The organism is Thioclava sp. F36-6 (assembly GCF_002020305.1).
In the GTDB taxonomy this organism is placed as follows: Bacteria; Pseudomonadota; Alphaproteobacteria; order Rhodobacterales; family Rhodobacteraceae; genus Thioclava; species Thioclava sediminum.
Window position 1 is genome coordinate 1354285 of the sequence record NZ_MPZX01000002.1, and the last position, 55485, is coordinate 1409769.

56 protein-coding genes (2 of these 56 cut by a window edge) are annotated in these 55485 nt (G+C 63.9%); 32 read left to right on the plus strand and 24 right to left on the minus strand.

Features of this window, described 5'->3' with window-relative positions; genetic code table 11:
- A protein-coding gene (locus BMI88_RS13735) for a DUF3775 domain-containing protein (protein WP_078549499.1) crosses the window boundary here: on the plus strand, nt 1-289 show its 3' portion. Its footprint begins 56 nt before the window's first position; only the last 289 of its 345 coding nucleotides appear in the window; its start codon lies beyond the left edge, outside the window; it ends in the stop codon at nt 287-289.
- A gap of 112 nt (nt 290-401) precedes the next feature.
- Here BMI88_RS13735 and BMI88_RS13740 read toward each other — a convergent pair whose 3' ends face one another.
- Entirely contained in the window at nt 402-1088 is a 687-nt protein-coding gene (locus tag BMI88_RS13740; protein WP_078521549.1) for a response regulator transcription factor, read from the minus strand.
- 142 nt (nt 1089-1230) lie between these two features.
- On the opposite strand from BMI88_RS13740, the gene ribA reads away from it, so the two are divergent.
- Nucleotides 1231-2307, plus strand: a complete 1077-nt coding sequence (gene ribA / locus BMI88_RS13745; protein WP_078549501.1) for a GTP cyclohydrolase II — start codon at nt 1231-1233, stop codon at nt 2305-2307.
- A complete protein-coding gene (locus BMI88_RS13750; protein WP_078549503.1) occupies nt 2307-2861 on the plus strand; it encodes a L,D-transpeptidase family protein in 555 nt (184 codons plus the stop codon). The genes ribA and BMI88_RS13750 overlap by 1 nt, the downstream gene beginning before the upstream one ends.
- Here BMI88_RS13750 and BMI88_RS13755 read toward each other — a convergent pair.
- Together BMI88_RS13755 and BMI88_RS13760 are read right to left on the minus strand one after the other, a co-directional pair.
- Nucleotides 2858-3511, minus strand: a complete 654-nt coding sequence (locus BMI88_RS13755) for a YggS family pyridoxal phosphate-dependent enzyme (protein ID WP_078549505.1) — start codon at nt 3509-3511, stop codon at nt 2858-2860. The genes BMI88_RS13750 and BMI88_RS13755 overlap by 4 nt on opposite strands.
- 99 nt (nt 3512-3610) lie before the next feature.
- Nucleotides 3611-4627: a porin gene (locus tag BMI88_RS13760; RefSeq protein WP_078549507.1), complete on the minus strand. Its 1017-nt coding sequence runs from the start codon at nt 4625-4627 to the stop codon at nt 3611-3613.
- 350 nt (nt 4628-4977) lie between these two features.
- On the opposite strand from BMI88_RS13760, the gene BMI88_RS13765 reads away from it, so the two are divergent.
- The 7 genes from BMI88_RS13765 to BMI88_RS13790 all read left to right on the plus strand — a co-directional run bounded on the left by BMI88_RS13765 (nt 4978) and on the right by BMI88_RS13790 (nt 14239).
- Nucleotides 4978-5526 carry a DUF3576 domain-containing protein gene (locus BMI88_RS13765; protein WP_078549509.1) on the plus strand — a complete coding sequence of 183 codons (549 nt, stop codon included), beginning with the start codon at nt 4978-4980 and terminating at the stop codon, nt 5524-5526.
- Nucleotides 5527-5679: 153 nt separating this feature from the next.
- Nucleotides 5680-8238 carry a leucine--tRNA ligase gene (leuS, locus tag BMI88_RS13770; RefSeq protein ID WP_078549511.1) on the plus strand — a complete coding sequence of 853 codons (2559 nt, stop codon included), beginning with the start codon at nt 5680-5682 and terminating at the stop codon, nt 8236-8238.
- Nucleotides 8225-8722, plus strand: coding sequence for an LPS assembly lipoprotein LptE (gene lptE / locus BMI88_RS13775; protein ID WP_078549513.1), 498 nt, complete (start codon nt 8225-8227; stop codon nt 8720-8722). Before leuS ends, lptE begins: the two co-directional genes overlap by 14 nt.
- Nucleotides 8719-9741 (plus strand): DNA polymerase III subunit delta, encoded by a 1023-nt coding sequence (gene holA, locus BMI88_RS19625; RefSeq protein WP_093477030.1) that lies wholly within the window; start codon nt 8719-8721, stop codon nt 9739-9741. Before lptE ends, holA begins: the two co-directional genes overlap by 4 nt.
- Nucleotides 9738-10925: a TIGR03862 family flavoprotein gene (locus tag BMI88_RS13780; RefSeq protein ID WP_168173987.1), complete on the plus strand. Its 1188-nt coding sequence runs from the start codon at nt 9738-9740 to the stop codon at nt 10923-10925. The genes holA and BMI88_RS13780 overlap by 4 nt, the downstream gene beginning before the upstream one ends.
- Nucleotides 10926-11220: 295 nt before the next feature.
- On the plus strand, nt 11221-12855 hold the full coding sequence (locus BMI88_RS13785; RefSeq protein ID WP_078549517.1) for an alkaline phosphatase family protein: 1635 nt from the start codon (nt 11221-11223) through the stop codon (nt 12853-12855).
- Between the two features lie 4 nt (nt 12856-12859).
- Nucleotides 12860-14239 carry a cytochrome c peroxidase gene (locus BMI88_RS13790; RefSeq protein WP_078549519.1) on the plus strand — a complete coding sequence of 460 codons (1380 nt, stop codon included), beginning with the start codon at nt 12860-12862 and terminating at the stop codon, nt 14237-14239.
- Nucleotides 14240-14291: 52 nt separating this feature from the next.
- On the opposite strand, the gene BMI88_RS13795 is transcribed toward BMI88_RS13790, so the two are convergent.
- The gene (locus tag BMI88_RS13795) at nt 14292-14888 is read right to left on the minus strand and encodes a glutathione S-transferase family protein (protein WP_078521569.1); all 597 of its coding nucleotides are present in this window, start codon (nt 14886-14888) and stop codon (nt 14292-14294) included.
- A gap of 172 nt (nt 14889-15060) precedes the next feature.
- Here BMI88_RS13795 and BMI88_RS13800 point away from each other — a divergent pair, with 172 nt between their 5' ends.
- The gene (locus BMI88_RS13800; RefSeq protein ID WP_078549521.1) at nt 15061-16296 is read left to right on the plus strand and encodes an MFS transporter; all 1236 of its coding nucleotides are present in this window, start codon (nt 15061-15063) and stop codon (nt 16294-16296) included.
- Here the strand turns inward: BMI88_RS13800 and BMI88_RS13805 are convergent.
- Nucleotides 16284-17135 carry an SDR family oxidoreductase gene (locus BMI88_RS13805; protein WP_078549523.1) on the minus strand — a complete coding sequence of 284 codons (852 nt, stop codon included), beginning with the start codon at nt 17133-17135 and terminating at the stop codon, nt 16284-16286. The genes BMI88_RS13800 and BMI88_RS13805 overlap by 13 nt on opposite strands.
- A gap of 101 nt (nt 17136-17236) precedes the next feature.
- Between BMI88_RS13805 and ade the strand changes: the two genes are divergently transcribed.
- The 4 genes from ade to BMI88_RS13825 all read left to right on the plus strand — a co-directional run bounded on the left by ade (nt 17237) and on the right by BMI88_RS13825 (nt 21893).
- Nucleotides 17237-19039, plus strand: coding sequence for an adenine deaminase (gene ade, locus BMI88_RS13810; protein WP_078549525.1), 1803 nt, complete (start codon nt 17237-17239; stop codon nt 19037-19039).
- Nucleotides 19036-20511, plus strand: a complete 1476-nt coding sequence (locus tag BMI88_RS13815) for an AMP nucleosidase (RefSeq protein WP_078549527.1) — start codon at nt 19036-19038, stop codon at nt 20509-20511. Before ade ends, BMI88_RS13815 begins: the two co-directional genes overlap by 4 nt.
- A gap of 131 nt (nt 20512-20642) precedes the next feature.
- On the plus strand, nt 20643-20930 hold the full coding sequence (locus BMI88_RS13820; RefSeq protein WP_075776797.1) for an HU family DNA-binding protein: 288 nt from the start codon (nt 20643-20645) through the stop codon (nt 20928-20930).
- An 87-nt stretch (nt 20931-21017) separates the two neighbouring features.
- Complete coding sequence (locus BMI88_RS13825) at nt 21018-21893, plus strand: DMT family transporter (RefSeq protein ID WP_078542491.1); 876 nt, start codon at nt 21018-21020, stop codon at nt 21891-21893.
- A 33-nt stretch (nt 21894-21926) separates the two neighbouring features.
- Here the strand turns inward: BMI88_RS13825 and BMI88_RS13830 are convergent, their stop codons facing one another.
- The 3 genes from BMI88_RS13830 to dapD form a co-directional block, all read right to left on the minus strand.
- Nucleotides 21927-23087, minus strand: coding sequence for a lytic murein transglycosylase (locus BMI88_RS13830; protein ID WP_232621672.1), 1161 nt, complete (start codon nt 23085-23087; stop codon nt 21927-21929).
- Between the two features lie 198 nt (nt 23088-23285).
- Complete coding sequence (locus tag BMI88_RS13835) at nt 23286-23651, minus strand: hypothetical protein (protein ID WP_078521582.1); 366 nt, start codon at nt 23649-23651, stop codon at nt 23286-23288.
- Nucleotides 23644-24471, minus strand: a complete 828-nt coding sequence (gene dapD / locus BMI88_RS13840) for a 2,3,4,5-tetrahydropyridine-2,6-dicarboxylate N-succinyltransferase (protein ID WP_078521584.1) — start codon at nt 24469-24471, stop codon at nt 23644-23646. The genes BMI88_RS13835 and dapD overlap by 8 nt, the downstream gene beginning before the upstream one ends.
- 81 nt (nt 24472-24552) lie before the next feature.
- Between dapD and BMI88_RS13845 the strand changes: the two genes are divergently transcribed.
- Nucleotides 24553-25374 (plus strand): LOG family protein, encoded by an 822-nt coding sequence (locus BMI88_RS13845; protein ID WP_078521586.1) that lies wholly within the window; start codon nt 24553-24555, stop codon nt 25372-25374.
- 10 nt (nt 25375-25384) lie between these two features.
- Here the strand turns inward: BMI88_RS13845 and BMI88_RS13850 are convergent, their stop codons facing one another.
- From BMI88_RS13850 to BMI88_RS13865, 4 genes are all read right to left on the minus strand, one after another.
- Nucleotides 25385-26095, minus strand: coding sequence for a gamma-glutamyl-gamma-aminobutyrate hydrolase family protein (locus BMI88_RS13850; protein ID WP_078549530.1), 711 nt, complete (start codon nt 26093-26095; stop codon nt 25385-25387).
- Entirely contained in the window at nt 26092-27051 is a 960-nt protein-coding gene (locus tag BMI88_RS13855; RefSeq protein ID WP_078549532.1) for an amidoligase family protein, read from the minus strand. Before BMI88_RS13855 ends, BMI88_RS13850 begins: the two co-directional genes overlap by 4 nt.
- A 59-nt stretch (nt 27052-27110) precedes the next feature.
- Nucleotides 27111-28292 carry a 23S rRNA (adenine(2503)-C(2))-methyltransferase RlmN gene (rlmN, locus tag BMI88_RS13860; RefSeq protein ID WP_078549534.1) on the minus strand — a complete coding sequence of 394 codons (1182 nt, stop codon included), beginning with the start codon at nt 28290-28292 and terminating at the stop codon, nt 27111-27113.
- 133 nt (nt 28293-28425) lie between these two features.
- Entirely contained in the window at nt 28426-28941 is a 516-nt protein-coding gene (locus BMI88_RS13865) for an invasion associated locus B family protein (RefSeq protein WP_078549816.1), read from the minus strand.
- A gap of 166 nt (nt 28942-29107) precedes the next feature.
- Between BMI88_RS13865 and BMI88_RS13870 the strand changes: the two genes are divergently transcribed.
- Nucleotides 29108-30100: an asparaginase gene (locus BMI88_RS13870; protein WP_078549536.1), complete on the plus strand. Its 993-nt coding sequence runs from the start codon at nt 29108-29110 to the stop codon at nt 30098-30100.
- A gap of 3 nt (nt 30101-30103) precedes the next feature.
- Here BMI88_RS13870 and BMI88_RS13875 read toward each other — a convergent pair whose 3' ends face one another.
- From BMI88_RS13875 to BMI88_RS13900, 6 genes are all read right to left on the minus strand, one after another.
- Complete coding sequence (locus tag BMI88_RS13875; protein ID WP_246831883.1) at nt 30104-30859, minus strand: DUF1217 domain-containing protein; 756 nt, start codon at nt 30857-30859, stop codon at nt 30104-30106.
- 59 nt (nt 30860-30918) lie between these two features.
- Complete coding sequence (flbT, locus tag BMI88_RS13880; RefSeq protein ID WP_078549540.1) at nt 30919-31323, minus strand: flagellar biosynthesis repressor FlbT; 405 nt, start codon at nt 31321-31323, stop codon at nt 30919-30921.
- Nucleotides 31320-31694 (minus strand): flagellar biosynthesis regulator FlaF, encoded by a 375-nt coding sequence (gene flaF / locus BMI88_RS13885; RefSeq protein ID WP_078549542.1) that lies wholly within the window; start codon nt 31692-31694, stop codon nt 31320-31322. Before flaF ends, flbT begins: the two co-directional genes overlap by 4 nt.
- An 87-nt stretch (nt 31695-31781) precedes the next feature.
- Nucleotides 31782-33023 carry a flagellin gene (locus BMI88_RS13890; RefSeq protein ID WP_078549544.1) on the minus strand — a complete coding sequence of 414 codons (1242 nt, stop codon included), beginning with the start codon at nt 33021-33023 and terminating at the stop codon, nt 31782-31784.
- A 208-nt stretch (nt 33024-33231) separates the two neighbouring features.
- Nucleotides 33232-33570 (minus strand): flagellar export chaperone FlgN, encoded by a 339-nt coding sequence (gene flgN / locus BMI88_RS13895; protein ID WP_078549546.1) that lies wholly within the window; start codon nt 33568-33570, stop codon nt 33232-33234.
- Nucleotides 33563-33847, minus strand: coding sequence for a rod-binding protein (locus tag BMI88_RS13900; RefSeq protein ID WP_078549818.1), 285 nt, complete (start codon nt 33845-33847; stop codon nt 33563-33565). Before BMI88_RS13900 ends, flgN begins: the two co-directional genes overlap by 8 nt.
- A gap of 109 nt (nt 33848-33956) precedes the next feature.
- On the opposite strand from BMI88_RS13900, the gene BMI88_RS13905 reads away from it, so the two are divergent.
- Both BMI88_RS13905 and BMI88_RS13910 read left to right on the plus strand, forming a co-directional pair.
- Entirely contained in the window at nt 33957-36071 is a 2115-nt protein-coding gene (locus tag BMI88_RS13905) for a flagellar hook-length control protein FliK (RefSeq protein WP_078549548.1), read from the plus strand.
- Nucleotides 36072-36080: 9 nt separating this feature from the next.
- Nucleotides 36081-36764, plus strand: a complete 684-nt coding sequence (locus tag BMI88_RS13910) for a flagellar hook capping FlgD N-terminal domain-containing protein (RefSeq protein ID WP_078549550.1) — start codon at nt 36081-36083, stop codon at nt 36762-36764.
- On the opposite strand, the gene ubiB is transcribed toward BMI88_RS13910, so the two are convergent.
- A complete protein-coding gene (gene ubiB / locus BMI88_RS13915) occupies nt 36761-38290 on the minus strand; it encodes a 2-polyprenylphenol 6-hydroxylase (RefSeq protein ID WP_078549552.1) in 1530 nt (509 codons plus the stop codon). The two genes, BMI88_RS13910 and ubiB, sit on opposite strands and share 4 nt — an antisense overlap.
- A gap of 3 nt (nt 38291-38293) precedes the next feature.
- Nucleotides 38294-39046, minus strand: a complete 753-nt coding sequence (gene ubiE, locus BMI88_RS13920; protein WP_078549555.1) for a bifunctional demethylmenaquinone methyltransferase/2-methoxy-6-polyprenyl-1,4-benzoquinol methylase UbiE — start codon at nt 39044-39046, stop codon at nt 38294-38296.
- A gap of 76 nt (nt 39047-39122) precedes the next feature.
- Between ubiE and mutM the strand changes: the two genes are divergently transcribed.
- From mutM to gyrB, 9 genes are all read left to right on the plus strand, one after another.
- Nucleotides 39123-39968, plus strand: coding sequence for a bifunctional DNA-formamidopyrimidine glycosylase/DNA-(apurinic or apyrimidinic site) lyase (mutM, locus tag BMI88_RS13925; protein WP_078549558.1), 846 nt, complete (start codon nt 39123-39125; stop codon nt 39966-39968).
- An 86-nt stretch (nt 39969-40054) separates the two neighbouring features.
- Complete coding sequence (locus BMI88_RS13930) at nt 40055-40831, plus strand: enoyl-CoA hydratase (protein ID WP_075776776.1); 777 nt, start codon at nt 40055-40057, stop codon at nt 40829-40831.
- A gap of 210 nt (nt 40832-41041) precedes the next feature.
- Nucleotides 41042-41308 (plus strand): 30S ribosomal protein S20, encoded by a 267-nt coding sequence (gene rpsT / locus BMI88_RS13935; RefSeq protein ID WP_078521610.1) that lies wholly within the window; start codon nt 41042-41044, stop codon nt 41306-41308.
- A gap of 497 nt (nt 41309-41805) precedes the next feature.
- Nucleotides 41806-43188, plus strand: a complete 1383-nt coding sequence (dnaA, locus tag BMI88_RS13940; protein ID WP_078549820.1) for a chromosomal replication initiator protein DnaA — start codon at nt 41806-41808, stop codon at nt 43186-43188.
- A 114-nt stretch (nt 43189-43302) separates the two neighbouring features.
- On the plus strand, nt 43303-44421 hold the full coding sequence (gene dnaN / locus BMI88_RS13945) for a DNA polymerase III subunit beta (RefSeq protein ID WP_078549560.1): 1119 nt from the start codon (nt 43303-43305) through the stop codon (nt 44419-44421).
- 52 nt (nt 44422-44473) lie between these two features.
- A complete protein-coding gene (gene recF, locus BMI88_RS13950; RefSeq protein ID WP_078549562.1) occupies nt 44474-45532 on the plus strand; it encodes a DNA replication/repair protein RecF in 1059 nt (352 codons plus the stop codon).
- Complete coding sequence (locus BMI88_RS13955; RefSeq protein WP_078549564.1) at nt 45529-45957, plus strand: VOC family protein; 429 nt, start codon at nt 45529-45531, stop codon at nt 45955-45957. Before recF ends, BMI88_RS13955 begins: the two co-directional genes overlap by 4 nt.
- Nucleotides 45954-46574 (plus strand): LysE family translocator, encoded by a 621-nt coding sequence (locus tag BMI88_RS13960; protein ID WP_078549566.1) that lies wholly within the window; start codon nt 45954-45956, stop codon nt 46572-46574. The genes BMI88_RS13955 and BMI88_RS13960 overlap by 4 nt, the downstream gene beginning before the upstream one ends.
- A gap of 81 nt (nt 46575-46655) precedes the next feature.
- A complete protein-coding gene (gene gyrB / locus BMI88_RS13965) occupies nt 46656-49106 on the plus strand; it encodes a DNA topoisomerase (ATP-hydrolyzing) subunit B (protein WP_078549568.1) in 2451 nt (816 codons plus the stop codon).
- Nucleotides 49107-49495: 389 nt separating this feature from the next.
- Here the strand turns inward: gyrB and BMI88_RS13970 are convergent, their stop codons facing one another.
- Genes BMI88_RS13970 through BMI88_RS13980 form a run of 3 tightly spaced genes read right to left on the minus strand, consistent with a single transcriptional unit; the run spans nt 49496 to nt 51973 of the window.
- Nucleotides 49496-50245, minus strand: a complete 750-nt coding sequence (locus tag BMI88_RS13970) for an SUMF1/EgtB/PvdO family nonheme iron enzyme (RefSeq protein WP_078549570.1) — start codon at nt 50243-50245, stop codon at nt 49496-49498.
- A 16-nt stretch (nt 50246-50261) separates the two neighbouring features.
- Nucleotides 50262-51485 (minus strand): copper-containing nitrite reductase, encoded by a 1224-nt coding sequence (gene nirK, locus BMI88_RS13975; RefSeq protein ID WP_078549572.1) that lies wholly within the window; start codon nt 51483-51485, stop codon nt 50262-50264.
- A gap of 59 nt (nt 51486-51544) precedes the next feature.
- Complete coding sequence (locus BMI88_RS13980) at nt 51545-51973, minus strand: pseudoazurin (protein WP_078549574.1); 429 nt, start codon at nt 51971-51973, stop codon at nt 51545-51547.
- A gap of 210 nt (nt 51974-52183) precedes the next feature.
- Between BMI88_RS13980 and BMI88_RS13985 the strand changes: the two genes are divergently transcribed.
- A complete protein-coding gene (locus BMI88_RS13985; protein WP_078549576.1) occupies nt 52184-52891 on the plus strand; it encodes a Crp/Fnr family transcriptional regulator in 708 nt (235 codons plus the stop codon).
- Here the strand turns inward: BMI88_RS13985 and BMI88_RS13990 are convergent.
- On the minus strand, nt 52833-53099 hold the full coding sequence (locus BMI88_RS13990; protein WP_078549578.1) for a DUF1858 domain-containing protein: 267 nt from the start codon (nt 53097-53099) through the stop codon (nt 52833-52835). The two genes, BMI88_RS13985 and BMI88_RS13990, sit on opposite strands and share 59 nt — an antisense overlap.
- A gap of 125 nt (nt 53100-53224) precedes the next feature.
- Here BMI88_RS13990 and BMI88_RS13995 point away from each other — a divergent pair, with 125 nt between their 5' ends.
- The 3 genes in view from BMI88_RS13995 to BMI88_RS14005 are tightly spaced (at most 12 nt apart) and all read left to right on the plus strand, a layout consistent with a single transcriptional unit that may run on beyond the window.
- The gene (locus BMI88_RS13995; RefSeq protein WP_078549580.1) at nt 53225-53677 is read left to right on the plus strand and encodes a cytochrome c; all 453 of its coding nucleotides are present in this window, start codon (nt 53225-53227) and stop codon (nt 53675-53677) included.
- Nucleotides 53678-53689: 12 nt separating this feature from the next.
- On the plus strand, nt 53690-55039 hold the full coding sequence (locus BMI88_RS14000) for a cbb3-type cytochrome c oxidase subunit I (RefSeq protein ID WP_078549583.1): 1350 nt from the start codon (nt 53690-53692) through the stop codon (nt 55037-55039).
- Nucleotides 55040-55041: 2 nt separating this feature from the next.
- Nucleotides 55042-55485 carry the 5' portion of a CbbQ/NirQ/NorQ/GpvN family protein gene (locus tag BMI88_RS14005; RefSeq protein ID WP_078521628.1) on the plus strand. 354 nt of this gene lie beyond the right edge of the window, so only the first 444 of its 798 coding nucleotides appear in the window; it begins with the start codon at nt 55042-55044; its stop codon lies beyond the right edge, outside the window.

Genomic DNA, 55485 nt, shown 5'->3' on the forward strand with positions numbered 1-55485 from the left:
CGACGCGGACGTGCCCGGCTCGGGTCAGGCCCGCGAGTTGCGCGCCTTCATCGCGGCGCTGAACGAGGATGAAAAGGCATCGCTGACCGCGGTGATGTGGATCGGGCGCGACACCTATGACGCGTCGGAACTCGACGAGGCGATCGCCACCGCCAAGGCCGAGGCGACCGCGCCGACCGAGGATTACCTGCTGGGAAACCCGATGCTGGCCGATCATCTCGAAGACGGGCTGAATGCGCTCGGCATCTCGCTCGAAGAGGCCGAGGAAGACATCTACCCCACGGTCTGAGCCGCGCGCTCCGACCATCGGAAACGACAAAGGCGGCCCCCGCAGGAGCCGCCTTCCTCATTTCCAACATAGGCGCGCGTCACGCGGCACATGCCGCGCAAAGCGCCTCGGATCAGGCCACCAGACGATAGCCGCCCGATTCCGTCACCAGCAGGCGCGCATTCGAGGGATCGGGCTCGATCTTCTGACGCAGGCGATAGATATGCGTCTCGAGCGTGTGGGTGGTGACGCCCGCATTGTAGCCCCAGACCTCATGCAGCAGCACATCGCGCGGCACCACGCCGTCGGTCGCACGATAGAGGAACTTGAGGATGTTGGTTTCCTTCTCGGTCAGGCGCACCTTCCGGTCCTTGTCGTCCACCAGCATCTTCATCGCGGGCTTGAACGTATACGGGCCAAGCTGGAAGACGGCGTCTTCGGACTGTTCATGCGTGCGCAGCTGGGCGCGCAGACGGGCCAGAAGCACCGGGAACTTGAAGGGCTTGGTAACGTAGTCGTTGGCGCCGGAATCGAGGCCGAGGATCGTGTCGGCATCGGTGTCATGGCCGGTCAGCATCACGACCGGGCATTTCACGCCGCTCTTGCGCAGCTTCTTGCACAGCTCGCGGCCATCGGTATCGGGAAGGCCCACATCCAGCACGACGAGGTCGTAAAGCGTCGATTTCGCCTTATCTACCGCTTCGTGACCATTGCTGGCCTCGAAGACCTCGAAATCGTCGGTCGCGACGAGCTGCTCGGCGAGCGCCTCGCGCAGATCGTTGTCATCGTCAACCAAAAGGACCTTCTTCAATGATGCCATGTCCTGAGCCTCCATATGTGTTCGACGAATAGCTGTTGCCCTTTCACAGCGATGGCAAGGGTGGTGAAACCTATCTCACGCTGACGTGTCGAATCACCGGCAGATATTTCAATTTGTTACAGTCGAGGCTATCTCAGAGCGCATGACCGGCAATTTTTCCCTCGGGCCGAGCCCGGCTGAACGACTGAATCGCGCCCGCGCCGATCTGCGCATGGGGCTGCCCGTTTTGCTGTCCGATCACCTCACCGTGGCGGTCGAGACGCTCTCGCCCGAGCGGCTGGCCGCGTTGCGCGCGCTGGGGCCGCTGACGCTGGTCCTGACCGCGCGCCGGGCCGAGACGCTGAAAGCGCGCGTCTATGACGCCGATATCGCGCGGATCGAGGTGCCCGCTGACGCCGATCTGCTCTGGCTGCGCGCGCTCGCCGATCCGGCTGACGATCTGCGCGTGCCGATGAAAGGCCCGCTCAAGGCGCTCCGCGGCGGCGATGCGGACCTCGCCCGCGCCGCGATCCGGCTGGCGAAATCGGCGCAGCTTCTGCCGGCGGCGCTGATGGTCGCGGCGCCTGACCCTGCGCCGACGGGGCTGACCTGCATCACCGCCGAAGAGGCGCTCGCCGCCGCCGACATCCCGCAGGCTTTCGCCCCGGTCTCTGCCGCGCGCGTGCCGATGCGCGCCGCCGAAGCCGGTCGGCTACATATCTTCCGCCCCGACAATGGCGCAGAGGAGCATTACGCGATCGAGATCGGCCGTCCGGATCGCTCCAAACCCGTGCTCGCGCGGCTGCATTCGGCCTGCTTTACCGGCGACGTGCTGGGCTCGCTGAAATGCGATTGCGGCCCGCAGCTGGACGCGGCGCTGACGCTGATGGGGCATGAGGGCGCGGGCATCCTGCTCTATCTCAATCAGGAAGGGCGCGGGATCGGGCTGGCCAACAAGATGCGCGCCTATTCGCTGCAGGATCAGGGTTTCGACACGGTCGAGGCGAACCACCGCCTCGGCTTCGAGGATGACGAGCGCGATTTCCGCATCGGCGCGGCGCTGCTGCGCAAGCTCGGATTTTCGCAGGTGCGGCTGCTGACCAACAACCCTGCCAAGGTGGCAATGCTGGAAGCCAATGGCATCGACGTGACCGAGCGCGTGCCGCTGAAGGTCGGCATGAGCCGCCATAACGAGAACTACCTCGCTACCAAAGCCGCGAAATCGGGGCACATCCTGTGATGCGCCTGACGCCGACGGGCCTGCTGTTCCGCGGTCGCCGCTTCCCGGTCGAGATCGGCCGTGGTGGCATCAGCGGCGGCAAGCAGGAGGGCGACGGCGCGACTCCTTCGGGGCGGCTGCATATCCTGCGCATGTTCTACCGCGCGGATCGGATCGTGGCGCCTCAGGACTGGGCCGAACCGATCGGCCCGCGCGATCTGTGGTGCGACGCGTCCGGGGATTCGGCCTATAACCAACTGGTCCGCGCCCCCTACCCCGCCTCGCATGAGGCGATGCGGCGCGCCGATCCCCTCTATGACATCGTGCTGGTGACCGACTGGAACTACCCGACGGCAAAGGCAGGCAAAGGCTCCGCCATCTTCCTGCATCAGCGCCGCCGGGCGGGCTACCCGACTGCGGGCTGCCTCGCCTTTCGCCGCGATCACCTGATCTGGATTGCGCAGCGCATCACACCGGGTGAGCCGCTGGAGATTCCCCTTCGGCTTGGCGGAAATATCCTCCGGGGGTCCGGGGGCGGAAAGCCCCCGGCGCTCAACGCCCGCGACAAAGCTTAGGAATAGTCGCGCGCGCCGAAGATCGCCGAGCCCACACGCACATGGGTCGCGCCGGCGGCGATGGCTTTCTCGAAATCGGAACTCATCCCCATCGACAGACCGTCGAGACCGTTGCGCCCGGCCATCTCACCCAGCGTTGCGAAATGCGGCGCGGGGTCCTCGGATTCGGGCGGGATGCACATCAGCCCAACCACCGGCAGGTCCTTCGCGCGCATATCCGCGACGAAAGCGTCGAGATCATCGGGCAGCACGCCCGCCTTTTGCGGCTCGCACCCGGTATTTACCTGAATGAAGAGATCGGGCGAGGCCCCGCGCGTCTGCGCCAGATTGGCCAGCTTCTTGCCCAGCGAGGGCCGGTCGAGCGTGTGAATCGCCTCGAACAGCTCCACCGCCAGCTTCGCCTTGTTAGATTGCAGCGGCCCGATCATATGAACTTCGCAGCCGGGAAATTCCTCGCGCCAGGCGGGCCACTTGCCCTGCGCTTCCTGCACGTAGTTCTCGCCAAACAGCCGATGGCCTTCGCGCAGAACCGCCTCGACTCGCTCGGCGGGCTGAACTTTCGACACGGCGATCAGCTTCACCGATCCTGGCTCGCGCCCTGCCTCTGATTCCGCTTTCGCGATCCGCGCCTGAATCTCGCTCAGTCCCATCTGGCCCTCCCTCGTCAGCGCGCCCAAGAAACACCGAAGGGCCCAAAAAGAAAAGAGCGGGCGCAAGGCCCGCTCTTCCCATCGTTCTGTCCCGAAGGATTAGAACGAGAACTTCACGCCGAGGTCAGCAACCGCGTCCGAACCCGAAACGTCGGAGTCAGCGATACCGCCTTTGATCGACGCGCCGCCGCCGAGGTCGTACTCAGCGCCGAGACCGTACCAGGTCACGTCGGTGTTGGCGTTGTTGTCTTCAGCGTACTGGATGTAGCCGCCAACGGTGGTTGCGCCGAAGACCGACGAAGCACCGATGCCGTACCAATCAACGTCAGCATCCTGACCGCGGTGAGCGATCACGGCTTTGACCGAGGTGTTGCCGAACTGACCGACGCCAGCGAGCGAGATCATGTCGACGTCCATGTCGGTGCCCGAGAGCTGGTTGCGGCCGTTCGAGTACTCGTAGCCCATGCCAACGGTGTAGTTGCCGAAGGTGTAAGCGCCAGCGATGGCGTACTCTTGGGTGACCGAGGTGTCGGTAACGCCAACGGTGCCGTTGCCGACCGCGACCGGAACGCCGAGACCGCCGATGGTGGCGCCGTTCACCTTGCCGTCCGACATCGAGGCTGCGACCGAGAATGCACCGAAGGTGCCGGTGTACAGCAGGTTCGGGCCGGAGTTGGCGCAAGCGCTGACGCCGGTGGTGACCGAGGTGCAGTCGACGTTGCCGCCGTTGTCAGCCGTCAGGTAGCCGATGTCGTTCGAGCCGCCAGCCGACGACAGGTCGGTGTAGCCAACTTCGTAGAAGTCGCCGAACAGAGCTTCCGGAGCGCCGACAACGTCGCCCATCGAGAGCTTGCCGAACGCGCCCGAGATGTAGACCGAAGCCGAAGTGCCGCGGGTAGCAGCGATAGCTTGGTCAGCACGGACGGAGCCGCCGAACTCGAGGCCACCGTCGGTGGTGCCCGAAGCGGTGAACGAGACGCGGATGCGGCTCGAGAAATTCCAGTCGTCGCCGTTGTAGACGACACCCATGCGGCCGTCGCCGCCAACCGAGACCTCAGCGGCAGCGATGCCAGCCGAGAACACGAGCGCGGTCGTCGCGAAGAGAACCTTTTTCATCGTTTTCCCTCATTGTCTTACAGGTAACCCCCAACCTGGGGAATCCGAAGTTGGGTATGACGGTGTTTTCTCTCCCCACCCCTTTCATTGCAACTCAAAGCGCCCGCCCGGGTCGAATAGGGTGTTTGATGGTGCAGACATGTCACAGTAACGTCAGCGTGCAATTGCGGTTGGCCTCTGACACCGCCCTACAATGCCCCTTACACGCGCGTATAGCGGCATCGGGCGGCATTCCCCCGAGGCGCCGGTCGGTCGAAATCCGGGGGCAAAGGGGAAAAACCTTGTCGGGCTGGGGGCCATGAGCTAGAGAAAAGGCAATCAATGACGCAGGCCGACGGGGACAGCTTCGCATGACTTCCAGAACCCTTTTGAAACGCACGGCAATTCTGGGCGTGTGCCTCGTGCTCGCAGGCTGCGGCAAGGGTATCTCGAGCGGCAACATCTTCTCGGGTGGCAGCGGGGCTACCGCTTCACAGCGCGAAGCCAATCAGCTCGACCACACGCCCGGCTCGAACGAAGCCGTGATCGACGGCCCCACGCGCCGCGTTCAGAAGAAATCGACCGTTTGGGATATTTTCGGCGGAAATGGCGATCCGAACATCACCGTCGAAGTGAACAAGTATCTCTGGCAGGCTTCGCTCGAAGTGCTCGACTTCCTGCCGATTCAAGAGGTTGACCCCTTCTCCGGCGTCATCGTGACCGGCTATGGCACCCCGCCGGGCGGCGGTCGCGCCTATAAGGCCACGGTTTACGTTACCGACCCGGCGCTCGATGCGCGTTCGCTCAAAGTGTCGATCCGCACGCAGGGTGGCGCGGTCTCCGCCGATACGCAGCGCGCCGTGGAGAACGCGATTCTCACCCGCGCACGTCAGCTGCGGGTCCGCGACTCGCAACTCTGATTCCCGCAAGGCGACCGCAGGACGCATTCAGATCCCCGCCCGAGCCAGCCTCCGGCGGGGATATTTCTGTCCAAATGAGCGCGGCGGCTGGACCTCGCCCCCAAGGCCAGTGTAGCAAGCTCGCGCAGAATTCGACGTGATGAGGGGCCCGACATGGCACGCTACGAACCGAGCCAGAGCGAGACGAAATGGCAAGAGGCTTGGAACAAGGCGGATCTCTTCGCCGCGCGCCGTGACCCGGCCAAACCGAAATATTACGTCCTCGAGATGTTCCCCTACCCGTCGGGCCGCATCCATATGGGCCATGTGCGCAACTACACGATGGGCGACGTCGTCGCGCGCTATAAGATGGCCAAGGGCTTTTCCGTGCTGCATCCGATGGGCTGGGACGCCTTCGGGATGCCCGCCGAAAACGCCGCGATGGACAATAACGGCCACCCGAAGGACTGGACCTACGGCAATATCGCCGTGATGAAGGACCAGATGAAGCCGCTGGGCCTCTCGATCGACTGGTCGCGCGAATTCGCGACCTGCGACCCGGACTACTACGGTCAGCAGCAGGCGATGTTCATCGACATGCTCGAGGCCGGTCTCGTCTATCGCAAGAACGCGGTGGTGAACTGGGACCCGGTCGACATGACCGTGCTCGCCAATGAGCAGGTGATCGACGGCAAGGGCTGGCGCTCGGGCGCGGAAGTCGAACGCCGCGAGCTGACCCAGTGGTTCTTCAAGATCTCCGACTACGCCGAGGAATTGCTCGACGCGCTCGACAACCTGAAAGACTGGCCCGAGAAGGTGCGCCTGATGCAGGCCAACTGGATCGGCAAGTCGCGCGGTCTGCAATTCGCCTTCTCGACCGTCGATGCGCCGGAAGGCTTCGACCGGCTCGAAGTCTACACCACCCGCCCCGACACGCTGCGCGGCGCGAGCTTCGCGGCGATCTCGCCCGATCATCCGCTTGCTAAGCATCTGGAGCGGCACGATCCCAAGGTCGCGGAATTCGTCGCGAAATGCCGCGCAGGCGGCACGACCGAGGAAGCCATCGAAACCGCCGAGAAGCTGGGGATGGATACCGGCATCAAGGTCCGCCACCCGCTCGACACGAGCTGGGAACTGCCGGTCTATATCGCCAACTTCATCCTGATGGATTACGGCACCGGCGCGATCTTCGGCTGCCCGGCGCATGACGCGCGCGACTTCGAATTCGCGACGAAATACGAGCTGCCGATCACGCCCGTCTTCGAGCCGGTCGAGGGTGACTACCCTGAGGCCGAATACGTTCCGCTGAAATCCGAGAAAGTCCGCTACATCCGTGGTTTCGCGGGCGACGAAGTGCAGACCGGCGAAGAGGGCGTCGCGAGTGCGATCGCCTTCTGCGAGGAAAACGGCATCGGTCAGGGCGTGACCAAGTTCCGCCTGCGCGACTGGGGCCTGAGCCGCCAGCGCTACTGGGGCTGCCCGATCCCGGTCGTGCATTGCGAGACCTGCGGCGTGGTGCCGGAGAAGAAGGAAAACCTCCCCGTCGAGCTGCCCTATGACGAGGACGGCCAGAAGATCGACTTCTCGATTCCCGGCAACCCACTCGATCGTCATCCGAGCTGGCGCGACTGCACCTGCCCGAATTGCGGCGGGCCGGGTCAGCGCGAGACCGACACGATGGATACCTTCGTCGATTCGAGCTGGTATTACGCGCGCTTCACCTCGCCCGGTGCTACCACGCCGACCGATCCGGCCGAGGCCGAGTACTGGATGAACGTCGACCAATATATCGGCGGCATCGAGCACGCGATTCTGCACCTGCTCTATTCGCGCTTCTATGCCCGCGCGATGCACAAGACCGGCCACCTGCCCGCGAAAGCGATCGAGCCCTTCGACGCGCTGTTCACGCAAGGCATGGTGACGCATGAGATCTACCTCACGCGTGACGCCAAGAATCGTCCCGTCTACCACCTCCCGGAAGAGGTCGAAGACGGCAAGCTGAAGGCCACCGGCGAAGCGGTCGAGACCATCCCCTCGGCCAAGATGTCGAAATCGAAGAAGAACGTTGTCGATCCGATGAACATCATCGCCGAGTTCGGGGCCGATACCGCCCGCTTCTTCGTGATGTCCGACAGCCCCCCCGAGCGCGACGTCGAGTGGACCGCCGCCGGCGCCGAAGCCACGTCGAAATTCCTCGCCCGCGTGCACCGCATCGCCGACGACATCGCCAATTCGGATTCGCCCGCGAACGAGGCCGAGGATACGGCGCTCCTGAAGGCCACCCACAAGGCCATCGACGAAGTCACCAAGTCGATCGAGGGCTTCACCTTCAACAAGGCGGTCGCCACGCTTTACGGCCTGACCAACACGATGTCGAAATCGAAGGCCGGGGCCGAGACCAAGCGCGACGCGATGAAGCTGATGGCGCAGTTGCTGGCGCCGATGGTGCCGCACCTCGCCGAAGAGGTCTGGTCGATGCTGGGCGGCGAGGGCTTCGTGATCGCAGCCCGCTGGCCCGAGGCGGACCCGGCCCTTCTGGTCGAGGATTCGGTGACGCTGCCGATCCAGATCAACGGCAAGCGCCGCGCCGAGATCTCGGTGCCCAAGGATATGCCGAAGGAAGAGGTTGAAAAGCTGGTTCTGGCCGACGAAGCTGTCGTGAAGGCGCTGGCCGGTGGCCAGCCCAAGAAGCTGATCGTTGTGCCGGGGCGGATCGTCAATGTGGTCATCTGACAGACGCGGATTTCTGGGGCTCGCGGGGGCCGCTGGCCTTCTCGCGGGCTGCGGCTTCACCCCGGCCTACGGGCCTCAGGGTGGGGCGGCGAAACTCCTCGAAGGGGTCGAACCGGCTGCGCCCACGACGCGCGACGCTTTCGCCCTTGTTCAGCAGCTGAACGCGCGGTTGGGGGCCTCGCAGGTCACCCGCTACCGGCTCGACTACAAGATCGACACCGAGTCGCTCGGTCAGGGCATCTCGCCCGACAACGCCACGACCCGCTATCAGCTCAACGGCACGGTGGATTACACGCTGCGCGATGCGGCGGATAATGCCGTGCTGCTGACCGGGCGCGTCACCTCCTTCACCTCGTGGTCCGCGACCGGCACCGTCGTCGCCTCGCAGGCCGCTCAGGAAGACGCGCATCGCCGCCTGATGGTAATCCTCGCCGATCAGATCGTGACGCGACTTCTGTCACAAGCGCCGGGTCTGCCGGAATGAAGCTGACCGGCGTAGCAGCGACCCGCTATTTCGCCAAACCCGAGCCAGAGCGCACCGGCCTGCTGATCTTCGGGGGCGATGCGATGCGCGTGGCGCTGCGGCGGCAGGAAGTCATCGCCGCACTGATCGGCCCGAAGGGCGAAGAAGAGATGCGCCTGAGCCGGATCGCGGGCGGCGATCTGCGCAAGCAACCCTCGCTGCTGCTCGATGCGATCAAGGAGGTCGGCTTCTTCCCCGGCCCGCGCGTGGCCTTCGTCGAAGACGCGACCGATGCGGTCTCGGACGCGGTGAAGACCGCGCTCGACGAATGGCGCGAAGGCGATGCGCAGATCGTGGTCACCGCAGGCTCGCTCGCCGCGAAATCGAAGCTGCGCAAAGCCTTCGAGGGCCATAACAACGCCTATTCCGTCGGGATTTACGACGACCCGCCGAGCCGCGAGGAGATCGAGGATATCCTGCGCCGCGCCGGTCTGCGCGACATCTCGAACGACGCGATGACCGACCTCGTGGCGCTGTCGCGGGCGCTCGATCCGGGCGATTTCCGCCAGACCGTCGAGAAGATCTCGCTCTACAAATTCGGCGACACCACGCCACTTGGCCCCGCCGATGTGGCCGCCTGCGCGCCGTCTTCGGTCGAGGCGGGCGTCGATGACGTGCTCTCGATCGTGGCCGAGGGCCGCGCACCAGAGCTTGGCCCGGTGATGCGGCGTCTGGAAAGCCAAGGGGTGCAGCCCGTGCAGCTCGCCATCGCCGCGATGCGCCATTTCCGCGCGCTGCATGCCGCGGCCTCCGACCCGCAGGGCCCCGGTGCAGGCATCGCGCGGATGCGCCCGCCGATCTTCGGCCCGCGCCGCGACCGGATGCAGCGGCAGGCGCAAAGCTGGGGCATGTACAAGCTGGAGACCGCGCTGAAGGAACTGGTCGAGACCGATCTGACGTTGCGCTCCGCCAGCCGCGCGCCGCAAATGGCGGTGATGGAGCGCGCGCTGATGCGGCTCGCGATGCTGGCCCGGCGGTGAGCGCGGCGGCGAAATCCGCGCTCGTCATCGGTGGCGGCCCGGCGGGCCTGATGGCAGCCGAGGAACTGGCGCGGGCCGGCGTCTCCGTCACACTGGCAGAGGCCAAACCGACGCTCGCGCGCAAATTCCTGATGGCGGGAAAATCCGGACTGAACCTGACGAGGGACGAGCCGCTCGACGCCTTCCTGTCGCACTATTCCCACCCGCAGATCGCCGCGATCACCCGCGAATTCAGCCCCGAGGCGACGCAGAGTTTCGCCCGCGATCTGGGTGTCGAGCTGTTTACCGGCTCCACCGGTCGGGTCTTCCCGACCGTGATGAAAGCCTCGCCGATGCTGCGCGCCTGGATCGCGCGGCTCGAATCTCTTGGCGTCACGATCCGCACCCGCTGGCGCTGGCAAGGCTTCGACGGCGCAGCGCTGATCTTCGACACGCCCGAGGGGCGCCAAAGCCTCACGCCAGATGCCACGGTACTCGCGCTCGGCGGCGCAAGCTGGCCGCGGCTTGGCTCGGATGCCGCATGGGTGCCATGGCTGAGCGCGAAAGGCGTGGAAATCGCCCCCTTCGCCCCCGCCAATATGGGCTTCGAGATCGACTGGTCGGCGCATATGGCAAGCCAGCTGGGCCAGCCCGTGAAAGGTGCAGCGCTGATTACGCCGACGCGGCGCACGCGCGGCGAATTCGTGATATCGGAGCGCGGGCTCGAAGGCGGCGGCATCTATGAACTCTCCGCCGAATTGCGCGAGGGCGCGCCGCTGAGCCTCGATCTCGCCCCGGATCAAAGCGCCGAAGACCTCGCCGCGCGGCTTGCGAAAATCCCGCCGAAACAGAGCCTGACCAACCGCCTGCGCAAAGGCGCGAAGCTGGACCCGGTGAAGCTCGCGCTCGCGCTGGAATGGGGCCGCCCGCTGCCCAAGGACCCGGCGCAGCTTGCAGCAACGCTCAAATCTCTGCGTATCCCGCTCGGCCCGCCGCGCCCGATCGCCGAGGCGATCTCCAGCGCGGGCGGCATCGCATGGGACAGCCTCACCGACGATCTGGAACTGACAGCCCTGCCCGGCGTCTTCGCCGCGGGCGAGATGCTCGACTGGGAGGCCCCGACGGGCGGCTACCTGCTGACCGCCTGCCTCGCTTCAGGCCGCCATGCCGGGCGCGCCGCGGCCCAACGGCTCTCTTCCCCTTGATGTAAATATCCCGGGGGAGGTCCGTAGGACCGGGGGCAGAGCCCCCTCTTTCCGCATTGCTTGTCGCCCTCCGGCGACCGGGGGCAGCGCCCCCCTCACCCGTCGCGCATCGCCACCGCCCAGGCCGATCACCGAACGCTCACGCCGCATCCCATCCGCGTGCATCCGCGGGGGTCTCACCCAGTGGTGATGGTGCGTGAGCGGGACTGTCACCAAATTGCCAAACGCCGTTCCTAGCGAGATGCCACGCGCCCGTAGCTCACGGGGAAGCTGCCATTTGAATGAGGGACTTTAGATGACCGACACGCTCCGCCTCACCAGTGCCGTCAGCGCACTCGCGCTGACTTGCGCCGCCGCGACCGCCCAAGCGGGCACCACCGCCGCCGCCGACACCCAGACCGCCACCCCGATCAAGCATCTCGTGGTGATCTTTCAGGAAAACGTCTCCTTCGACCATTACTTCGCGACCTACCCGAAAGCCGCGAACCCCAAGGGCGAGCCGCAATTCACCGCCGCGAAAAACACGCCCAAGGCCGATACGCTCGCAAGCGCCGGTCTGCTGAAGAACAACCCCAACAAGACCAATTCCGCGAATGGCGCGAATGCCGCCGCCCCGTTCCGCCTCGACCGGACGCAGGCCGCGACTGCGGACCAGAACCACGGCTACACCGCCGAGCAGGCCGCGTTCCACGGTGGCAAGATGGATGCCTTCCCGGCCAATACCGGCAAGGGCACCAAAGGCGGCACGGGCGCCTTCGGCACCAAGGGGCAGGTGATGGGCTATTATGACGGCAACACCGTCACCGCGCTGTGGAACTATGCGCAGGCCTACGCGATGAACGACAACGCCTTCTCGAGCACTTTCGGCCCCTCGACGCCCGGCGCGATCAACCTCGTCTCGGGCCAGACCAATGGCGCGGTGCTGCCCAAGGGCTACAAGCTCGCGGCCGATGGCACCTATGACAAGGGCCGCGTCGTGCCCGACGGCAATGGCGGCTGGACGATGATCTCGGATCTCGACCCGACCGGCGATGTCTGCTCGAACCCAAAATACCCGACCACGCTGATGGGCGGCAAGAATATCGGCGATCTGCTGAACGCGAAACACGTCACCTGGGGCTGGTTCGAGGGCGGCTTCGATCTGACCGCGGTGAACGGCAACGGCACAACCGGCTGCGACCGCTCGTCGCTCTCGCAGGTGACCGGCGAGACCTCGAAGGACTACATCCCCCACCACGAGCCCTTCCAGTATTACAAATCGACCCAGAACCTCGATCACACCCGGCCCGCCTCGGTCGATGCGATCGGCACCTCGGACGATGGCGGCGCGAACCACCAATATGACAGCAAGGATTTCTACGCTGCGCTGAAGAACGGCAACTTGCCGGCGGTGACGTTCCTGAAAGCGTCCGCCTATCAGGACGGTCATGCGGGCTATTCCGACCCGCTCGACGGGCAGGAATTCATCGTCAACGCGGTCAACGCGCTGCAGAAATCGAAGGACTGGAAGGACACCGCGATCGTCGTGACCTATGACGACTCCGATGGCTGGTATGACCACGCGATGGCGGTGGTGAACGGCTCGAACATCCCGGTCGCGGGCTATGACGTGCTCAATGGCGGCAAATGCGCCAGCGACAAGACGCTGCCCGGTCTCGACGGCAAGCCGGCGCAGGGTCGCTGCGGCTACGGCACCCGCATCCCAATGCTGGTGATCTCGCCCTATGCGAAGAAGAACGCGGTGGATCACACGCTGGTCGATCAATCCTCGGTCACCAAGTTCATCGAGGATAACTGGCTGAACGGGCAGCGCATCGGTCAGGGCTCCTTCGACGCACAGGCGGGCACGCTCAACGGCATGTTCGACTTCTCGAAAGCGGCCAATGGTAAGCTGATCCTCGACCCTGCCACCGGCACCCCGAAGGGTTGAGGCGATGAGATTGCCGAACCTACGATTGATCACTCCCAAGAAGATCCGTTCGGCAGAGGGGGCCGCGAGCATCACGCTCGCGGCCTTCCTTTCGGCCGCCTCCGTCGGGGCGGCGTCCGGGCCTGCGCCGGATGCGCGCCCTCAGGGCGATGCCGATCTGAGCGCGGTAGCCGCGATCGGCAAGGCGCTGTTTTCCGACCCCACGCTGTCAGCCAGTGGCCAGATGAGCTGCGCGAGCTGCCACGACCCGAAGAACCATTTCGCGCCATCGAATGCCCGCGCGGTGCAGCTTGGCGGGCCGCATCTCGACCTGCCCGGGCTGCGCGCGGTGCCCTCGCTCACCTATAGGCGCCAGACGCCGCCCTTCACCTTCGGCGTGCTCGACCCGACCTCGGAGGCGGGCGAGGCCGCACCGCAGGCGGTCGCACAGCAGGGGGCGGGCGCGAAAGAGACTGCAGGGCCAAGCGCCTCCACGCAGCCCGCGCCGCGAAAAACCGCCGGTGCGCCCGCTGCCGCGAGCCCGGTGCCGCGCGGCGGTCTGTTCTGGGACGGGCGCGCGGATACGCTGCAAGAGCAGGCGCTGGCCGTCCTCTTCACCCATTTCGAGATGGCAGAGCCCGAGCGCGCAACCCTCGCCGCGACCCTGCGAGCGCGCTACGGCGACCGCTTCGCGCAGCTCTTCGGCGGGTCCGTGCGTGACGACGACAAGATGCTGATCGACGAGGCTGCCTTCGCGCTGTCGCGCTACCAGACCGAGGCGGTGGAATTTCACCCCTATACCAGCAAATACGATGCCGTTCTCGCGGGTGAGGCGCAGCTGTCGCCCCCAGAGGCCCGCGGGCGTGCGCTTTTCGACGATCCGAGGAAAGGCAATTGCGCGGCCTGTCATCTCGACACGCGGTCCGCCGACGGTCGTCCGCCGCAATTCACCGATTACGAATACGAGGCGCTCGGCGTGCCGCGCAACCCGGCGATCCCGGCCAATGCCGATCCGCATTATGTCGATCTCGGCCTCTGCGGCCCGCTGCGCCATGATGCGATTTCGACGCAGCCCGGCAATTGCGGGATGTTCAAGACCCCGAGCCTGCGCAATGTCGCGACCCGGCACGTCTTCTTTCACAACGGGGTCTATACGAGCCTGAAACAGGTGCTGCGTTTCTACGCCAAGCGCGACAGCGACCCGCGCGCGATCTATCCCATACGCGACGGTCAGGTTGAGCGGTTCGACGATCTGCCCGCCCGCTATCAGGGAAATATCGACCGCGCCGATGCGCCGTTCGGACGCGCGCCCGAGGATGGCGACGCGCTGACCGAGGCCGATCAGGCGGATATCATCGCCTTCCTGCAAACCCTCACCGACGGCTACTCACCCTCGGACGAGTGAATTGGGTCAAGGCTGATTGCCGGTGCGGAGTGGGGGCTCGCAGGCCGCCCCCTCACCCGTCGCGCATCGCCACCGCGCGCTTATAGGCAGGTCGCGCCCGCATCCGATCGTGATATTCGCTCAACCGATGCTCGACGATCGGAAACTTCGCCATCAGCGCCCAGTCGAGGCAATGCGCCAGAATGATATCGGGCACGGTCATTTCATCGCCCATCACGTACTCGCCCTCGCCCATCCGATGGATCAGCGTGCGCTGCGATCGCTCGAACTCCCAGCGCAGCGAATTCTTGATGCCCGACAGCCGCAACTCCTCCGGCAGGATGAAGCTGTGCCGCGCCGCCGTCCAAAGATTCGCGTCGAATTCATCGAGCAGGAATTGCGTCAGGCTGTCCTGCCGCGCGCGTTCCAGCGTGCCCGCCTCATGGGTAAATTTCCCATGCGCATCCGCGAGATAGGTGAGGATCGCCGTGGAATCGGTGATCGGCGTGCCGTCGATGACCAGCACCGGCACCTTGCCCGCCGGGTTGAAAGCGACGACATCGTCCGAGCGCGGCGCGGCCCGCACATGCTGATACTCCGCGCCCAGTTCCTCCAGCATCCACAGCACGCGCAGCGTCCGCGAGCCGACCGTTCCGATAACCGTATACATCCTGCCTCCCGTCGAAAGTCGCGACATTGGGCCACGGCTGCGGGGGAGGTTCAAGGGCACCGCACAATCATCTCCGCGCGATTGTGACCCGGACAAGCCCGCGATTGACGCGCTGCAGCATACATGTCGAAATGCGGCCCGCGCGGAAGGGAGATCCGCCGGGAGATGTAAAATGACGCAAGCCAAACTGTTCACGCCGGTTCTGATCGGCGGTGCCGTGATCCTGATGCTGAGCTTCGCCATCCGGGCGAGCTTCGGCGTTTTCCAGATTCCGATCGCCAGCGAGTTCAACTGGCCACGCGCCGAATTCTCGCTCGCCATCGCGGTACAGAACCTCGCCTGGGGGATCGGGCAGCCGATCTTCGGCGCGATTGCCGAGCGCTGGGGCGACCGGCTCGCGATCATCCTCGGCGCGCTGGTCTATGCCCTGGGGCTGGTCCTGTCGGCCTTCGCGGTGGAGCCGGGGCAGCATCAGCTTCTGGAAATCCTCGTGGGCTTCGGCATCGCGGGCACGGGCTTCGGCGTGATCCTTGCGGTTGTGGGACGCGCGACCTCCGACGAGAACCGCTCGCTCGCGCTTGGCATCGCGACAGCGGCAGGTTCCGCCGGGCAGGTCTTCGGCGCCCCGATGGCGGAGCTGCTGCTGGGCCATTTCCCGTGGCAGACGGTCTTCGTGATCTTCGCCGCCGTGATCCTGGCCTCGCTGGCCTTCCTGCCGCTGATCCGCGCGCCCGAACGCGCCAGCCGCGAGGACTTGGCCGAGAGCATGGGCAGCGTCCTGATGCGCGCCTTCCGCGATCCGTCTTACACGCTGATCTTCCTCGGCTTCTTCTCCTGTGGCTATCAGCTTGGCTTCATCACCGCGCATTTCCCCGCGATGGTGACCGAGATGTGCGGCGCGGTGCCGCCCGGATCGCTGCTCGCCGGGATCGGGATCGAGACGACCTCGGCGCTTGGCGCGGCGGCGATCTCGGTAATCGGGCTGGCCAATATCGTGGGCACGATCTACGCGGGCTGGGCGGGCAAACGCTGGTCGAAGAAATACCTGCTGGCCGGGATTTACCTGCTGCGCACCTTCGTCGCGGGCGCCTTCATCCTGACGCCGATGACGCCCGCGACGGTGCTGATCTTCTCGCTCGCGATGGGGGCGCTGTGGCTTGCGACCGTACCGCTGACGTCGGGGCTGGTCGCGCATATCTACGGGCTGCGCTACATGGGCACGCTTTACGGGATCGTCTTCTTCTCGCACCAGGTGGGCGCCTTCCTCGGCGTCTGGCTTGGCGGCAAGCTCTACGACATCTACGGCGATTACACGCTGGTCTGGTGGGTCGGCGTGGGCGTCGGCGCATTCTCGGCCATCGTGCACCTGCCGGTGCGCGAGAAACGGGTCGAGCTTCAGCCCGCCTGATCGAGCAGCGCGCGCAGCCCTTCGCGGTAATCTGGGTAGCGGAGCGTGACGCCAAGGTCGCGTTTGATCTTGTCGTTCCGCACCCGTTTGCTCTCGGCATAGAAGCTGCGTGCCATCGGGCTGAGATCGGCCTCCTCGAACGGCACCTCGGGCGGCAGCGGCAGATCGAGCAGCTCCGCGGCATAGGCGATCACATCCTGCGGCGGTGCGGGATCGTCGTCGCAGACATTATAGACCGCGCCCGGATCGGGATTGTCGATCGAGGCCAGCAGCACCTGCGCGATATCCTCGACATGGATGCGCGAGAAGACCTGCCCCTCCTTGACGATCCGCCGGGCCTTGCCCTGCCGCACCTTCTCGAAGGGCCCGCGCCCGGGGCCATAGATCCCCGCGAGCCGAAAGATATGCAGCGGCAGGTCATGGGCTGCGGCCAGCGCGCCCCAAGTCGCCTCGGCCTCCACCCGCGCCTGTCCGCGCTTGGTCGAGGGGGTCAGCGGCGTCGCCTCATCGACCCAGCCGCCCGCGTGATCGCCATAGACGCCGACCGTTGAAAGATAGCCGATCCACTCCATATGCTGCGCTGCAGCAATTTCGGAATGCTGCGCAGCGAGAACCGGGTCGCCCTCGGGTCCGGGGGCTACGGAAGTCAGCAAATGCGTCACCTGATCGAGCGGCAGAGGCCCGCCTTCCCAGATCAGCGGCTCCACGCCTTCGCTGCGCAGCATTTCGGCCTTCTCGGCGCTGCGCGTGGTGCCGATCACCCGCCACCCGCGCGCCAGAAGAAGCGGCGCGAGGGCACGGGCGGAATAGCCATGTCCGATGGAAAGAAGCGTCGGCATCACGGCCCCCTTTGCGTTTCTGTCATCCGTCATAGGTAGAGGCTGTGTGAAGGCATAACAACGTCTCTTGAACCTTCCCGCACGCAATGACAGGCTTGGACATGGAACAGAAGAACAAGATCAAATCCTGGCCCGAAGCCGCACCGCGATTGATTGCCGTGGCTGCCGGGCGCGAACCCGCCGACCTCGTGATCCGGGGTGGCAAATGGGTCAATGTCCACACACGTGAGGTTCTCGAAGGCTACGATATTTCCGTGGCCGAAGGGCGATTTGCCGCCGTGGCTCCCGATCTGTCGGACAGCATCGGACCCGACACCGAAGTGATCGAGGCCGAGGGGCGCTACATGGTGCCGGGCCTGTGCGACGCGCATATGCATATCGAGAGCGGCATGCTGACGCCCGCCGAATTCGCCGCCGCCGTGATCCCGCATGGCACGACGAGCATGTTCACCGATCCGCATGAGATCGCGAATGTGCTGGGGCTCGACGGCGTGCGGATGATGCATGACGAGGCGCTGATGCAGCCGGTCAACATCTTCACCCAGATGCCCTCCTGCGCGCCTTCCGCGCCGGGGCTGGAGACGACCGGTTTCGAGATCACCCCCGAAGACGTGGCCGAGGCGATGACATGGCCCGGCATCATCGGTCTGGGCGAGATGATGAACTTCCCCGGCGTGATCAATGCCGACCCGAAGATGCTGGCCGAGATCGCGGCGACGCAGAACGCGCATAAGACCGTGGGCGGGCATTACGCCTCCCCCGATCTGGGCGCGCCGTTCCGTGCCTATGTCGCGGGCGGGCCCGCCGACGATCACGAGGGCACCTGCGAGGCCGACGCGATCGCGCGGGTGCGCAACGGGATGCGCTCGATGATGCGGCTGGGCTCGGCTTGGTATGACGTGGAGACGCAGATCACGGCGGTCACCGAGAAGGGTCTAGACCCGCGCAACTTCATCCTGTGCACCGACGACTGCCATTCCGGCACGCTGGTGAATGACGGCCACATGAACCGCGTCTTCCGCCATGCGGTGGAGTGCGGGGCCGATCCTCTGGTCGCGCTGCAGATGTGCACGCTCAACACCGCGACCCATTTCGGGCTCGAGCGCGAATTGGGCTCGATCACGCCGGGCCGCCGGGCCGATGTGATCCTGACCTCGGATCTGGCGACCCTGCCTGTCGAGCAGGTCATCGCGCGGGGCAAGACGGTCGCGAAGGATGGCGAGCTACTGGTGGACTGCCCGCATTACGACTGGCCCGACAGCGCCCGCAACACGGTGCATCTGGGCAAGACCCTGACGGCTGCGGATTTCGAGATTGCCGCGCCGGAGGGGGCCAACACGGTCACCGCCCGCGTGATCGGCGTCGTCGAGAACCAGGCGCCGACCAAGGCGCTGACTGCAGAGCTGGACGTGACCGACGGGCTCGCCCAGCCCGACACCGCCAAGGACATCGCACAGATTGCGCTGGTGGAACGCCATCAAGGCACCGGCGGCGTCACCAACGGCTTCGTCTCGGGCTTCGGCTACAAGGGGCGCATGGCCATGGGCTCGACCGTGGCGCACGACAGCCACCACATGATCGTGGTCGGCACCGACCGCGAGATGATGGCCGCCTGCGCCAATGCGCTTGGCGAGATGGGCGGCGGGGTCTCCGTCTGGAAGGACGGGGAAGAGATCGCCGCCGTGCCGCTGCCGATCGCAGGGCTGATGTCGGACGATCCGGCCCAAACGGTGGCCGCGCGCGCCGCCAAGATGGTCGAGGCGATGGGCGCCTGCGGCTGCACTTTGAACAACGCTTACATGCAGCATTCGCTGCTCGCGCTCGTCGTCATTCCCGAGATCCGCATTTCGGATCTGGGCCTCGTCGACGTGACGCGTTTTGAACTGACGGATCTTTTTGAATGAACGACACACTAGACCTCATCACTCCGGAAACCGCAGCTGCGGAGACCTTCACCGATGCCGCCGAGGCGGTTGCCCGGCTCGAGGCGCTCTACGACGAGGCGACCGCCTTCCTGCTCGAGAAATTCAACGAGACGCTCGAGAGCAAGACCGCGCGGAACCGCTTTCGCGCCTTCTACCCGGAAGTGCGCATCTCCGTCTCCTCGCATATCAAGGCCGATAGCCGCTTGAGCTTCGGCCATGTGGCGCTGCCGGGCACCTACACGGCGACGATCACGCGGCCAGACCTGTTCCGCAACTACCTGACGCAGCAGCTGGGCCTGCTGATCAAGAACCACAACATCCCGGTCACGATCGGCCCCTCGGACACGCCGATCCCGGTGCATTTCGCCGTGGCCGCGCATCCGGAAGTGACCGTGCCGCAGGAAGGCGTGCTCGATTTCAGCCTGCGGGACGTCTTCGACGTGCCGGACCTTGCGGGAATGAACGACGATATCGTCAACGGCATGGCGGGGCCGAACCCGGACGGCTCTGGCCATCTTGCACCCTTCACCGCGCAGCGGGTGGATTACTCGCTGGCGCGCCTGTCGCATTACACCGCCACCAAGGCCGAGCATTTCCAGAACCACGTCCTGTTCACGAACTACCAGTTCTACGTGGATGAGTTCGAGGCCGTCGCGCGGCGCCTGCTGGGCGACAAGGACTCGGGCTACACGAGCTTCGTGGCCCCCGGCAATCAGGAGATCACCGACCCGCAGGACGAGATTCCGGGCCTCGCGAAACTGCCGCAGATGCCCGCCTATCACCTCAAGCGTGCGGATGGCGGCGGGATCACGCTAGTCAATATCGGCGTCGGCCCGTCTAATGCGAAGACCGCGACGGACCACATCGCCGTGCTGCGCCCGCATGCCTGGCTGATGGTCGGGCACTGCGCGGGCCTGCGCAATTCGCAGCAGCTAGGGGACTTCGTCCTCGCCCACGCCTATCTGCGCGAAGACCATGTGCTCGACGACGATCTGCCCGTCTGGGTGCCGATCCCGGCGCTGGCCGAGATCCAGATCGCGCTGCAGGAAGCGGTGGCCGAAGTGACGAAGCTGGAAGGCTACGAGCTGAAGCGGATCATGCGGACCGGCACTGTCGCCACCATCGACAACCGCAACTGGGAGTTGAGAGACCAATCCGGCCCGGTTCATCGCCTGAGCCAGTCACGCGCGGTTGCGCTCGATATGGAAAGCGCCACGATCGCGGCGAATGGCTTCCGCTTCCGGGTGCCCTACGGCACGCTTCTCTGCGTCTCGGACAAACCGCTGCATGGCGAGCTGAAGCTGCCGGGCATGGCGACCGAATTCTACCGCACGCAGGTGGCGAGCCATTTGCTGATCGGCATCCTCGCGATGGAGAAACTTCGCGAGATGCCTCTGGATCGGATTCACAGCAGGAAATTGCGTAGCTTCGAGGAAACAGCTTTTCTGTGACGTGGGAAAAACCCGCCCATTCTGGGAAAAGGGCTTGCCATGCTCAATAAAAACGTGTGGAACATGGCCCACCAACCGTGCAACGCGGACGAAATTGACCCTGGATTACCGGGGCGGAGAGAGGAACGAATATGTCGAAACCGATGACCAAGACCCAGCTGGTGGCAGCCCTCGCCGAGGCGATGGACGCCGACAAGAAGACGGCTTCGGCCGCACTCGACGCGATCACCGACGTCGTCACCAAAGAAGTGTCGAACGGCGGCGCCGTTACCCTGCCGGGCATTGGCAAAGTCTACTGCCGCGAGCGCCCCGAGCGCATGGTCCGCAACCCGGCCACCGGCGAGCAGATGCAGAAGCCGGCTGACAAGCAGGTCAAAGTGACCGTGGCGAAAGCGCTCAAGGACAGCGTGAACTCCTGATCGCAGGACTCTCTCAATCGAGGGACAGCCAATTTTTTAGGGCGCTCGCGAGCAATCGGGGCGCCCTTTTTCAGGCCCGGAGGAAAGATGGATCTGCGCGCGATCGGAATGGGGCTCGCCTTTGCCCTGATGTGGTCTTCGGCTTTCACATCCACGCATATCATCGTGGCAGAGGCTCCACCCCTTGCAGCCCTTGCCCTGCGCTTCGCGCTGTCCGGGGGGATAGGCATCGCGCTGGCGCTGGCCTTCGGCCAAAGCTGGCGGCTGAGCCGGGCGCAATGGCGCGCCACGATCATCTTCGGAATTTGCCAAAACGCGCTCTACCTAGGGTTTAACTGGGTCGCGATGACCACGGTCGAAGCCTCGGTCGCGGCGATCATCGCCTCGACCATGCCGCTGATCGTCGGCGCACTCGGCTGGATCGTCTTCCGCGACCGGATTCCCCCTCTCGGCATCGCCGGGCTGGTGGCAGGCTTCGCGGGCGTCGGCATCATCATGGGTGCGCGACTGCAGGGCGGGATCGACCCGTTCGGCCTGGGCCTCTGCGTCGCGGGCGCACTGGCGCTGGCGGTGGCGACGCTCACCGTACGCGGCGCGAGCGGCGGCGGTGGCGGCGTGCTGATGATCGTCGGCCTGCAGATGCTGGTGGGCGCGGTGAGCCTCGCCGTCGTCTCCGCCTTCACCGAGCATCTCTCTGTCGAGGTGACGCCGACACTGGCATTCGCCTTCACCTACACGGTGATCGTACCGGGGTTGATGGCGACCTGGGTCTGGTTCCGGTTGGTGGGCCGCATCGGCGCGGTGCGCGCGGCGACCTTCCACTTCCTGACGCCCGTCTTCGGCGTCGCGATCGCCTGGGCGGTGCTGGGCGAGCATGTCGACTGGCACGACGCGCTTGGCGTTCTGGTGATCGCAGGCGGCATTCTCGCGGTGCAGATCTCAAAGCAAGAGGCGCGGAGGTAACCCCCCGCGCCCCTGAACTTTACGCCTAGCAATTCACGAGCCGCGCAGCACCTGCAGCAGCTCCAGCGTGGCGTAGCCATCGGGCGGCAGACCGCGCGATTTCTGGAAGGCCACGATCGCCTTCGACGTATTCGCACCGATCTTGCCGTCCGTGCCGTCCGTATCGAAGCCCGCCGCGGTCAGCCGCTCCTGCAGCTCGACCTTCTGCTTGGAACTGAGCGGCTTGCCGGTGCGGGGCCAATCCTGCACGAAGGGCCCCTTCCCTTTCAGACGATCCGACAGATGCCCCACGCCGATCACGTAGCTGTCGGCGGAGTTGTAGCGCGAGATCGCGCGGAAGTTGCCGAAGATCATGAAGGCGGGCCCCTTCGCGCCCGCTGGCACGAGGATCGACGCCGAACCGTAATTCGGCACCGTGCCGCCCGTGGCCGAGCGCACGCCAAGCGCCGCCCAGTCGGCAGGGCTCTTCTTCGTACCCTTGCCGGTGAGGCCGTAGTTGAAGCCTGAGGGCAGGATGACCTCCACGCCCCAAGGCTGCCCCTTCGACCAGCCCGAGCGCGCCAGGTAGGCCGCCGTCGAGGCCAGCGCATCAGTCGGGTCTTCCGACCAGATATCACGCCGACCATCGCCGGTGAAATCGACAGCATAGGACAGGTAGGAGGTCGGGATGAACTGCGTGTGGCCCATCGCCCCGGCCCAGGAGCCGGTCATGTGCCGCTCGTCCACATCGCCCGACTGGATGATCTTGAGCGCCGCGATCAGCTGCTTGGCGAAGAACTCGCCGCGCCGCCCGTCATAGGCCAGCGTCGCCAGCGCGGGGATGATCGCGGTCTTGCCACGATAGGCGCCGTAGCGGCTTTCCATGCCCCAGATCGCGACGACGACCTCTTTGTCGACGCCGTATTTGCGCTCGATCGCGTTCAGCTGCCGGTCGTATTGGCGCAGCATCTGCTTGCCGGTTGCGACGCGCTCATCCGAAACCGCGCTGTCGAGGTAATCCCAGATCGACTTGGTGAATTCCGATTGGTAGCGGTCGCGCTCGATCACCTTGGGATTGTAGCGCACATCGGCCATCGCGCGATTCCAGGTGTATTCGGTGATGCCGTTCGCCAGCGCACGGGATTTGAACCCCGCGAGGAAGGACTCGAAACGCGCTTCCGTCGCGGCGTCCGTCGGCGGGATCGGGTCCGCCACGGGCGCGCTGCCCCGCGCCAGCGGCCGGGGCGAGGATTCGGGAGGCCCCGCACAGGCCGAAAGCGCAGAAAATGCCATAAATGTCAGTGGGATGATCTTGCCGGGAATTGCCATGGTGCCTGCTCGCTGTTTTGCTCTTTGAACCAGTGTATCAACGGTTCGTGAGGTTTCAACGGGCGTCAAAAGACACTCAATGGCTTACTGCAGCGGCTTCTTGTCGTTGCCGAAAAACGGCTCCATCTGAGCGATGATCACGGAGTTCTCGTCGAGCGCGCGTTGCATCAATTCACGCTCCGCATCGTCGATCTCATGGCCCTGTTTCTCGCGTTCCGCGAGCGTCCCGTAACCCGTCACGTCAAGCGGCGCCATCTCGGCCTGCTTGAGGATCGCCACGGTCTCGCGCACGGCCTCGGCCTCGTCCACGCCCGAGGCGTAGCACAGCAGTCCCGCCCCGGACGCGCCTTTCGGCAGACCGTCATTGGGCGAACGACCAACCTCGACCAGCAGGGTAAAGACCTGCTGGCGCGAGGGTTTCTTCTTGGGCTTTTCCGGCTTCTCAGTCACGCAGCAGCTCGTTGATGCCGGTCTTCGACCGGGTTTGCGCATCGACGCGCTTCACGATCACCGCGCAATACAGGTTGATGCCGTTCTTGGAAGGCATCGAGCCCGACACGACGACCGAATAGGGCGGCACTTCGCCATACATCACGTCGCCGGTCTCGCGATCGACGATCTTGGTCGACTTGCCGATATAGACGCCCATGCCCAGAACCGAGCCTTCGCGGACGATGCAGCCTTCGACGACTTCCGAGCGCGCGCCGATGAAGCAGTTGTCCTCGATGATGGTCGGGCCGGCCTGCATCGGCTCCAGCACGCCGCCGATCCCGACGCCGCCCGAGAGGTGCACGCCCTTACCGATCTGCGCGCAGCTGCCGACGGTGGCCCAAGTGTCGACCATCGTGCCCTCGTCGACATAGGCGCCGAGATTCACGAAGGAGGGCATCAGCACCACGCCCGGCGCGATATAGGCCGACTTGCGCACGATGCAGTTCGGCACGGCGCGGAAACCGCCGGCTTTCCACTCTTTGTCGCCCCAGCCTTTGAACTTGCTGTCGACCTTGTCCCACCAGTGGCCGCCCTGCGGGCCGCCATCCTGCTGCTCCATGTCCTTCAGACGGAAGCCGAGCAGCACCGCCTTCTTGGCCCATTGGTTCACATGCCAGTCGCCGTTCTCGCGTTTCTCCGCAACACGCAGCTCGCCGCGATCCAGCGCGTTGAGCGTATCTTCGATGGCCTCGCGGGTCTCACCGCCGGTCGAGGGCGTGATGGTGTCGCGGGCTTCCCAAGCGGCTTCGATTGCAGTTTCGAGCGCGGCGTTCGACATGGGCAAATCCTCTTTCAGGTGGCCTTTACAGCGTTCACGCTATAGTTGGTCAAAGCGAAACGCGCAATGAGCAGGTGCCCCATGAAGGACGACACGACGCATTCGTTCCGCCACTCGCGGGACGACGCGCAGACCGCAAAGAACATTCCCGACACGCCACAGACCCGCGCGCCCGCCTATCGGCTGGCCTATACGGATGTGGATTTCATGCTGCGCGACGAGCTGCGCCCGGTGCGGCTGCAGCTCGAATTGCTCAAGCCGCAGCTGATCATGGACGAGCGCGGCATCGAGTCGACCATCGTCATGTTCGGCGGCGCGCGGATCCCCGCGCCCGAAAACAAGGCCAACGCGAAGACCGAGTATCTCGCGGAACTGTCAGGCTACTATGAAGAGGCGCGCATCTTCGCGCGCGAAATGACCGAACGCTCGATGCAGGAATACGGCCGGGAGAACGTGATCTGCACCGGCGGCGGCCCCGGCGTGATGGAGGCGGGCAATCGCGGCGCGCATGAGGCGGGCGGTCAGTCGATCGGCCTGAATATCGTGCTGCCGCATGAGCAGGCGCCGAACGAATACGTCACGCCCGATCTGACCTTCAACTTCCACTATTTCGCGATCCGGAAGATGCATTTCCTGATGCGCGCCCGCGCCGTGTGCGTCTTCCCCGGCGGCTTCGGCACGCTCGACGAGATGTTCGAGGCGCTGACCCTGATCCAGACGGGCCGGATGTCGAGAATCCCCTTCATCCTGTTCGGGCGCCAGTTCTGGGAAGAGATCATCAACTGGGATCGGCTGGCCGAGGCCGGGACGATCTCGCCCGAGGATCTCGATCTGGTCAGCTTCGTCGAGAGCGCCAAGGACGCGGTCGCGATCATCGACAACTGGAATTACGAGAACTGCTGAGGCGCGGCGCTCAGGCCTTCGCCTCGGCGCTGACCTCGGGCAGTTGCGCGCGGTGCTCATGGCTTGCGCGCGCTGCCGCCACCAGTGCCCGGAACAGCGCACGCTGCCGGTGGGCATAGGTGAGGTATTCCGGGTGCCACTGAACGCCCAGCGCAAAAGGCTCCTCGACGCGCTCGACTGCCTGTACCATTCCCGACCCATCGCGCGCCGCGACCCGTAGCCCGTCGCCCAAGCGATCCACGGCCTGACTGTGCAGCGCGTTGACCCGCATCGGCGCGAGCCCCGCCAGCGCACCGAGCCGCGAGCCGGGTTCGACGCGCACATCCTTCTTCGGCAGAAGCGTCGTATGTTTATGCGCGTTGTAATGATCGTAAGCGTCCTGATGCAGATCGCCGCCCAGCGCGACATTGATCATCTGCGCACCACGGCAAATTCCCAGCACCGGCTTGCCCTGCACCATCGCCTCCTCGACGAGGCATTTCTCCAGCGCGTCCCGCGCCGGGTCGAGCACCGCGCTCGCGATCAGATCGCCGCCATAGAGTTCGGGTGAAATGTCATCGCCGCCGCCAACGATCACGCCGTCGACATGCTGCACCTCGGCGCGCTTGCCCGCGACCCAGCGGACCGAGCGACCGCCCGCCAGCCAGACGCCGAAGGCGATGAACGGGTAGACCCGCCACCCGGTGCGACGCGATGTCGATATGCCGATCAGGGGCTTCATCTATGCCCGGCAAGCCTCAGAATTTTCTCGCAGGTCTCGACCCATTTCCCGCCCAGCAGATGGAATTCGGTCTTCGCCGTCAACCATTCGCGGCACATCAGGCCCAACCGCTCGGGCTCCGCCGCGAGCGTCTCCACGAACCACCAGCGGCGCCATTCGCTGTCGAGTGACCAGGTCTCATCGTCGATACGGCAATCGGGCAGACGGAAATGGAAGGCGGGACGCGGTGAAACGGTGCCCCCCTTCCCTTCCTCCGGTGCAATCAGATCGGGCCGCAGCTCGCAGAAGATCGGCAGCATATCGAGCCCGTGGTTTCGCGACAGCGTGTGCCTGCGATAGGTGACGATCACCTCGTCGAGCGCGGCATCGGGGCCGAGCCGCGCCAGATCCTCGATCAGTTTTTTCGGATAGGGCGCGGTGAAAGGCAGCACTTCGCGCGTCCTCTCGATCGGCCAGGTCTCGCGCATCCACTCCTCGATCAGCGCAAACGCCAGAAGCGGGCGGACGATATCCTCAGCCTTGCTGGAGGCGATCTCGGGGTTGAGGTGAAGGCCGAACCCATAGAGCAGAGACCGCCCCGTGCCTTGCGCACCTTCGCTGCGCAGCAATTCAATGAAATCAGAGAGTTGCAGAAGGCCTTCGCGGTCCAGCGGCTCGGTCACGATCTCGACCGGAATGACCTCGCGGCCGATGCGCAGACCAAGCTCCTTGAGCGAGCTATCGGCTTGTTTGCGCACCGAGATATCGAGATAGACCTGCAGATCGCCGAGCGTCGTGCCGGTGACTTCCCAGTCCTGACCGTCGCTACGCCGCGCCTCGCCCCCCAGAGCCTGCGCGGCGATCTGCGCGATGCGCGCCTCGGTGAGCCCCGCAAACTCGATCTCCACGCCAGTGCGGCGCGGCTTTCCCTCGGCATTACAGGGCTTTGGCAGCGGGGCGATGGCCTCTCGCGTCATGACGTCTCCGGTTACTTCCCACACGCAGCGTCAATGCAGAAGCGGCGAAGCGGGTTCCCTTAAAGCCCCGCTTCCGCCTGAATTTGCGCCCGCGATTTGCGCGCCCGTTCGGTCGCCGATTTCAGCTGACCGCAGGCGGCCATGATGTCCTCGCCGCGCGGCGTGCGGATCGGCGAGGCATAGCCCGCCTTGTAGATGATGTCGGCGAAGCTCTCGATCCGCTCCCAATCGCTGCGCTCGTAAGGCGCGCCCGGCCATTCGTTGAACGGGATCAGGTTGATTTTCGCGGGAATACCGCGGATCAGCTTCACCAGACGGCGCGCGTCCTCGTCGCTGTCGTTCACACCCTTGAGCATGACGTATTCGAACGTGATCCGCTCGGAATTCGACAGGCGCGGATATTCCCGCAGCGCGTTCAGCAGCGTCTCGATATTCCAGCGCTTGTTGATCGGCACCAGCTTGTCGCGCACCTCGTCGGTCGTGGCGTGGAAGGACACTGCCAGAAGACAGCCGATCTCCTCGGCGGTCTTCGCGATCTCCGGCACGACGCCCGAGGTCGACAGCGTGATCCGGCGACGGCTGAGGCTGATGCCTTCACCATCCATCACGACCTGCATCGCGTCGCGGACATTTTCGAAGTTATAAAGCGGCTCGCCCATGCCCATCAGAACGACATTCGACACCAGACGGGTCTCGTTCTTCGGGCTGTTCTTCTCGGGCCATTCGTCAAGATCGTCACGCGCAAGCATCACCTGACCTACGATCTCGCCGGGCGTCAGGTTGCGCACGAGTTTCTGCGTGCCGGTGTGGCAGAACGAACAGGTCAGCGTGCAGCCAACCTGGCTCGAGATACACAGCGTGCCGCGGCTTTCCTCGGGGATGTAGACCGCCTCGACCTCATGGCCGCCCGCGATCTTCAGGAGGTATTTCCGCGTGCCGTCCTCGGACACCTGCTTCGACACGATCTCGGGCAGGGTAATCTCGAACTTCTCGTCCAGCATCGCCCGGTAATCCTTGGCGAGGTTGGTCATCGCCGCGAAATCGCGCACGCCCCAGTAATAGAGCCACTGCCAGATCTGGCCGACGCGCATCTTCGCCTGCTTCTCGGGCGTGCCCGCCTCGATCAGCGCCGCGCGCAGCTGGTCACGGGTGAGACCGATGAGGTTCACCTTGCCGCCTTCGGGCAGCTTGCGCGGGATCGTGTGCACGTCTTGCGTGATCGGAGCCTGAGACTGGGTCATCGCATGTTTCCTTGAAATGAGGCGCCTCATATAGGGGATTCGCTCCTGCATTAACAGGGGGCGTCGCGCTTTTGGCTCGAACGCGAAAACCCCGGCGCATGGCCGGGGCTCCAATGTCAGGCGCGAGGGCGGCTTACTGGCAGCGCTGCTCGGCTTCGGTGGTCGCGGCGGTGAAGCCCATCAGCGAGAACGTGTCCTCGGTCTGGGTACCACGGCTCGAACGACCGGTCAGCTTCACGTCGGACCCGGCCTTGAGCGCGCCGATGATCTTCGCGTCCTCTTCCGGCGATCCGGCCCAAGCGCCGCCACCATCGGTGAAGAGCGTGTATTTCTGACCGCCGACTTCGAGATCGACCGTCGAGCCATCCGCGAAAGGATAGCCGCCCATGAACGAAATCTCGGCCTTCTTGCCCGGACGGTAGGTCACAAACAGCAGGATATCCCCGCGGCTCACCTGCACGACCTTGCCGTCCTTGGTGTTGACCGTCTTCTTCGGTTTCGACACGCCCCAGCACTCTTTCGGGTCGTTATCTACAAAGACGCTCCAATCGGTATTCGCCGCGACGCGGTTGGTGCTTTCCTGCGCCATTGCGCCATGCCCCGCCCCGATCATGAGCGCGGCGACCGCCGCGATCCGCAGACCCTTCATCATCATGCTTACAGCCTCCAGCTGTCACGTTGCCTCTGCATCGCCCGGGCCGGTCACCCTGTTTTCGGTGGCGAATGCGTTTTCCTCTCGATAACACTCATTTAACCTAAAAAAGCCTAGGGGTAAAACCCCGCGATGGCGAGATTTCGCGCATAGGAGACAGGCGATGACGGCACCGGAGGCAATGATCGAGCTATGGCGCGGGGGGATGTGTGAATCCGTCCATCATGGCCATGCGGTGATCTTCGGCCCGGAGGGGATCGAAGCCTCTTGGGGCGATCCCGAAGCCGTCATTTTTCCGCGCTCTTCCGTGAAGATGATCCAGGCCCTGCCGCTGCTGGAAAGTGGCGCGGCGGAGGCCACCGGGCTGACGACGCGCCAGCTCGCCCTCTCCTGCGCGAGCCATTCCGGCGCGCAGATGCACCGCGCGGCGGTCGAAGACTGGCTCGCGACGCTCGGGCTGGGCGATGACGACCTGCGCTGCGGGGCGCATCTGCCGCGCGACAAGGCTGAGAAGAAGCAGCTGATCTGCTCGGATCACGCGCCCTGCCAGGCGCATAACAATTGCTCGGGCAAACATGCGGGGTTCCTGACGTTGAACCGGCATTTGGGCGGCGGGCCGGATTATGTGGAGATCGATCACCCCGTGCAGCGGGCCGTGAAATCCGCCTTTGAAGAGGTGACCGAAGAGACCTCGCTGCGCTACGGGATCGACGGATGCTCGGCCCCGAATTTCGCGACCAGCCTCGCCGGTCTCGGCCGCGCCATGCAATTCTTCGCGGCAGCGACCTCGGACGGCGATCTGCGGGCGCGCGCTGCGACCCGTCTGGTCGATGCGATGATGGAGCATCCAGAGCTCGTCGCAGGCGAAGGCCGCGCCTGCACCGAGATCATGCGAGAGGCGAACGGGCGCGTCGCCGTCAAAACCGGTGCGGAAGGCGTCTATGTCGCCATGCTTCCGGATCAGAAGCGCGGCGTCGCCCTGAAGATCACTGATGGCGCGACCCGGGCCTCGGAAGCGGCGATGATCGCGCTGCTGATCCGCCTCGGCGCGCTGGATGCCAACGCGCCCGTGGTGCATCGCAGATTGACCGGCCCGATCACCAATTGGCGCGGCCTGAAAACGGGCGAGCTCCACCGTGCCGCGCAGTTTCCGTAAAGCCTAGAGCCGAAGCGAAAGGCGCTGCGCCCCCGCGTTTTGCAACAGGCTGAGCGCGACATTCTGCGACGAGACGCTGGTCATGCTCGAGAGCTGCGCACGAAGCAAATAATCCCGCGTCAGGACCTCCAGTGTCTCGGGCCTGGAAAGCTCCGCCGGGTCGGAGGTGCCATAGACGCGTTGCGCCTTGAACGTATAGATCTCGCGCTGCTGATCGACATCAAGCGCGCCAACGCTGTGTGGCAGGTTGAGCGCTGTCTGGAACACCCGGCTCAGGGATGGCGATCCGGTAATCGTGTACCACTTCGCAGCCTCGGACATATCCTTCGCCGCGAGCTCAGGTAGATCGCGTTGCAACGACATCGCCATGCGCAGGTCATTATCGACTTCGCCAACCGCGACCTCGAACTCTCGGGTTTGAAATTTCGTCAAAATCTCATCCGCGAAAGTCGAAAGCTTCGTTCGCGGGACGGAGAAATCTCCGAAACCGAAGGCCGTGGTCAGCGCGAGGTAGCTTTTGTCCGACAGCTTGTTGGCCAGCGCCGTTCTGTCCAAAGAGCCTTCCTCGAGCACTTTTCGGATGAAGTATTTATTGTCGATATCCGCATCGAGACCGAATGCGCCGAGCGCCACACCGAGCAGACGCCGATCATCTACCAAAGCCTTCGCCGTATCGATCTGTCCGATCGTCTCCCGGAAATAGCTATCGAGGCGTTGGTTTTCCGTCGACGCCGCGAAAGCGGCCTGCTGCGTCTCCATCGTGCGCGAGAGAAATCGCCACCCCGCAAACCCGGAGAAAGGGACGACCGGCTGATACGTCATGGCGCGCCTGCGGCGAGGAGGCGTTCCTCCCGTGGAAGAAGCGTCCGCAGCGCTTTCAGCGCCTGATAATGCTGGTTCTCGATCACGGCGAGCGTCGCCGCGTTCAGCTGCGCGCGACTATCGTGATCCTTGAGAACCTGGCTGAGTTGCTCGATCCCCCGAAGCAACTGCATCTTCGCCTCTTGCGGATCGGTGTCGCCGGAAAGCACAAGCTGCGCGATATAGCAAACCCGACGGACCGGGGTGTTGACCTCTCCGGGATGGATCGCGTCGCGCAGCCGAAGAATGTTTGCGTTCGGCGTCATGATCGCGAGTCGCGATCGGCGATCCCCGTTTTCGATGACGGCACCGTTGATCAGAACCCTCTCCTTCGGCGCAAGTTTCAGCACGAGCCCGCTCATTGATTTGCCCCGTCTTGTCGCAAGCCACGCATGATGGCGGTGTTTACATCGATCAACGCATCGACCGACCTGTCTTGCGAAAGTACGAGGCGGCTATGCGCCTGCGTGAACTCGTGCAGGAAAAAGATGCGGGCGCGAAGATCTTGCGGCAAGCCATTCTCTGGATCGGCGACATCCGCCGCAAGCGCGGTCCAGAGACGGCGGTTTTCGAAGATCGCTTCGGCCAACGCGGCAAAGGGGGCGTCCTGCGAAGAGACCTGTTTTAGGCGGCGCGTGATGCGGGCGAAGAGTTCGAATTCGAGGCCTCGCGGCGTGCGCATCGGCTGGCTTGGATTGGAATAGGCCGTTTTGGCCAAAGTCGTCGCGTACACGGGAAATCCTTCCGGTGACTGAAACTGATCATGCGCGGGACACATGAGAGAAGTTGGGGCACCGCATCAGGTGCCCCTACCCGAGCCTTAGCGGAACAGAGAAAGGATGTTCTGCGGCTGCTGGTTGGCGATCGAGAGTGCCTGAATGCCCAGCTGCTGCTGCGTCTGCAGCGCCTGAAGACGGGCCGAAGCCTCTTCCATATCCGCGTCAATCATCGAACCGATACCCGCTTTGAGCGAGTCGCTGAGGCTGGAGATGAAATCGGCTTGCGTGCCGATCCGTCCCTCCACGGAACCGAAGGACGATGCCGCGTCGGTTGCGGTCTGGATCAGCGTTTCGATATTGGAGAGCGCCGCGGTTGCCCCCGCATCGCTGGTCACGTCGATCGATGCGACCGCGCCGAGGCCGCCTGCCCCCGCATTGACGAATTGAGACACGATCGTAAGGTCTCCCGCCAGATCGGCGATACCGTCATTTTTGAAGGTGAGAGTCGAATCGCTGGTGGTGCTGATACCGGCCGTGAAGTCGACTTGAAGGTTGGCGATACCCAGCGCGTCGATTGCCGATTTGAGGCCTGCTGCGATCAGGTCGGTGCGCGCAGTTCCAGTCTGCGCCGCGTCTGCAGCCGAGAGCGTGTAGCTGACGGTTTGGTCACCCAGGGTAACCCTGACGCTATCACCCGCAGCCCAGCTCACCGTATCATCAAGTAGGAGATCTTTACCGGTTCCATCCGCTTTGGCGAGGGTCGTTGCGGCAACGTCCTTGTCGGTGGACACCCCGTCGGACGCTGTGAAGGCAGCTTTGGCGGAATACCCACCGACCGACAGGTTCTGCGCGGCGACGTCGATATGACTTGCAGAGACGGTGCCGTCCGACGCGCGATCGAGCGAAGACAGAACCTTGACCGTCGCGGCCGAAGAGCCATCGACCAAGTTCAGCCCGTTAAACTGCGCCGCCCCGACCACCGAGGTCAATTGTTCCTGCAAGGCGTCGATATCGGTCTGGATCTTGTCGCGATCTACGTTCGATTCCTGCGCGGCGACGATTTTGGTTTTCATATCCGTCAGCAGGTCGGTGACGGTTTCGGCCGCCTTACGAGCGACGGCAACGGTCGATTCGCCCAGTGCGAGGCTGTCCGAAATGCCAGAGAAGCTCTTAACGTCGGATTCCATGACCTTCGAAATCGCCCAGACAGCCGCGTTGTCTTTCGCTGAGCCGACGGATTTGCCGGTCGAGATTTCGGATTGAGTGGTGGCGAGGCCGGAATTGATCCCTTTGAGGGTCTGCAGCGCGACCATCGCGCCGGTATTCGTCAGAATGCTGGACATGATTTATCCCTTTAGTGTCGACGCTTTGCGTCACTCGATTGAAAAGCCGCGTGTTCGGCGCGGCACTCAAGGCTTTCTGACCAATGCGCCTCCTGAGCTGTGAAGCGCGCCATCGCTTGGATGCGTCGCCACCATGGCCCTCCAAAGGCTAACAATCTGCTAAGTCCCTCCCCCGATCTCTCCACAAATTCCTTTCATGATTAACAGCTTATGCACGACGCTCGAAATCTCCGCTGCCGCGACGGATGGGCTGCGCTCGCCCTTGCTCGTCATAAGATTCGAAGCCTTTCGCCGCCGTCACGATCGTTTTCAAACGAGCCTGCGCCGCACGAACCCCGGCAAGCGCTGAGGCCAATAGCGTCTGATTTTCGCGCGCAAGCGCACGGATTTTCTCGACCGTGTCGCCATCAAGTTTCGTCAGCGCAGCCATCGCGCGCTCCTTTCGGTCGCTCAGCCCGACAAGGTCGGAAAAATCCGCCGAACAGATCGCTTCCCGTTCGAGCCGCAGCAGCGAGATCAGCTCTTCCGCAGCATTCGTATCAGACATCCTGCCCTCCGTTCTTGAGCGATTCGAAGATGATTTCCGCAAGGCCAATTCCCCCGGCCTCGACCATGGCCTTGGACTGTTCGGCTCTCAGGAAGGACGTGAATTGCTCTTCGCCAATTCCACCGCCGAAAGCACCGCTTGCGGCTGTCACGCCCACCTCTTTAAGCATTTCCGAAAGGAACCCGGCCTCTAGCGCCTTCGCTTGCGCAAGCAGCTTGGCATCATGCGAAGAGAGACCAGCCGCGTGCGGCAGCGGTGATACGGTCGGACTGTGCATCGAACTCTCCAGTTGCAGATAATTTTCTGCACTCTGCCAGTCGGGCGTAAAGAATCGGTAAGTTCCTGCGGCGATAGTGGCCTCGACACAGACAGAAGTCGTGAGGACCATGATTCCCTTTCCGATTCCAGAAACGCCGAAAGGCCCGAGCGGCCCGAGCGGCCATCTCAAGGCAGCAGCGAGACCTACCGATACGGCGGAGTCGCCGGGCGGAACCTTCACGCTTGAAGAAGAGGCCGCACCAAAAACCGTCGCAATCCCTCTTGGCGTTAACTTGGTTGAGGAGCCGGAAGGAGGCGCCGACAAGGACCCGCAGTGTGAGGCTGAAGATGCTCAAGTAGCGCTGACGAACGAATCCGGCGCTCGAGAATTGGCTGACAGCGATTCTGGGATTGCGCTGACCGGTCCGCAGGGCCCGTTCGGCCCGACGCGGTCGGCGCTCACAGTCGCCCCAGACCATCCCACAAAGCTCGATGGTCAAAAGAAGCCCGTGGAGCGCATTGTCTCGCATGATGGCCGCGCGACGTCTCGACTGAACGAAAAAGGAGACCGGGAGAGGGTTTCGCTCGCTCACACGGAGACGGACAAAATCGAAGCGAATATCCCTGACACGGCTTCGAAAAGCTCATTGCGTTTTGTGCAACTCTCGAACGTGATGACCGTCCAGCCGCAGATCAGCGCACAAGACGCTGGCTTCGTGAACGATGGAACGCTCTCAATACTCGTTAGAAATGTTGCGGCGACCGTTGCGCCTCACGACGCGAGCGGTCGGGTACAAAGGTCTGCTGAAACTGGCGGAAATTCGGCGGTAGTTGTGTCGTCAAAACCCGAGGTATTTGTCACCGGGATTGATAGCGCTCAAAGTGCCGAGCCCGCATTGAAAATTCCAACGCTCACAGCATCCGATGCAGAGGGGACAAAGGCAGGAAACGTTGAAACCAAAAGCACACCGCAGAAGAACGCAACTAGCTCGGGCCCTCTTCGTCCCGACGGTCGTTCAGAAATGGCGCTTCTACGGGGCCCGAATGCTGCGCCTTCTTTCCAGACACCTGCTGCAACACATAACCCTCTGGCAGGCAAACAACCTGAAACTGCACTCGTCTCGGGGCAAAATAGTGCCCAAACCCAACCGACCGAAGCGTCAACTGGGGCTGCGCGCACCGATGCTCCAGAAACTGATCCGACGCTGACCGGGATGAAGAGACGCGTAGGAGACCAGGCAGCGCCGGCCTTCTCTCCACTGCCCTCCACGCTCGCCGAGCCGCCCAGTGCGAAAACGCGAGCATCAACGGTCGCAGACGTCAAATTGGGCGCTAAGGAAGCACCGCAGCCCGTCGAGGCAAGCGTTGTCTCTTCGAGACTGCAGCAGATCGCGAACGCAAATGCCCCACACCACGAGCTGGCGACCGAGGCCTCCGCCCCCCCTTCAACTGTCGGCGCCTCTGGAGCGGTTGCGCGCCCTCAACCTCAGCAGAACACGTCACCGATACTGAGCGTCGTGCAAAGCGATGCGCCGCAGAATGAAAAGGCCGGGGCGCCCGAGAGGTCGACCCGGCTGGAGGCCGCACCCCTCCCTTCGGGTGCCATACCCTATGCCTCACCCGCGCCCGCCCTCAAACGCATGGATCACGCACGGGCAACCTATCTCACGTCGGCAGAGTTGGGCGCGACCAAGAGCAATATGGACGCCCCCGAGCTGACCGCCACGCGGGTCCATGTCGGAGAGACAGCAGAGACATGGGCCGCGGGCTCCGCCCCTCTGATCACCGCGTCGGGTGGGTCCGGGCAGACAAGCGCGGCGGTGCCCCCCGCGCCCGCTTCTATCGCGCAGTCGATCGCCCATCAGATCGGGATTTCACTGCCACGGATGCCCGATCGACCGGTGGAGATTGCGCTTTCACCGGAGGAACTGGGCCATGTGCGCATGACCCTCCATGCGAGCCAGCATGGCATGACGGTGGCGATACAGGCTGACCGCGCGGAGACGCTCGACCTCATGCGCCGCCATATCGACACGCTCGCGCGCGAGATGCACGAGATGGGCTATGGCGCGCTCGATTTTCAGTTCAGCCAGCGCGACGAGCGTCCGCAGCAACGGCCCGACATGCTCGACGGCTTGGGCGCAGGCCCGGACCTAGACCCAATTGAGACGCCGATTGCCCCGGCCCCACGCGCGACCGCGCGCCTCGCCCCCTCGCAAAGCGGGCTCGATCTGCGGATGTAGGAGACGACCATGACCACCACTTCCCCCATCACCTCGCCTGCCACCGCCACGTCGGCCGTTACCGCCGCGGAGAATGGCACCGGCACCAAAGCCCCCTCGGCGCTGAGTTCGGATTTCGAGACCTTTCTGACGATGCTGACCGTTCAAATGAAGAACCAGGACCCGCTCAACCCGATCGAAAGCGCGGATTTCGCAGTGCAGCTCGCGACCTTTTCGGGTGTCGAGCAACAGGTGAAGACCAATGACCTTCTGACTGCTCTGTCTGGTCAGATCGGGCTCGGAGGGTTGAGCGAACTGGCGGGTTGGGTCGGGATGCAGGCGCGTGCCGAGGCGCCAAGCTACTTCGACGGCGCGACGCCCGTGGATCTCGCGCCAGCCGCGCGATCGGGGGCCGATGCCGCGGTTCTCGTGGTCACGGATTCCACCGGGCGTCAGGTCGCGCAGAAACCGATCTCGCCCGCACTCGACAGCTATGCTTGGGACGGCACGAACGACGCAGCTCAGGCACTGGGCGCAGGGCAATACAGTTTCGCGCTACAAAGCTACGCCTCGGGAAGCTTGATCGGCACCGACCCGGTCGCGGCCTACACACGCGTGACCGAGGTTCAATCAGGCGCGGACGGCGCGCTGCTCACGCTTGAAGGCGGCGCCACGATCGCCGCGGACACGGTCAGTGCGTTGCGAGAGGGTTAAAGCAACTCGCCCAGCACCACGCCCAGCAGCAGCAAGGCGGTCCCGGCAGAGATCAGCGCCGCATAGCGCCAGCGGGTTACCGTCACGGGGGGCGGCGTCGGTTCGGTCTGTTTGCGGATCGCCGCCTTCACCAGGTCGGGGAGTTCCGGCCCGAAGCGGCCCAGCACCTGCACGGTCTTGCGCAGGTCATTCGCAATGGCGCGCGGACCGAGGCTTTCGCGGATATATTTCTCCACGACCGGCTTCGCGACTTCCCACATGTTCAGAGACGGATGCAGAGAGCGCGCGACGCCCTCGACGACCACCATCGTGCGCTGCAGCAGAATCAGCTGTGTCTGGGTCTGCATCCCGAACCGCTCGGTCACCTCGAAGAGATAGGCCAGAAGCCGCGCCATCGAGATATGCGCCGCATCCATCCCGAAGATCGGCTCGCCGACAGCGCGCAGCGCCAGAGCGAACTCGTCGACATCGCGATCGGCGGGGACGTAACCGGCCTCGAAATGCACCTCCGCCACGCGCTTATAGTCGCGCTGGATGAAGCCCATGAGAATCTCGGCATAGACCCGGCGGGTATATTCGTCGATCTGCCCCATGATCCCGAAATCATAGGCGAGAATATCGCCGTTCGCGGCCACTTTGAGATTGCCGTGATGCATGTCGGCATGGAAAAAACCGTCGCGCAGCGCATGGCTGAGAAAGAGCTGCAAGACGCGCTCGCCGGTGGCCTTGAGGTCATGGCCCGCCGCGCGCAGCCCGTCAGGGTCGCCCATCGGCAGACCCTCGGCCCAGTCGAGCACCATCACCCGCTTGGCCGAAAGGTTCCAGACCGGCTGCGGCACGAGGAAGCCAGCATCGCCTTCGGTATTCGCGCCGAATTGCGAGGCCGAGGCCGCTTCCAGACGCAGATCCAGCTCGCCCATAACGACGGATTCGAAATGCTTGATCACCTCGCTCGGGCGCAAGCGGCGCGAGGCGGGCGAAATCCGTTCGATCATCGCGGCGGCGAAATGGAAGGCGTCGAGATCGCGGCGGAAGGCGCGCTCGATCCCCGGACGCAGCACTTTCACCGCGACGCGCTCGCCCGTATCGGCGCGGCGCGCGGAATGGACCTGCGCGATCGAGGCGGCGGCGACAGGCTCGGAAAACTCCATGAACAGCTGATCGGCAGGCGCGCCCAGTTCTTCCTCAACCATGCGTTTGGCGACGGAAGTCTCGAACGGCGGCAGCTTGTCCTGCAGCACGCGCAGCTGATCGGCCAGTTCCGAGCCGACCACGTCGGGCCGTGTTGAGAGGACCTGACCGAACTTGATATAGGCCGGGCCCAGCGCGGTGATCGCGCGCGTCACCGGCGGCAGTTCCGGATCGCCCTTGTAGCCGAGCCACGCGAAGGGCGCGCTGATCGCATAGGCCACGGCGCGCAGCCGCGGCGGCGCGTCCATCGCTTCGAGCGCCTGATGCATCGCGCCCGTGCGGATGAAGGTCGCGCCCGTCCGGATCAGGCGCCAGATATTATGGGGTCCGCGCATCGGTTAAAGTTTCCAGCCCGAATGCAGCGCCGCGATCCCCATCGAGAGGTTCCGGTAGGAGACATTCTCGAACCCGGCCTCGCGGATCATCTGCGCGAATGTCTCCTGCGTCGGGAATTTGCGGATCGATTCCACCAGATACTGATAGCTGTCGCGGTCATTCGCGACGATCTCGCCCATCTTCGGGATCACGTTGAAGGAATAGAGATCATAGGCCTTCTGCATCATCTCGTTCGGGATCTGGCTGAATTCGAGCACCATGATCCGCCCGCCGGGCTTGAGCACCCGGTAGGCTTCCTTGAGCGCATCAGGAATGCGCGTCACGTTCCGGATGCCGAAAGAGATCGTGTAGACGTCGAAGGAGTTATCCGCGAAGGGCAGTGCCATCGCATCGCCCACGACCCAGTCGAGACTGTCGGCCATGCTTTCGGCCTCGGCGCGTTTGCGGCCCTCGACCAGCATCGATTCGGTCATGTCGCAGACCGTCGCGTGGCCCGAGCCTGCGCGCTTGAGGAAGCGGAAGGACACGTCGCCCGTGCCGCCCGCCACATCGAGCAGCTTCTGACCCGGTCGCGGCGCGAGCCAATCCATCATCGCATCTTTCCAGACGCGGTGGATGCCCATGCTCATCAGGTCGTTCATGATGTCGTATTTCGATGCCACTCGCGAAAACACGCCGTGAACCATGCCTGCCTTGGCATCTTCGTCCACGGTCTGAAAACCGAAATGCGTGGTCTTTGATTGCTCTACGCTCATGGGCCCTTGCCGTTCCTCATTTCACCCCCTTCTTATAGGGGCCCTTTGCCCCAAGACAATGCGATGAGGAGGAACAATGCCCGAATTGCCCGAGGTCGAGACGGTTCGTCGCGGGTTGGTCCCGGCCATGGAAGGCCATCGGATCGAGCGCGCCGAAGTCAATCGGCCCGACCTGCGCTGGCCCCTGCCCGAGCGGATGGCGGAGCGGTTGCAAGGTGCCCGCATCGACCGACTGCGGCGACGGTCGAAATACATCCTCGCCGATCTCGACAGCGGGGAGAGCCTGCTGATCCATCTTGGGATGTCCGGGCGGATGCTGGTGTCGGGCGTGACGCTCGGCGAATTTCATCTCGATCATCCGGCGCCTGCCAAGCACGATCACGTTGTTTTGCACATGTCCGGCGGCGGACGCGTGACCTTCAACGACGCGCGCCGTTTCGGGGCGATGGATCTGGTGCTGACCGAGCGCGAGCAGGCCCATTGGCTGCTGGCGGGGCTGGGCCCAGAGCCCTTCGGCAACGACTTCCACGAAGACTATCTGGTCGAGGCGCTCAAACGGCGCGCGACCCCGATCAAATCGGCGCTGCTCGATCAGCATGTCGTGGCGGGTCTGGGCAACATCTATGTCTGTGAAGTGCTTCATCGGGCAGGTATCGATCCGCGCCGTCAGGCGAAACGGATTTCGAACCTACGGCTCGCCTCGCTCGTGCCGATTATCCGCGAGGTGCTGACCGAGGCGATCTCGGCCGGCGGCTCGTCCCTGCGCGACCATCGTCAGGCGGATGGGGAGCTGGGATATTTCCAGCACAGCTTCCATGTCTACGACCGCGAGGACACGCCCTGCACCACCTGCGCCACCTCGATCCGGCGCATCGTTCAGTCGGGACGTTCGACCTTTTTCTGCCCGTCTTGCCAGAAATGACGCAGCGCCCTCGCGTCATAAGACGCTTGATCTGATTTGATGCTCTGCTAGGAGTCCCGTTCAGAGACAAGGAAAGGCAAGACCGAATGGCCTACCAGACCCTGATCGTCGAGATCGAGGATTACGTTGCCCTGATCCGGCTCAACCGCCCCGACGCACTGAACGCCCTGAACTCCCAATTGCTGGGAGAACTGGCCGAGGCGCTGAAATCGGCGGAAGAGAATGACAAGGTGCGTTGCATCGTCATCACCGGTTCGGAAAAGGCCTTCGCGGCTGGCGCAGACATCAAGGAAATGTCGGAAAAGAGCTTCGTGGACATGTTCACGAGCGACTTCTTCGGCAAGGAAGCGGATGCCATCAACCGCATCCGCAAACCGATTATCGCTGCGGTGGCGGGCTACGCACTCGGCGGCGGTTGCGAACTGGCGATGATGTGCGATTTCATCATCTGCGCGGAGAACGCCAAGTTCGGCCAGCCCGAGATCAATCTCGGCGTGATTGCCGGGATCGGCGGCACCCAGCGCCTGACGCGCTTCGTGGGCAAGTCCAAAGCGATGGACATGCACCTCACGGGCCGCTTCATGGATGCGGGCGAGGCCGAACGATCGGGGCTCGTCAGCCGGGTCGTCCCGAACGCCAAGCTGATCCCCGAGACGATGGCTGCGGCGCAGAAGATCGCCGAGAAGTCGATGCTCGCCACTCGCGCCGCGAAAGAAGCGGTCAACCGCTCCTACGAAACGACGATGAACGAGGGCATCCTGTTCGAGCGTCGTCTGTTCCACGGGCTGTTTGCGACCGACGACCAGAAAGAAGGCATGGCCGCCTTCCTCGAAAAGCGCGAGCCGCAATTCCGTGACAAGTGAGCTCGTCTGAGCCACTCGAACGACACTAGATGGCGGGGCTTCGGCCCCGCTTTTCATTATCCCCCTTTCCCTTTCACGCATTTTGGCTTATGAGGCCGCCTCACATGCGCGTGGAGCCCGCTTAGGCTAGAATCATCTAGGTTCGCTGGAGCCCGGGGTCTGTCGTGCGATTGAAAGATTTGAACAGATCCGGAAAGTGGGAAGATACACATGGCTAACACGCCCCAGTCCAAGAAACGCGCCCGTCAGAACGAGCGCCGCCAAGACGTCAACAAAGCACGTCGTTCGCGCATCCGTACCTTCATCCGCAAAGTCGAAGAAGCCATCACTTCGGGCGACTACGAAGCGGCGACCAACGCCCTGCGCGCGGCTCAGCCCGAACTGGCTCGCGGCGTCACCAAAGGCGTTCTGCACAAGAACACCGCATCGCGCAAAGTCTCGCGCCTCGCTTCGCGCGTGAAGGCCCTCAAAGCCTGATCTGCGTCCCGGAGCGAACTGGCTCGGGAATACGCTGGATTCTTTAAGAAAAACGCGTCTGCCTATCTGGCAGGCGCGTTTTTTCTTGGACAATCAACGCCTTGACACAAAACTGTTGCAGTTTTGCGCAGCCCCCTCAGATTCGTTTCGGGGAATCTCACGTCAAGCGCAAAGGTCGGTTGCCTGCGGGCTCACCAGCTTGCTAGCTTCTACCTGCGATTCACGTCGCCTTGGGGGACATGACGCATTTATCTGGCCGTCGAGGGCAAATAAGTCTGCCACGACAAATGAAAAAGCCTGGCGGCGACCAGCGAAATGCGATTCCGATTCTCGAGGGGGTATAACCCCTCACTTTCGGCAACTCTGCCTGACACCGGGTTTTAGCCCCGGCAGGTAGGTCGTGTCTGTTTGTATTCGAGTTTGGCCTGCCAGCCGGACTCACCGCAAAGCCAAGGGACGAAGACGCACCTGATTTGTGTTTGGCGATGGGCGGAAAAATGACGGACGACACTTGGGGGCAGGTCTGCAATGAGCTTCAAAAAGCTGTTGGGCAAAACAACTACACGACCTGGATCGCTCCGCTCGAGCTGATCGACCTCGAGGACGGTATCGCCTCGTTTCAAGCACCGACGAAATTCATGTGCGACTGGGTCTCGCGCAACTTCGCGGAACCGATCCTGAGCGAATTGCGCCGGGCGGGTGTCTCCGCCGAGCGCGTCAATATCTCGGTCCCGTCGCGCCGACCGATGAACGGCACGGCGAATGGCGCCACGCGCCCGACGGTTCCGGCCCCTGCTCCTGTCGCGAAGCCGCGCAAGACCCCGCGCCCCGACGAACCGCTTCCCGGCGCGCCGCTGGATTCGCGCTTCACCTTCGACAGCTTCGTCGTCGGCAAACCGAACGAGCTGGCCCATGCCGCCGCCAAGCGCGTCGCCGAAGGCGGCCCCGTCACCTTCAACCCGCTGTTCCTCTATGGCGGCGTTGGCCTCGGTAAGACGCACCTCATGCACGCCATCGCGCATGACCTGCAGCACCAGCGCCCCGATCTGCGCGTGCTCTACCTCTCGGCCGAGCAATTCATGTATCGCTTCGTGCAGGCGCTGCGCGAAAAGCAGATCATGGACTTTAAGGAGATGTTCCGCTCGATCGACGTTCTCATGGTCGATGACGTGCAGTTCATCGCCGGCAAGGATTCCACGCAGGAAGAGTTCTTCCACACGTTCAACGCGCTGGTCGATCAGGGCAAACAGATCGTCATTTCGGCGGATCGTGCGCCCGGTGAGATCAAGGACCTCGAAGAGCGCATCAAGTCGCGCCTGTCCTGCGGCCTCGTCGTCGACCTGCACCCGACCGATTACGAACTGCGCCTCGGTATTCTGCAGACCAAGACCGAAGCCTATAAGAGCGAGTATCCCGATCTGAAGATCGCCCCCGGCGTTCTGGAATTCGTGGCGCACCGGATCACGTCGAACGTGCGTATCCTCGAAGGCGCGCTGACCCGCCTGTTTGCCTATGGCTCGCTGATCGGGCGCGAAATCACGATGGATCTGGCGCAGGAATGCCTCAAGGACCAGCTGCGCCAATCCGAGCGCAAGGTCACCGTCGAGGAAATCCAGCGCAAGGTCGCCGAACATTACAACGTTCGCCTCTCGGATCTCGTGGGCCCCAAACGCCTGCGCGCCATCGCACGGCCGCGTCAGGTGGCGATGTTCCTCGCGAAATCGCTGACCACCCGTTCGCTGCCCGATATCGGGCGTCGCTTCGGGGGCCGCGATCACACCACGATCATGCATGGCATCCGCAAGATCGAAGAGCTGCGCGGCACGGATTCGCAGCTCGCCGAAGATATCGAGTTGCTCCGCCGCCTCCTTGAAAGCTGATCTGGCCCGCTGGGCTTGACGCTCCGGACAAAGCGACCGAATGTCTGCGAAAACCGTTGTGCCGGTGGCGCGAGGTGCTACCTTGCCAGCCCCGGAAAGTCGTGAGGGATCGACATGAAATTCAGCATCGAACGCGCCGCTCTGCTCAAGGCCGTCTCGCAAGCGCAATCCGTTGTGGAACGCCGCAACACGATCCCGATCCTTGCAAACGTCCTGATCGAAGCCGAAGGCGACACCGTCCAGTTCCGCGCGACCGACCTTGATATCGAGGTGGTCGACAAAGCGCCCGCGCAGGTCGAACAGGCCGGAGCCACGACCGTCTCGGCGGTCATGCTGCATGAAATCGTGCGCAAACTGCCCGATGGCGCGCTGGTCTCGATCTCGGACGATCCGACCGCCGGACGTCTGAACGTGCAGGCCGGTCGGTCGAGCTTCAACCTCGCCACGCTGCCGAAGGAAGACTTCCCGGTGATGGCCTCCTCGGAATACACCGCGAATTTCACGGCCAAGGCCGGGGTGCTCAAGCGCCTGTTCGACAAGTCGAAATTTGCGATCTCGACCGAAGAGACCCGTTATTACCTCAACGGCGTCTATATGCATATCGCCACCGGCGAAGACGGTCAGGTGCTGCGCTGCGTCGCGACTGACGGTCACCGTCTGGCACGCATCGATTCCGGCCTGCCGGACGGCGCCTCGGGGATGCCCGGCGTGATCGTGCCGCGCAAAACGGTGAACGAGCTGCGCAAGCTGCTGGAAGACGACGATCAGGAAATCGCGGTCTCCGTGTCGGAAACCAAGGTCCGTTTCGCGACCCCGGTGATCACGCTGACCTCGAAGGTCATCGACGGCACCTTCCCCGATTACACCCGCGTCATCCCGACCGGGAACACCCGCCAGCTGGAAGTCGATGCGTCCGAATTCGCGAAAGCGGTGGACCGTGTGGCGACCGTCTCGTCGGAGCGTTCGCGCGCGGTAAAACTGGCGCTGGAAGCCGACAAGCTGGTGCTTTCGGTCAACGCGCCCGATGCCGGTGCCGCAGAAGAAGAGCTGGTCGTGGCCTATGCCGACGAACCGCTGGAGATCGGTTTCAACGCGAAATACCTGCTCGAGATCGCGAGCCAGGTGGACCGCGAGAATGCCGTCTTCCTGTTCAACTCCTCGGGCGATCCGACCCTGATGCGCGAAGGTGGCGACACCTCGGCGGTCTATGTGGTCATGCCGATGCGCGTGTGACATCTGCCGGGAGCCTCCGGCGGGGATATTTTTACCAACACGAAGAGGCGCGATGCTGCGTGAGCTGAAGATATTGCAGTTCCGCTCGCATCGTCGTGCCGAAATCGCTTTCGACGAGCGGCCCGTGGCGATCTACGGGCCGAACGGTGCCGGCAAAACGAATATCCTCGAGGCGGTGTCTCTGCTCTCGCCGGGGCGCGGGTTGCGCCGCGCGCAGGCCGACGAGTTGATGCGCCGCGCCGAGGCCGTGGGCTGGAAGCTGCGCGCCGTCACGGATACGCATGAGATTGAAACCTCCGCCCTGCCCGGCGAGTCGCGCCGGGTCGAGATCGACGGCAAGGCGGCGCCGCAGGTCGCACTGGCGCAGATCCTGCGGGTGCTCTGGCTAGTGCCCTCGATGGACCGGCTCTGGATCGAAGGGGCTGAAGGGCGCAGGCGGTTTCTCGACCGGATGGTGATGAGCTTCACCCCCGCCCATGCCGAGGTGACGCTCGCCTATGAGAAGGCGATGCGCGAGCGGAACCGCTTGCTCAAGGACATGGTCCGCGATCCGAACTGGTATCACGCGCTGGAGGCGCAGATGGCTGAGGCTGGCGCTGCGATCCGGGCGAACCGGGCCGAGGCCCTAACGCGGATCATGCAGGCGCAGGCCGATGCGGCGACCGCGTTTCCCGCGGCGCATCTGGTCCTTGAGAACGAAGGCCCCGAGGATTTGGCCTCTGCGTTCGACGCGAACCGGCATCGTGACATGTCCGCGGGCCGGACGCTGGAGGGACCGCACCGTGCCGATCTGCTGGCCACTTACGTCGAGAAGGACGCGCCTGCCGCGCAATGCTCCACCGGCGAGCAGAAGGCGCTGCTGATCTCGTTGATCCTCGCCAATGCGCGGGCGCTTGCGGGCGAGGATGTGGTGCTTCTGCTCGACGAGGTCGCGGCCCATCTGGACTCCGGCCGGCGCGCGGCGCTTTATGACGAAATCTGCGCAATGAGCGCGCAGGTGATGATGACCGGGACCGGCGCGGAACTGTTCGAGGCGCTTGGCCCCCGCGGTCAATATCTGGAAGTGATCGAGGGGCCGCAGGGCTCTGAAGTGAGGGAGGCAACGCCATGAGCTATCCGCAGCAACGGGTGACGCTGATCACGCTGGGCGTGGCCGATCTCGACCAGTCCAAGGCCTTCTACGGAGCCCTCGGATGGCAACCCCAAGCCGAGCAGAACGACGTCGCCTTCTACCAGCTCCACGGGATGGCGCTGAGCCTGTTCTCTCTGCCCGCGCTGGCCGCCGATCAGGGACGCACCCGCGCGCGGCTGGGCACCGGAGCGATGACGCTGGCGCAGAACTTCGACAGTCCTGAAGAGGTGGATGCCGCCTTCGCTGCCGCGCTCAAAGCGGGCGCCACCGAATTGAAAGCCCCGGAAAAGACCTTCTGGGGCGGCTATGCGGGCTATTACGCCGATCCAGACCACCATGTCTGGGAACTCGCCCATAATCCTTTCTGGCCGCTGGCCGACGACGGAAGCCTCACCCTGCCATGACCCTCACGCTCTCGCAGATCGCACTCTATTCCGGCGCGCTTCTGGTTCTCTTCCTCACCCCCGGGCCGGTCTGGCTCGCCCTTCTCGCCCGCGCCATGTCGGGAGGGTTTGCCGCCGCCTGGCCGCTCGCCTTCGGGGTCACCGTGGGCGACATGATCTGGCCCGCGCTCGCCATCCTCGGGGTATCTTGGCTGGTGGGCGAATTCAGCTGGTTTCTGGATGCCCTGCGCTGGGTCGCGGTCGCGATGTTCGTCGGGATGGGCGCGCTCCTGATCCGCCATGCCGACCATCAGATCAGCTCCGACAGCCGCCTGACGCGCCCCGGCATGTGGGCGGGCTTCGTCGCCGGGCTCATCGTGATCATCGGCAATCCCAAGGCGATCCTGTTCTACATGGGCATCCTGCCGGGCTTCTTCCCGATCGCCACGATGACCTGGATCGACATCGCCACGGTCAGCCTGATTTCGGCCATCGTACCGCTGACCGGCAACCTGATCCTTGCCGCCTTCGTCGACCGCATCCGCAACTTCGTGCAAAGCCGCGGCAAGCTGGCAAAGCTCAACCGGATCGCGGGCGGGCTGATGATCCTTGTAGGCCTTCTTATCGCCGTGACGTGACCCCCTAAATCTTGTGTCTGACACGTGACATTCCTCTGCCCAGCCGATATAAAACCGGCAACAGATAAAGGACGGGCAGGCATGACCGACGACACCCCGAAGAAGAACGCATACGGCGCCGATTCCATCAAGGTTCTCAAAGGCTTGGAAGCCGTGAGAAAACGGCCCGGCATGTATATCGGCGATACCGATGACGGCTCGGGCCTGCACCACATGGTCTATGAGGTCGTCGATAACGGGATCGACGAGGCCTTGGCGGGTCACGCGGACTACGTTGCCGTGAAAATTCACGCGGATTCTTCGGTCTCCGTGCGCGATAACGGGCGCGGGATTCCGGTCGATATTCACGCCGAGGAAGGCGTCTCCGCGGCTGAGGTCATCATGACCCAGCTGCACGCCGGCGGGAAGTTCAACAACACCGACGACGACGGCAACGCCTATAAGGTTTCGGGCGGTCTGCACGGCGTGGGCGTCTCGGTGGTGAACGCGCTCTCGGATTGGTTGGAACTGACGGTATGGCGTGACGGCAAGATCCACAAGGCGCGGTTCGAGCATGGCGAATGCGTCGAGCATGTGCATGTCGTGGGCGACGCCCCGAACGAGAGCGGCACCGAGGTGCGCTTCCTCGCGTCGAGCAAGGAAGACGACCCCGAGGGCACTTTCTCGAACCGTGAGTTCGTCTTCGCCACGCTGGAAAAGCGCCTGCGCGAACTGGCCTTCCTGAACTCCGGCGTCCGCATCATCATCGAAGACGAGCGTCCCGCAGAGCCGATCAAGACCGAGCTGCACTACGAAGGCGGCGTTCGGGAATTTGTGAAATATCTGGATCGCTCGAAAAACGCCGTGATGGAGGATCCGATCTACATGGTCGGCGAGGTCCGCGGCATCGGCGTCGAATGCGCGATGTGGTGGAACGACAGCTACCACGAGACGGTGCTGCCCTTCACCAACAACATCCCGCAGCGCGACGGCGGCACCCATATGGCGGGCCTGCGCGGCGCGTTGACCCGCACGATCACGAAATACGCGCAGGAGAGCGGCATCGCCAAGCGCGAGAAGGTCGACTTCACCGGTGACGACGCGCGCGAAGGCCTGACCTGCGTGCTCTCGGTGAAAGTGCCCGATCCGAAATTCTCCAGCCAGACCAAGGACAAGCTGGTCTCCTCCGAGGTCCGCCCGGCGGTCGAAAACCTCGTGAACGAGAAGCTCGCCGAATGGTTCGAGGAAAACCCGAACGAGGCCAAGCAGATCGTCGGCAAGATCATCGAGGCCGCACTGGCGCGTGAGGCTGCCCGCAAGGCGCGCGAACTGACGCGCCGCAAGACGGTGATGGATGTGGCCTCCCTGCCCGGCAAGCTCGCCGACTGCCAGGAGAAGGATCCGTCGCTGTCCGAAGTCTTCCTCGTCGAGGGTGACTCCGCAGGCGGTTCGGCCAAGCAGGGCCGCGAGCGTAAGAACCAGGCGGTGCTGCCGCTGCGCGGTAAGATCCTCAACGTCGAGCGCGCGCGCTTCGACCGGATGCTCGGCTCGGATCAGATCGGCACGCTGATCACCGCGCTCGGCACCGGCATCGGCCGCGACGAGTTCAACATCGACAAGCTGCGCTACCACAAGATCGTCATCATGACCGATGCGGACGTCGACGGTGCGCACATCCGGACGCTGCTGCTGACCTTCTTCTTCCGCCAGATGCCCGAGATCATCGAGCATGGTTATCTCTACATCGCGCAGCCGCCGCTCTACAAAGTCGCGCGCGGCAAGTCCGAGGTCTATCTGAAGGACCAGACCGCGCTGGAGGATTACCTGATCGACATGGGCGTCGAGGGGGCAATTCTGCGGCTCAACACCGGCGAAGAAATCTCCGGTCAGGATCTCAAGCGCGTCGTCGAAGAGGCCCGCCTGATCAAGCGCATCCTCGCGACTTTCCCGACCCATTACCCGCATCACATCCTCGAGCAGGCGGCGATCGCAGGCGCGATGGTGCCGGGCAAGATCGACGGCGATGCGCAGGGCGTCGCGAACTCGGTGGCCGAGCGTCTCGACCTCGTCGCGCTGGAATACGAGCGCGGCTGGCAGGGCCGTCCGACGCAGGATCACGGCATCCGCCTCGCCCGCGTTCTGCGCGGCGTGGAAGAGGTCCGCACGCTCGACGGCGCAGTGCTGCGTTCCGGCGAAGCGCGGCGTCTGGGCAGCCAGACCGACCAGCTCAAGGAGGTCTATGACCGCCCGGCGAAACTGGTGCGCAAAGAGCGCGAAATCCTCATTCACGGTCCGCTGGAACTGCTCGACGCGATCCTCAAGGAGGGCGAAAAGGGCCTGAGCCTGCAGCGCTACAAGGGTCTGGGCGAGATGAACCCCGAGCAGCTTTGGGAAACCACGCTGGATCCGTCCGCGCGCACGCTCCTGCAGGTCCGCATCGAAGACGTGGCCGAGGCCGAGGATATCTTCTCGAAGCTGATGGGCGACGTCGTCGAACCCCGCCGCGAGTTCATCCAGCAAAACGCCCTGACGGTGGAGAACCTCGACTTCTGATCGGGTGTAGGGCAGCGCATAATGCTTCGCGCTGCCCATAAGTATCCGCGAAACGCCCATAAGGCTTCGTTTCTGGCGTTTCGGCCTACAAGGCGGGCACGAGAGATTCTCGGCTTCTGATCAGTCTCTTTTGAAGGGTTTCAGGCCCAGTTTCGGTTCCTGAGCAACAGGTTGGCTTCACCCTGGGAGGACACTCTGTTTGGCGCTTACTCTGTAAGAGATTCGATCGGCAGTTATTGATCTTGGCCCGACAAAGGCCGGGAAGCGGTCGTTCGCTGCGCGAGAGCCCAAGGTCCAGGCATGCGAGATTGGCTGGAGAGCGAGTGTCGACTTTGGCCAACTGGGAACAGCCATTCGGCTTGGCTCCGCAGACCTGTCGCCGGTTCTCATCATATCCGGGTTTCACTGACCAGACGCAGGCCGAGATGCGCCGGCGGGCTGCCGACCGCGCAGCCGCCGCGCGCCGGGTCGCGGACGAGAAACGGGATCGCGGCGACATGCTCGCCACCTGCGAAGAAGGCCGAGCATTTCTTCGGATCGACGGGGCCGCCGCCCTCCCCGCCATAACAGTCCTGCGTCCATTCCCAGACCGAGCCGTCGAGATCCACGATCCCCTCGGCACTGGTCGAGAAACTGCCCCGCGGCGAGAGCTTGCGCGGGGCAAGACCGCTCGTGAGGTAGGTCGAAGCCCAAGTCAGGTCGGGATCGGTGAAGATCGGATCCTCCTTCTCGGGCAGCACGTCCTTGGCCATGAACTGCCATTCGGCAATCGTCGGCAGCCGGAAGTCGTGGCGCGCCTTGCTATTGATCCAGCCGAGATATTGCTCGACATCGACATGGCTCAGCCCGGTAGCCGGCGTCGTCGCCGCCTCGCTGCCGGGCGGAGCGCGTAAGGCAAGCTCGCAGGCGCCGTCCGCGTGGCAACGATTCCACTCCGCAACCGTCACTTCGTATTTCTGAACGTAGATTGCGTGACCGTCAGGCAAGCTAACCGCTCGCTCGGCCATCAGCGGCACGTAATCGAGATCGGGGCCGCGCAGGAAACCCCACGCGGCCCCGAGGGCGATGATCGCCGCGCCCGCCGCAAGCACCATCCGAAGGGAAAGACGGGGCGCGAGAGAGGCAAGTTTGGCGATCATCTCCGGTCTCCCTGACTCAGGTTTCAACCACATGGGGCGGCGTCACCTGCTCCATCAGGGCGTTGTCCCATGCGCCGTCCACCACGAAGTGGGCCGTGGCACCCAGCAGGGCCGCCTCGATCAGGTTGTGGTTGACGTAGGCGTAGACGCCCGGCTGCAGGAAGGTGTACATCGCGGCCCCTGCGCTGCCGCCGCGGATGAACCAGGTCTCCTGATCCTTTTGCGGAGGGTTGGCGAATTTGCCGTTCTCCCAGACATGGTCGCCATGACCGCCGATCAGGTGCGGACGGCTGTCGCGGTTGGCCTGATTGTGGACCATCAGAACCGTGTCGCCGACCTTGGCCTTGAAGGCGTTCTCACCCGTCAGAGCCCCGACGGAGCCGTTGAAGACGGAGTGGGTCGGCGTGAGCGTCCGCATCGCCTCGACGCTGTCGGCGAAGTCCTCACCGGCGACTTCGTAGGTCTTGTAATCACCGTTCTCGTCCATCGGCAGGTAGAAGTCCTGCTCGCCGATATAGGCGATCGTGTCGTAGCGCAGCGGGTTGCCCTCGGCATCCTTGAGCCCGTCGCGCGGCAGCACCATCAGCGTGCCGTTCATGCCGTGGGTGACGTGGTAGGGGATCATCGCCCCACCCGGCGCGCAGTGATAGGTGAACACGCCCGGCCGCGTCGCCTTGAAGCGCAGCACCGTTTCCTCGCCGGGATAAACGTGGGTCAGGCCACCGCCGCCCAGAGCGCCCGAGGAGGCGTGGAAGTCGATATTGTGCTCCATCTGCGACGCGGCGGGGTTGCTCAGGGTCAGTTCGACATAGTCGTCCTGATGCACGATGATCAGCGGGCCGGGAACCGAGCCGTTATAGGTCAGCGCCCAGATGCTGGCGCCGGTATCCTCGTCCACCGTCAGCAGGACCTCGCGGGTCTCCATCCGGATCTCGACGATCTTCGGACCACCGGTCGCGACCTGCTCGTGCTTGGGCGCGAAGGGAGGTGCCACCAGCTCCTGCCGGACGCGGGTATAGCCCGACAGGTCCACCTTGGGCGCGGCCACCTGCGCCTCGGCTTCGGCAAGGATGAATTTCGGCGCGGCAGGGCGCGGCGCGACATGGGGTGCCATACGCTTCGACGCGGTTCCGGCCATCCCGGCCCCCGCGGTCATCGCCGCGGCACCTGCCAGGAGCGAGCCGCGCAGCACATTGCGGCGGTTGGTTTTCACGAGAGCTGGATTGACATATTTCGGCATTTTAGCCTCCACTGGTTAAACGTAGCAGGAAGTTGTCGCGCGTTTCCTGCCGCGGACGCTCACAGCGCGCCCAATTCCTCTTCAAAGCGTTCCTTGGCTTTCTTCGGCACGCGGCCTTCGAAGAAATTGTCGGGGGTGGTTGCGTCGCCCACCGCGATCACCATCACCATGCCCATCGCGTAATGCGGCTTGCAGCGCACGGCGTAGAGCCCCTCGGTGTCGAGCGTCACTTCGACCTCTCTATTGACCTTGCCGGTGAACCCCTCGGCCCCGTCCGGGATCATCCCGTCGATGCTTTCGGCGTTGTGCCCCTTGTCGGTCGGGATGAAGCGGATCGTATCGCCGGGAGCGGCTTTCACGAGGGCGGGCTCAAAGACCATCACGCCCTTTTCGCCTTTGTTGAGCATGTGAACCTCGTGGGTCTCGGCGCTCGCCGCGCCGCTCAGAAGAGCGGTCATCGCGAGGGCGGAAATCAGGGTGCGGATCATCTTTTCGTCCTTTCGTGGATCCTTGGATTGCCCCCTGTCTAACGAGCTTCGGCCCGCGGCTTTTTGTTCTGGCGCAAACTTCTCGGCGCTTTCTCACAACGTCGCGAGAATTTTTGACGGCGCGCTCGCGACCGCGTGATGTTTGATATTGAACGCGCCGGGAGGCCTATGCTTAGAGAGGACATGAGCGCGCCTACCCCCCGCAAGACGATGCCCAGGCTCGACGAGAGTCTGCTGACGCCGATGCCGCCTTTCTCCCGTCTGGAGAAACGGCAGATTCGCGAGATTCTCGACCTCGCCAGCGTGCGCCGCTTCGACGAGGGCGTGGCGGTCTTCGAGGAAGGCGCTCCGGCAGAGCGGTTCTACATGCTGCTCGACGGCTATATCCGGGTGATGCGGATCACGCCCACGGGCGAGCAGGTGATCGCGCTGCATATCCCTTCGGGGCAGCTCTTCGGGATCGCGCAGGCGCTTGGGCGCACGACCTATCCCGCGACCTCCGTCACCGCCTCGGAGGCGATCGTGCTCGGCTGGCCGATGCGGCTCTGGGATCAGTTCGTGGCGCAATATGACGGCTTCGCGACCGAGACCTACAAGACCGTCGGCCAGCGCCTCGGCGAGATAAACAATCGCATCGTCGAGATGGCGACCCAGCAGGTCGAGCAGCGGGTGGCCAATTCGCTCCTGCGCCTGATCAATCAGACCGGGCGGAAGGTGGAGGCCGGGATCGAGATCGACTTCCCGATCACCCGGCAGGATCTCTCGGAGATGACCGCGACCACGCTTCACACGGTTTCGCGGCTATTGAGCGCGTGGGAGAAGCAGGGGCTGGTCGCCAGCCGCCGCAAGCGGATCACCGTCACCGATCCGCACCGGTTGGTGCTGATTTGCCGGGGCGAGGCGCCGCCGTCTCGATAGACGCCGCAATCGCCGCGTCCAGCTCGGCGATGAAGTCGTCGAGATCCAGCCGATACTCGGTGCAGGCATCGTCGATCGTGTGGAACGGGTTCACGAGGCAGCCCACACAGAGCATCTTGTGACGCATGAACACCTCTATCGTGGCAGGCCAGTCGCGCATCAGCGCGTCGAGCGTGGCATCGGGGTTTTTCCAGCTGGCTTTTGACATGGCGGGACCTCTCTGCCGACCACGCTAATCCCGGCAATCCAGTCAAACGTTGTGCTGGCGCAAACTTCCCAACTGCGAACGCCGCTATCCCTCGGGCCATCGACTGACCCCCAAGGGAGGCCCAAATGGCTGAAATCCTGACCAAGTCGCGGGCGCGAAACATCTTTTACGGAGGATCCATTTTCTTCGTGCTGGTGTTCATCGCACTGACCGCGCAGAGCCACTTCTATATCGTGAACCACTCGACCGCCTCCGCGCCGCTGACCGAACAGATCGCACGCGGCAAAGGCGTCTGGGAACGCAATTCCTGCATCAACTGCCACACCCTGCATGGCGAGGGCGCCTATTTCGCGCCCGAGGTCGGCAACGTGATGACCCGCTGGGGCGTCGCCGACGATCCGCAGGGCGCCTACGAGACGCTCGACGCCTGGATCGCGGCGCAGCCCTCCGGAATCGAGGGCCGCCGCCAGATGCCGCATTTCGACATCAACGAAGAGGACATGCGTGCGCTCGCGGAATTCCTCCGCTGGGCCGATCACACCGACACGCAGGGCTGGCCGCCCAATGATGCGGGCTGAGGAGAGACACCGATGAAATACCAATCCCAATCCGTGGCGAAAGCCTATTTCTACTGCGCGATGCTGCTGTTCGGCGTACAGGTTCTGGGCGGTCTTCTGGCCGGCTGGATCTATGTCTCGCCCAACACGCTCTCCGAGATCCTGCCCTTCAACGTGATCCGGATGATTCACACCAATGCGCTGATCGTCTGGCTGCTGCTGGGCTTCTTCGGTGCGGCCTATTTTCTCGTGCCCGAGGAAAGCGAGCGCGAGATTTTCTCGGTCAAGCTCGCCTATCTGCAACTCGCGATCCTGATGATCGGGACGCTGGGCGCGGTCGGCTCCTATCTCGTCGGCATCCATGGCGGGCGCGAGTTCCTCGAACAGCCCCTCTGGGTGAAGTTCGGCATCCTCGTCGCCGCCGTGATCTTCCTGATCAACATCTCGCTGACGGTGCTGGCGGGTCGCAAGACCGCGATCACCAATGTGCTGCTGATGGGTCTGTGGCTGCTGTGCCTGCTGTGGATCTTCGCCTTCATTAACCCCGACAACCTGTCGCTCGACAAGATGTATTGGTGGATGGTCGTGCACCTCTGGGTCGAGGCGACCTGGGAGCTGGTGATGGCCGCGATCCTCGGCTTCCTGATGCTTAAACTGACCGGCGTGGACCGCGAGGTGGTCGAGAAATGGCTCTATGTCATCGTCGCCACCGCGCTGTTCTCCGGCATCCTCGGGACCGGGCACCACTTCTACTGGATCGGCACGCCAGGCTACTGGCAGTGGGTGGGCTCGATCTTCTCGACCTTCGAGGTGATCCCGTTCTTCCTGATGATGTCGTTTGCCTTCGTGATGGTCTGGAAAGGCCGCAAGAACCACCCCAACAAGGCAGCACTCCTGTGGTCGCTGGGCTCATCGACCGTGGCCTTCTTCGGCGCGGGCGTCTGGGGCTTCCTGCACACGCTGCACGGGGTGAACTTCTACTCCCACGGCACGCAGATCACCGCCGCGCACGGGCACCTCGCCTTCTACGGGGCCTATGTCGCGCTCAACCTCGCGGTCTTCACCTATGCGATGCCGATGCTGCGCGGGCGCGATCCCTACAACCAAGTGCTCAACATGGGCGCGTTCTGGCTGATGACCGGCGGCATGGCCTTCATGACCTTCGTGCTGACCTTCGCAGGCACGATCCAGACCCACATGCAGCGGGTCGTGGGCGACTACTACATGGATGTGCAAGACAGCCTGTCGATCTTCTACCTGATGCGCTTCGGCGCAGGGGCGGCGGTCGTGCTCGGGGCGCTTCTGTTCATCTACTCCCTCGTCGTGGTGCGTCGGCGTGAAGTCATCGCACCCGGTCCCGCAACCCCCGTGGCAGGAGAATGACGATGTCCCTCGACATGACCAACGACCGCATCCCCTACTACCACCCCACCGGTCGCGAATGCGCCCTGTTCGAGCGCGCCCATGACAACGGTTTGCCCCTTCTTCTGAAGGGGCCGACCGGCTGCGGCAAAACCCGCTTCGTCGAGCATATGGCGGCGCGGCTGAACAAGCCGGTCTACACCGTCGCCTGCCATGACGACCTGTCGGCGGCGGACCTGATCGGGCGCTACCTGCTGAAGGGCGGCGAGACCGAATGGGTCGACGGGCCGCTCACCCGCGCCGTGCGCGAAGGCGCGATCTGCTATCTCGACGAGGTGGTGGAGGCGCGCAAGGACGTGACCGTGGTGCTGCACCCCCTCACCGACTCGCGCCGCCGCCTGATCATCGACCGCACCGGCGAGGAGCTGGTGGCCCCCGAAGGCTTCATGCTCGTGGCCTCCTACAAC

What these genes read in the sequence shown, in the direction of transcription:
- BMI88_RS13740 (WP_078521549.1), bottom strand. Translation starts at nt 1,088, where the DNA reads ATGGCATCATTGAAGAAGGTCCTTTTGGTTGACGATGACAACGATCTG.
- ribA (WP_078549501.1), top strand. Translation starts at nt 1,231, where the DNA reads ATGACCGGCAATTTTTCCCTCGGGCCGAGCCCGGCTGAACGACTGAAT.
- BMI88_RS13750 (WP_078549503.1), top strand. Translation starts at nt 2,307, where the DNA reads ATGCGCCTGACGCCGACGGGCCTGCTGTTCCGCGGTCGCCGCTTCCCG.
- BMI88_RS13755 (WP_078549505.1), bottom strand. Translation starts at nt 3,511, where the DNA reads ATGGGACTGAGCGAGATTCAGGCGCGGATCGCGAAAGCGGAATCAGAG.
- BMI88_RS13760 (WP_078549507.1), bottom strand. Translation starts at nt 4,627, where the DNA reads ATGAAAAAGGTTCTCTTCGCGACGACCGCGCTCGTGTTCTCGGCTGGC.
- BMI88_RS13765 (WP_078549509.1), top strand. Translation starts at nt 4,978, where the DNA reads ATGACTTCCAGAACCCTTTTGAAACGCACGGCAATTCTGGGCGTGTGC.
- leuS (WP_078549511.1), top strand. Translation starts at nt 5,680, where the DNA reads ATGGCACGCTACGAACCGAGCCAGAGCGAGACGAAATGGCAAGAGGCT.
- lptE (WP_078549513.1), top strand. Translation starts at nt 8,225, where the DNA reads ATGTGGTCATCTGACAGACGCGGATTTCTGGGGCTCGCGGGGGCCGCT.
- holA (WP_093477030.1), top strand. Translation starts at nt 8,719, where the DNA reads ATGAAGCTGACCGGCGTAGCAGCGACCCGCTATTTCGCCAAACCCGAG.
- BMI88_RS13785 (WP_078549517.1), top strand. Translation starts at nt 11,221, where the DNA reads ATGACCGACACGCTCCGCCTCACCAGTGCCGTCAGCGCACTCGCGCTG.
- BMI88_RS13790 (WP_078549519.1), top strand. Translation starts at nt 12,860, where the DNA reads ATGAGATTGCCGAACCTACGATTGATCACTCCCAAGAAGATCCGTTCG.
- BMI88_RS13795 (WP_078521569.1), bottom strand. Translation starts at nt 14,888, where the DNA reads ATGTATACGGTTATCGGAACGGTCGGCTCGCGGACGCTGCGCGTGCTG.
- BMI88_RS13800 (WP_078549521.1), top strand. Translation starts at nt 15,061, where the DNA reads ATGACGCAAGCCAAACTGTTCACGCCGGTTCTGATCGGCGGTGCCGTG.
- BMI88_RS13805 (WP_078549523.1), bottom strand. Translation starts at nt 17,135, where the DNA reads ATGCCGACGCTTCTTTCCATCGGACATGGCTATTCCGCCCGTGCCCTC.
- ade (WP_078549525.1), top strand. Translation starts at nt 17,237, where the DNA reads ATGGAACAGAAGAACAAGATCAAATCCTGGCCCGAAGCCGCACCGCGA.
- BMI88_RS13815 (WP_078549527.1), top strand. Translation starts at nt 19,036, where the DNA reads ATGAACGACACACTAGACCTCATCACTCCGGAAACCGCAGCTGCGGAG.
- BMI88_RS13820 (WP_075776797.1), top strand. Translation starts at nt 20,643, where the DNA reads ATGTCGAAACCGATGACCAAGACCCAGCTGGTGGCAGCCCTCGCCGAG.
- BMI88_RS13825 (WP_078542491.1), top strand. Translation starts at nt 21,018, where the DNA reads ATGGATCTGCGCGCGATCGGAATGGGGCTCGCCTTTGCCCTGATGTGG.
- dapD (WP_078521584.1), bottom strand. Translation starts at nt 24,471, where the DNA reads ATGTCGAACGCCGCGCTCGAAACTGCAATCGAAGCCGCTTGGGAAGCC.
- BMI88_RS13845 (WP_078521586.1), top strand. Translation starts at nt 24,553, where the DNA reads ATGAAGGACGACACGACGCATTCGTTCCGCCACTCGCGGGACGACGCG.
- BMI88_RS13850 (WP_078549530.1), bottom strand. Translation starts at nt 26,095, where the DNA reads ATGAAGCCCCTGATCGGCATATCGACATCGCGTCGCACCGGGTGGCGG.
- BMI88_RS13855 (WP_078549532.1), bottom strand. Translation starts at nt 27,051, where the DNA reads ATGACGCGAGAGGCCATCGCCCCGCTGCCAAAGCCCTGTAATGCCGAG.
- rlmN (WP_078549534.1), bottom strand. Translation starts at nt 28,292, where the DNA reads ATGACCCAGTCTCAGGCTCCGATCACGCAAGACGTGCACACGATCCCG.
- BMI88_RS13865 (WP_078549816.1), bottom strand. Translation starts at nt 28,941, where the DNA reads ATGAAGGGTCTGCGGATCGCGGCGGTCGCCGCGCTCATGATCGGGGCG.
- BMI88_RS13870 (WP_078549536.1), top strand. Translation starts at nt 29,108, where the DNA reads ATGACGGCACCGGAGGCAATGATCGAGCTATGGCGCGGGGGGATGTGT.
- BMI88_RS13875 (WP_246831883.1), bottom strand. Translation starts at nt 30,859, where the DNA reads ATGGAGACGCAGCAGGCCGCTTTCGCGGCGTCGACGGAAAACCAACGC.
- flbT (WP_078549540.1), bottom strand. Translation starts at nt 31,323, where the DNA reads ATGAGCGGGCTCGTGCTGAAACTTGCGCCGAAGGAGAGGGTTCTGATC.
- BMI88_RS13890 (WP_078549544.1), bottom strand. Translation starts at nt 33,023, where the DNA reads ATGTCCAGCATTCTGACGAATACCGGCGCGATGGTCGCGCTGCAGACC.
- flgN (WP_078549546.1), bottom strand. Translation starts at nt 33,570, where the DNA reads ATGTCTGATACGAATGCTGCGGAAGAGCTGATCTCGCTGCTGCGGCTC.
- BMI88_RS13900 (WP_078549818.1), bottom strand. Translation starts at nt 33,847, where the DNA reads ATGCACAGTCCGACCGTATCACCGCTGCCGCACGCGGCTGGTCTCTCT.
- BMI88_RS13905 (WP_078549548.1), top strand. Translation starts at nt 33,957, where the DNA reads ATGATTCCCTTTCCGATTCCAGAAACGCCGAAAGGCCCGAGCGGCCCG.
- BMI88_RS13910 (WP_078549550.1), top strand. Translation starts at nt 36,081, where the DNA reads ATGACCACCACTTCCCCCATCACCTCGCCTGCCACCGCCACGTCGGCC.
- ubiB (WP_078549552.1), bottom strand. Translation starts at nt 38,290, where the DNA reads ATGCGCGGACCCCATAATATCTGGCGCCTGATCCGGACGGGCGCGACC.
- ubiE (WP_078549555.1), bottom strand. Translation starts at nt 39,046, where the DNA reads ATGAGCGTAGAGCAATCAAAGACCACGCATTTCGGTTTTCAGACCGTG.
- mutM (WP_078549558.1), top strand. Translation starts at nt 39,123, where the DNA reads ATGCCCGAATTGCCCGAGGTCGAGACGGTTCGTCGCGGGTTGGTCCCG.
- BMI88_RS13930 (WP_075776776.1), top strand. Translation starts at nt 40,055, where the DNA reads ATGGCCTACCAGACCCTGATCGTCGAGATCGAGGATTACGTTGCCCTG.
- rpsT (WP_078521610.1), top strand. Translation starts at nt 41,042, where the DNA reads ATGGCTAACACGCCCCAGTCCAAGAAACGCGCCCGTCAGAACGAGCGC.
- dnaA (WP_078549820.1), top strand. Translation starts at nt 41,806, where the DNA reads ATGACGGACGACACTTGGGGGCAGGTCTGCAATGAGCTTCAAAAAGCT.
- dnaN (WP_078549560.1), top strand. Translation starts at nt 43,303, where the DNA reads ATGAAATTCAGCATCGAACGCGCCGCTCTGCTCAAGGCCGTCTCGCAA.
- recF (WP_078549562.1), top strand. Translation starts at nt 44,474, where the DNA reads ATGCTGCGTGAGCTGAAGATATTGCAGTTCCGCTCGCATCGTCGTGCC.
- BMI88_RS13955 (WP_078549564.1), top strand. Translation starts at nt 45,529, where the DNA reads ATGAGCTATCCGCAGCAACGGGTGACGCTGATCACGCTGGGCGTGGCC.
- BMI88_RS13960 (WP_078549566.1), top strand. Translation starts at nt 45,954, where the DNA reads ATGACCCTCACGCTCTCGCAGATCGCACTCTATTCCGGCGCGCTTCTG.
- gyrB (WP_078549568.1), top strand. Translation starts at nt 46,656, where the DNA reads ATGACCGACGACACCCCGAAGAAGAACGCATACGGCGCCGATTCCATC.
- BMI88_RS13970 (WP_078549570.1), bottom strand. Translation starts at nt 50,245, where the DNA reads ATGATCGCCAAACTTGCCTCTCTCGCGCCCCGTCTTTCCCTTCGGATG.
- nirK (WP_078549572.1), bottom strand. Translation starts at nt 51,485, where the DNA reads ATGCCGAAATATGTCAATCCAGCTCTCGTGAAAACCAACCGCCGCAAT.
- BMI88_RS13980 (WP_078549574.1), bottom strand. Translation starts at nt 51,973, where the DNA reads ATGATCCGCACCCTGATTTCCGCCCTCGCGATGACCGCTCTTCTGAGC.
- BMI88_RS13985 (WP_078549576.1), top strand. Translation starts at nt 52,184, where the DNA reads ATGCCCAGGCTCGACGAGAGTCTGCTGACGCCGATGCCGCCTTTCTCC.
- BMI88_RS13990 (WP_078549578.1), bottom strand. Translation starts at nt 53,099, where the DNA reads ATGTCAAAAGCCAGCTGGAAAAACCCCGATGCCACGCTCGACGCGCTG.
- BMI88_RS13995 (WP_078549580.1), top strand. Translation starts at nt 53,225, where the DNA reads ATGGCTGAAATCCTGACCAAGTCGCGGGCGCGAAACATCTTTTACGGA.
- BMI88_RS14000 (WP_078549583.1), top strand. Translation starts at nt 53,690, where the DNA reads ATGAAATACCAATCCCAATCCGTGGCGAAAGCCTATTTCTACTGCGCG.